Annotated in this window: 52 protein-coding genes and 1 other annotated feature (2 of these 53 cut by a window edge); of the genes, 44 read left to right on the top strand and 8 right to left on the bottom strand. The window is 44.9% G+C overall.

Annotation, left to right across the window (positions count from 1 at the left end):
* The 7 genes from M2444_RS21105 to arsC form a co-directional block, all read left to right on the top strand.
* On the top strand, positions 1–216 hold the final stretch of the coding sequence (locus tag M2444_RS21105) for an ABC transporter ATP-binding protein/permease (RefSeq protein WP_280787949.1). Its footprint begins 1746 nt before the window's first position; only the last 216 of its 1962 coding nucleotides appear in the window; the start codon falls outside the window, past its left edge; the stop codon is at positions 214–216.
* A 29-nt stretch (positions 217–245) separates the two neighbouring features.
* Entirely contained in the window at positions 246–914 is a 669-nt protein-coding gene (locus M2444_RS21100; protein ID WP_094871063.1) for a response regulator transcription factor, read from the top strand.
* On the top strand, positions 915–2240 hold the full coding sequence (locus M2444_RS21095; protein ID WP_094871061.1) for a sensor histidine kinase: 1326 nt from the start codon (positions 915–917) through the stop codon (positions 2238–2240).
* A 49-nt stretch (positions 2241–2289) separates the two neighbouring features.
* Entirely contained in the window at positions 2290–2844 is a 555-nt protein-coding gene (locus M2444_RS21090) for a GNAT family N-acetyltransferase (RefSeq protein WP_348536930.1), read from the top strand.
* A 77-nt stretch (positions 2845–2921) separates the two neighbouring features.
* Complete coding sequence (locus M2444_RS21085) at positions 2922–3248, top strand: ArsR/SmtB family transcription factor (RefSeq protein WP_094871057.1); 327 nt, start codon at positions 2922–2924, stop codon at positions 3246–3248.
* Between the two features lie 95 nt (positions 3249–3343).
* Positions 3344–4627: an arsenic transporter gene (locus M2444_RS21080; protein ID WP_481857514.1), complete on the top strand. Its 1284-nt coding sequence runs from the start codon at positions 3344–3346 to the stop codon at positions 4625–4627.
* A 21-nt stretch (positions 4628–4648) separates the two neighbouring features.
* The gene (gene arsC, locus M2444_RS21075) at positions 4649–5068 is read left to right on the top strand and encodes an arsenate reductase (thioredoxin) (RefSeq protein ID WP_280787947.1); all 420 of its coding nucleotides are present in this window, start codon (positions 4649–4651) and stop codon (positions 5066–5068) included.
* A 60-nt stretch (positions 5069–5128) separates the two neighbouring features.
* On the opposite strand, the gene M2444_RS21070 is transcribed toward arsC, so the two are convergent.
* Entirely contained in the window at positions 5129–6340 is a 1212-nt protein-coding gene (locus M2444_RS21070; RefSeq protein ID WP_280787946.1) for an oxalate decarboxylase family bicupin, read from the bottom strand.
* A 169-nt stretch (positions 6341–6509) separates the two neighbouring features.
* Here M2444_RS21070 and M2444_RS21065 point away from each other — a divergent pair, with 169 nt between their 5' ends.
* From M2444_RS21065 to M2444_RS21030, 8 genes are all read left to right on the top strand, one after another.
* On the top strand, positions 6510–7364 hold the full coding sequence (locus tag M2444_RS21065) for a copper amine oxidase N-terminal domain-containing protein (protein WP_094876913.1): 855 nt from the start codon (positions 6510–6512) through the stop codon (positions 7362–7364).
* A gap of 49 nt (positions 7365–7413) precedes the next feature.
* Positions 7414–8970, top strand: coding sequence for a tetratricopeptide repeat protein (locus M2444_RS21060; protein WP_280787945.1), 1557 nt, complete (start codon positions 7414–7416; stop codon positions 8968–8970).
* 70 nt (positions 8971–9040) lie between these two features.
* Positions 9041–9301 (top strand) — a binding site (T-box leader).
* Between the two features lie 81 nt (positions 9302–9382).
* Positions 9383–11062, top strand: a complete 1680-nt coding sequence (locus tag M2444_RS21055; RefSeq protein WP_280787944.1) for a glutamine--tRNA ligase/YqeY domain fusion protein — start codon at positions 9383–9385, stop codon at positions 11060–11062.
* 306 nt (positions 11063–11368) lie between these two features.
* Complete coding sequence (locus M2444_RS21050) at positions 11369–12628, top strand: Nramp family divalent metal transporter (RefSeq protein WP_280788001.1); 1260 nt, start codon at positions 11369–11371, stop codon at positions 12626–12628.
* A gap of 81 nt (positions 12629–12709) precedes the next feature.
* Positions 12710–13345, top strand: a complete 636-nt coding sequence (locus tag M2444_RS21045) for a GntR family transcriptional regulator (RefSeq protein WP_280787943.1) — start codon at positions 12710–12712, stop codon at positions 13343–13345.
* A gap of 192 nt (positions 13346–13537) precedes the next feature.
* Positions 13538–14677: an ABC transporter ATP-binding protein gene (locus M2444_RS21040; protein WP_094871044.1), complete on the top strand. Its 1140-nt coding sequence runs from the start codon at positions 13538–13540 to the stop codon at positions 14675–14677.
* A complete protein-coding gene (locus M2444_RS21035) occupies positions 14674–15330 on the top strand; it encodes an ABC transporter permease (protein ID WP_094871042.1) in 657 nt (218 codons plus the stop codon). Before M2444_RS21040 ends, M2444_RS21035 begins: the two co-directional genes overlap by 4 nt.
* Before the next feature lie 44 nt (positions 15331–15374).
* Complete coding sequence (locus tag M2444_RS21030) at positions 15375–16289, top strand: glycine betaine ABC transporter substrate-binding protein (protein ID WP_094871040.1); 915 nt, start codon at positions 15375–15377, stop codon at positions 16287–16289.
* Positions 16290–16362: 73 nt separating this feature from the next.
* On the opposite strand, the gene M2444_RS21025 is transcribed toward M2444_RS21030, so the two are convergent.
* A complete protein-coding gene (locus M2444_RS21025) occupies positions 16363–17514 on the bottom strand; it encodes an N-acetylmuramoyl-L-alanine amidase family protein (RefSeq protein ID WP_280787942.1) in 1152 nt (383 codons plus the stop codon).
* Between the two features lie 157 nt (positions 17515–17671).
* Here M2444_RS21025 and M2444_RS21020 point away from each other — a divergent pair, with 157 nt between their 5' ends.
* Positions 17672–18679: a TIR domain-containing protein gene (locus M2444_RS21020; RefSeq protein ID WP_280787941.1), complete on the top strand. Its 1008-nt coding sequence runs from the start codon at positions 17672–17674 to the stop codon at positions 18677–18679.
* Entirely contained in the window at positions 18676–18912 is a 237-nt protein-coding gene (locus M2444_RS21015; protein WP_076285512.1) for a hypothetical protein, read from the top strand. The genes M2444_RS21020 and M2444_RS21015 overlap by 4 nt, the downstream gene beginning before the upstream one ends.
* 605 nt (positions 18913–19517) lie before the next feature.
* Here M2444_RS21015 and M2444_RS21010 read toward each other — a convergent pair.
* Positions 19518–20603: an LLM class flavin-dependent oxidoreductase gene (locus tag M2444_RS21010; RefSeq protein WP_280787940.1), complete on the bottom strand. Its 1086-nt coding sequence runs from the start codon at positions 20601–20603 to the stop codon at positions 19518–19520.
* A gap of 283 nt (positions 20604–20886) precedes the next feature.
* On the opposite strand from M2444_RS21010, the gene M2444_RS21005 reads away from it, so the two are divergent.
* The 10 genes from M2444_RS21005 to M2444_RS20960 all read left to right on the top strand — a co-directional run bounded on the left by M2444_RS21005 (position 20887) and on the right by M2444_RS20960 (position 31589).
* Positions 20887–22224 carry an outer membrane protein assembly factor BamB family protein gene (locus M2444_RS21005; RefSeq protein WP_280787939.1) on the top strand — a complete coding sequence of 446 codons (1338 nt, stop codon included), beginning with the start codon at positions 20887–20889 and terminating at the stop codon, positions 22222–22224.
* 163 nt (positions 22225–22387) lie between these two features.
* Positions 22388–23671 (top strand): ArsB/NhaD family transporter, encoded by a 1284-nt coding sequence (locus M2444_RS21000; RefSeq protein ID WP_094871030.1) that lies wholly within the window; start codon positions 22388–22390, stop codon positions 23669–23671.
* A gap of 181 nt (positions 23672–23852) precedes the next feature.
* Positions 23853–24629 carry an ABC transporter ATP-binding protein gene (locus M2444_RS20995; RefSeq protein WP_094871028.1) on the top strand — a complete coding sequence of 259 codons (777 nt, stop codon included), beginning with the start codon at positions 23853–23855 and terminating at the stop codon, positions 24627–24629.
* Positions 24630–24818: 189 nt separating this feature from the next.
* Positions 24819–25571, top strand: coding sequence for an ABC transporter permease (locus M2444_RS20990; protein WP_481857513.1), 753 nt, complete (start codon positions 24819–24821; stop codon positions 25569–25571).
* 36 nt (positions 25572–25607) lie between these two features.
* Positions 25608–26495: an ABC transporter permease gene (locus M2444_RS20985; RefSeq protein ID WP_280787937.1), complete on the top strand. Its 888-nt coding sequence runs from the start codon at positions 25608–25610 to the stop codon at positions 26493–26495.
* A 23-nt stretch (positions 26496–26518) separates the two neighbouring features.
* Positions 26519–28126 carry an FAD-dependent oxidoreductase gene (locus M2444_RS20980; RefSeq protein ID WP_280787936.1) on the top strand — a complete coding sequence of 536 codons (1608 nt, stop codon included), beginning with the start codon at positions 26519–26521 and terminating at the stop codon, positions 28124–28126.
* Positions 28123–28455: a ferredoxin family protein gene (locus tag M2444_RS20975; protein WP_280787935.1), complete on the top strand. Its 333-nt coding sequence runs from the start codon at positions 28123–28125 to the stop codon at positions 28453–28455. Before M2444_RS20980 ends, M2444_RS20975 begins: the two co-directional genes overlap by 4 nt.
* Before the next feature lie 48 nt (positions 28456–28503).
* Positions 28504–29562, top strand: coding sequence for an ABC transporter substrate-binding protein (locus M2444_RS20970; RefSeq protein WP_280787934.1), 1059 nt, complete (start codon positions 28504–28506; stop codon positions 29560–29562).
* Between the two features lie 78 nt (positions 29563–29640).
* A complete protein-coding gene (locus M2444_RS20965) occupies positions 29641–31251 on the top strand; it encodes an FAD-binding protein (protein ID WP_280787933.1) in 1611 nt (536 codons plus the stop codon).
* The gene (locus M2444_RS20960; protein ID WP_280787932.1) at positions 31248–31589 is read left to right on the top strand and encodes a 4Fe-4S binding protein; all 342 of its coding nucleotides are present in this window, start codon (positions 31248–31250) and stop codon (positions 31587–31589) included. Before M2444_RS20965 ends, M2444_RS20960 begins: the two co-directional genes overlap by 4 nt.
* 65 nt (positions 31590–31654) lie before the next feature.
* Here M2444_RS20960 and M2444_RS20955 read toward each other — a convergent pair whose 3' ends face one another.
* Complete coding sequence (locus M2444_RS20955) at positions 31655–32200, bottom strand: glutathione peroxidase (RefSeq protein WP_042131085.1); 546 nt, start codon at positions 32198–32200, stop codon at positions 31655–31657.
* Between the two features lie 679 nt (positions 32201–32879).
* Between M2444_RS20955 and M2444_RS20950 the strand changes: the two genes are divergently transcribed.
* The 6 genes from M2444_RS20950 to M2444_RS20925 all read left to right on the top strand — a co-directional run bounded on the left by M2444_RS20950 (position 32880) and on the right by M2444_RS20925 (position 39218).
* Entirely contained in the window at positions 32880–33956 is a 1077-nt protein-coding gene (locus M2444_RS20950) for a bifunctional 3-deoxy-7-phosphoheptulonate synthase/chorismate mutase (RefSeq protein ID WP_280787931.1), read from the top strand.
* Between the two features lie 193 nt (positions 33957–34149).
* The gene (locus tag M2444_RS20945; RefSeq protein ID WP_094871012.1) at positions 34150–35595 is read left to right on the top strand and encodes a SulP family inorganic anion transporter; all 1446 of its coding nucleotides are present in this window, start codon (positions 34150–34152) and stop codon (positions 35593–35595) included.
* A gap of 219 nt (positions 35596–35814) precedes the next feature.
* Positions 35815–36297 carry an Rrf2 family transcriptional regulator gene (locus M2444_RS20940; RefSeq protein ID WP_280787930.1) on the top strand — a complete coding sequence of 161 codons (483 nt, stop codon included), beginning with the start codon at positions 35815–35817 and terminating at the stop codon, positions 36295–36297.
* Between the two features lie 21 nt (positions 36298–36318).
* On the top strand, positions 36319–37317 hold the full coding sequence (locus tag M2444_RS20935) for an LLM class flavin-dependent oxidoreductase (protein ID WP_076128737.1): 999 nt from the start codon (positions 36319–36321) through the stop codon (positions 37315–37317).
* A gap of 188 nt (positions 37318–37505) precedes the next feature.
* Entirely contained in the window at positions 37506–38279 is a 774-nt protein-coding gene (locus tag M2444_RS20930; RefSeq protein ID WP_094876898.1) for a hypothetical protein, read from the top strand.
* A 105-nt stretch (positions 38280–38384) separates the two neighbouring features.
* A complete protein-coding gene (locus M2444_RS20925) occupies positions 38385–39218 on the top strand; it encodes a prohibitin family protein (protein WP_256989860.1) in 834 nt (277 codons plus the stop codon).
* A 66-nt stretch (positions 39219–39284) separates the two neighbouring features.
* Here the strand turns inward: M2444_RS20925 and M2444_RS20920 are convergent, their stop codons facing one another.
* Both M2444_RS20920 and M2444_RS20915 read right to left on the bottom strand, forming a co-directional pair.
* The gene (locus tag M2444_RS20920; protein WP_256989859.1) at positions 39285–40277 is read right to left on the bottom strand and encodes a ketoacyl-ACP synthase III; all 993 of its coding nucleotides are present in this window, start codon (positions 40275–40277) and stop codon (positions 39285–39287) included.
* Between the two features lie 10 nt (positions 40278–40287).
* Complete coding sequence (locus M2444_RS20915) at positions 40288–40629, bottom strand: hypothetical protein (protein ID WP_094871005.1); 342 nt, start codon at positions 40627–40629, stop codon at positions 40288–40290.
* 321 nt (positions 40630–40950) lie between these two features.
* On the opposite strand from M2444_RS20915, the gene deoC reads away from it, so the two are divergent.
* The 7 genes from deoC to M2444_RS20880 all read left to right on the top strand — a co-directional run bounded on the left by deoC (position 40951) and on the right by M2444_RS20880 (position 48992).
* Positions 40951–41628 (top strand): deoxyribose-phosphate aldolase, encoded by a 678-nt coding sequence (gene deoC / locus M2444_RS20910; RefSeq protein WP_094871003.1) that lies wholly within the window; start codon positions 40951–40953, stop codon positions 41626–41628.
* 318 nt (positions 41629–41946) lie between these two features.
* Complete coding sequence (locus tag M2444_RS20905; protein WP_094871001.1) at positions 41947–43239, top strand: homocysteine synthase; 1293 nt, start codon at positions 41947–41949, stop codon at positions 43237–43239.
* Positions 43240–43448: 209 nt separating this feature from the next.
* Complete coding sequence (locus tag M2444_RS20900) at positions 43449–44525, top strand: hypothetical protein (RefSeq protein WP_280787929.1); 1077 nt, start codon at positions 43449–43451, stop codon at positions 44523–44525.
* A 323-nt stretch (positions 44526–44848) separates the two neighbouring features.
* Positions 44849–45154, top strand: a complete 306-nt coding sequence (locus M2444_RS20895) for a hypothetical protein (RefSeq protein WP_280787928.1) — start codon at positions 44849–44851, stop codon at positions 45152–45154.
* 473 nt (positions 45155–45627) lie between these two features.
* Positions 45628–47592, top strand: coding sequence for a heavy metal translocating P-type ATPase (locus M2444_RS20890; protein ID WP_348536929.1), 1965 nt, complete (start codon positions 45628–45630; stop codon positions 47590–47592).
* A gap of 156 nt (positions 47593–47748) precedes the next feature.
* Positions 47749–48690 carry a thioredoxin-disulfide reductase gene (gene trxB / locus M2444_RS20885; RefSeq protein ID WP_042191901.1) on the top strand — a complete coding sequence of 314 codons (942 nt, stop codon included), beginning with the start codon at positions 47749–47751 and terminating at the stop codon, positions 48688–48690.
* 68 nt (positions 48691–48758) lie between these two features.
* Positions 48759–48992, top strand: coding sequence for a glutaredoxin family protein (locus tag M2444_RS20880; protein WP_094870993.1), 234 nt, complete (start codon positions 48759–48761; stop codon positions 48990–48992).
* Positions 48993–49138: 146 nt separating this feature from the next.
* Here the strand turns inward: M2444_RS20880 and M2444_RS20875 are convergent, their stop codons facing one another.
* Positions 49139–49339, bottom strand: a complete 201-nt coding sequence (locus M2444_RS20875) for a hypothetical protein (RefSeq protein ID WP_094870992.1) — start codon at positions 49337–49339, stop codon at positions 49139–49141.
* Between the two features lie 211 nt (positions 49340–49550).
* Positions 49551–50711, bottom strand: coding sequence for an ROK family protein (locus tag M2444_RS20870; protein ID WP_280787927.1), 1161 nt, complete (start codon positions 50709–50711; stop codon positions 49551–49553).
* 375 nt (positions 50712–51086) lie between these two features.
* On the opposite strand from M2444_RS20870, the gene xylA reads away from it, so the two are divergent.
* From xylA to M2444_RS20850, 4 genes are all read left to right on the top strand, one after another.
* The gene (xylA, locus tag M2444_RS20865; protein ID WP_094870989.1) at positions 51087–52403 is read left to right on the top strand and encodes a xylose isomerase; all 1317 of its coding nucleotides are present in this window, start codon (positions 51087–51089) and stop codon (positions 52401–52403) included.
* Between the two features lie 401 nt (positions 52404–52804).
* A complete protein-coding gene (xylB, locus tag M2444_RS20860) occupies positions 52805–54301 on the top strand; it encodes a xylulokinase (protein WP_280787926.1) in 1497 nt (498 codons plus the stop codon).
* Between the two features lie 183 nt (positions 54302–54484).
* Positions 54485–56272, top strand: coding sequence for a sensor histidine kinase (locus M2444_RS20855; RefSeq protein WP_094870985.1), 1788 nt, complete (start codon positions 54485–54487; stop codon positions 56270–56272).
* On the top strand, positions 56269–57671 hold the 5' portion of the coding sequence (locus tag M2444_RS20850) for a response regulator transcription factor (protein ID WP_094870984.1). 139 nt of this gene lie beyond the right edge of the window; the window shows 1403 of its 1542 coding nt (coding positions 1–1403); its start codon is at positions 56269–56271; its stop codon lies beyond the right edge, outside the window. The genes M2444_RS20855 and M2444_RS20850 overlap by 4 nt, the downstream gene beginning before the upstream one ends.

Genomic DNA, 57671 nt, shown 5'->3' with positions numbered 1-57671 from the left:
TTTAGCGGTGTCTTCGCCATAATCTTTGCAGCTATCATTAGCTTTGGCTTAAATATACTTCTGGAAAATGCATTTGGCGTAAAGCTTATTAACTTATCTGGATCTTATATCGTATTCGGATTAGTAGTAAGTACAGGGATTAGTATTATCGCTGGTTTGATGCCTTCATCGAAGGCTGCCAAGCTCGATCCGATGGAATCTCTACGATACGAATAAATACAATATGTTGGAAAGGAAATTGATGTATGAGCACAATTCTAGTGGTTGATGATGATTCCCATATCCGCAAGCTAATCCGATTATATCTTGAAAAAAATCAGTTTTCCGTAGTGGAAGCGGAAGATGGTCAAATAGCATTAGACATTCTAGCTCATACAAAAATTGACTTAGTGATTGTGGATGTGATGATGCCGAATATCGATGGTATTGAACTGACAGAAGATATTCGATCTTATATCGATATGCCAATCCTGATGGTTACAGCCAAGGGAGAGTCTAAAGATAAAGTCAGGGGATTTAATGCCGGGTCAGACGATTATTTAGTAAAGCCGTTTGATCCCATAGAGTTGATTCTTCGTGTCAAATCATTATTGAAGAGATATCATGTAACACCTTCGAATGTTATTCAATTAGGGGAAGTAACGATTGATCTAGGGAATTTAATAGTCTCTAATGCCGATCAAATGGTTGAATTGAAAAAGAAAGAATGTGAATTGTTATTTGCTTTGGCGGGTTCGCCAAAGCAAATTTTCACACGGACTCAGCTTATAGAAAATGTATGGGGAATGGACTATGAAGGTGATGATCGTACGGTTGATGTGCATATTAAACGCTTAAGGGAACGTCTTGAGCCTATTCCTCAGGTCATTATTTCTACGGTAAGAGGACTTGGTTATCGACTGGAGCTAGCCTAGATGGTGAGAAAAAGTTTGCGTCTTCGAATCGTCGTTACGTTCATTGGTATTGTTTTAGTCAGTTTAATTATTTCCTTTTTTCTTTTTATGCAGTTTTCAGAAAAAAATAATACCCCAAACCATATGTTCATTAATATTGCTAAAGATATAGCTAAGGTGACAAATCTAATAGATGATCCGGAAAAAGTAAACGCATTTGCAGATCTGCTTAATCGATTTGGTATTGATATAGCGGTTGTTAATGAGCCAAGTGAATCTGTTTTTTCATTAGACAAGGAGAAGGTTGCTACCTTATTCAAATCCAACACAACCGATGCGGTCTTTTTATCGGGTAGGGGCGGACTTGCTATCGTAGGGATTCCTAAGATAGATGACGGGAAAGGTGCTTTCATTATCAAGATTGATTTTTCATCGATTGTAAGAGGCTTGAGAATTACGCTTCTGTTTACACTATTAGCTGTACTAGTCATCGGAAGCTTGCTTATTTTGTTCATGTCCAGGTATATTGTGAAGCCTATTAAGAAGCTGACTGTTGCAGCTAAGGAAATGGCGTCAGGTAATTTATCTGTCCGATTGACCTATCGTAATAAGGATGAATTTGGTGAACTGATGGAGAGCTTTAATCGTATGGCAAGTGAGCTGCAGAAAATGGACTCAGTTCGTGATGATTTTGTCAGCAATGTTTCTCATGAAATGCAGTCACCACTTACATCGATCAGAGGATTTACAAGAGCGCTACAAGACGGTGTCATTCCATTAGAAGAGCAAAAAGAGCATCTGGATATTATCTATGAGGAAACCTTACGATTATCTAGGCTTAGTGATAATCTGCTCCGATTAGCCTCACTCGATTCAGAACACCATCCGGTTAATCCCACCACATTCCAATTAGATGAACAATTAAGAAGAACGATCGTATTAGCGGAACCACAATGGGCACGGAAAGATATTATGATTGAATTGGATTTATTGCCTTGCGAGATCACGGTGGATAAAGATTTATTTGATCAGGTCTGGCAGAACTTAATAAATAATGCTATAAAATATACGGGGCAAGAAGGTACCATTCATGTTGAAATTGAGATGAACGCGCAATTTGTGAAGGTATATATTAAAGATTCTGGAAAAGGCATTCCTGAGGAAGCACTTCCGCTTATCTTTGATCGATTTTATATGGTGGAGAAGGCGCGTAGCAGCGCTCTTAAAGGGAATGGACTTGGACTTTCCATTGTAACGAAGATTCTGAAAATACATGATTGTAGAATTGAAGTGGAGAGTAAAGTTGGAGAAGGAACACAGTTTGTTGTAACGATTCCTAGAACCTAAACCACATGAATAGCTAATGGGATAAAGCTAAAGGGAAACTTTGAGGGGGATGATGATGCAAGATCTAAATCCAATCTATTTACGCGAATTGAAGCAAACGGACTGGAGAGATGTTCATGCGTATTGTTCACAGGATCGTGTGTGTCGTTTTCAAGCCTGGGGCCCAAATATTCCTGATCAAACCCTTTCCTTTGTGAGTCAGGCACTAGATGACTCTCGAAAAGTTCCCAGAACTAGGTTCGCACAAGCCATAGTTGCAGTAGGAACTGAAAATTTGATCGGCATGGTTGAACTAAATATAAGAAGCCATACGGACAGAAGCGGTGAAATCGGCTATATTGTCCATCCTGATGTCTGGGGACAGGGAGTCGCTACAGCAGCAGCCGGACTAATGTTGAAGTTTGGTTTTGAAGAGCTGCATCTACATCGAATATACGCGACCTGTGACCCTCGAAATAGTGGATCATCCAAGGTGCTCACCAAGATTGGCATGACCTATGAAGGCAGATTAAGAGATGCTTTACTCATAAAAGATGGCTGGCGTGATTCTTTGATGTTCAGTATGCTGGAGCACGAGTGGTGTAAGCAAGACAATTTAAAATAAATTCTTGCTTCTCAATGTCTAGTTCATTACAATATAAGTATTCGCTTATATATATATTGGAAGGAGGAGAAGTAGGGATGCAATCACTGACGGATATTGCAGATGATTTGAAGCTCTTAGGAGATAAGACGCGACTGGCCATGCTATCACTTTTGAAAGAACGGGAATGGTGCGTGTGTGAATTCCTTGATATTTTTGATATATCCCAGCCGGCGATTAGTCAGCATTTACGGAAATTGAAGAGTCGAGGGATCGTGAAAGAAAGCAAACGAGGACAGTGGGTGCATTATTCATTAAATGTCGAGGATAAACCGCATCTTAGGGCTGTTCTTCAACAAATGCCCAGTTCAGCCGCGATATTGGCTAGTTTAAATAAAGAAGTTAAAGCACCGTGCTGTGACTAAAATATAGTTGTAGTTTTTTAGAGTGTATATAACTATATAGTTATATGGTGATATGGGATTCATTCGCAGATTATAGGAGTGTTGAGAAAGTGGTCATGCTAGCCATACTTATTTTTATAGTCACTTTAATTATTGTAATCTGGCAGCCTCGAAATTTATCGATTGGATGGTCAGCCTGCGGCGGAGCGATCATTGCTTTACTAGCTGGGGTAGTTAGCTTTAATGATGTTCTGGATGTAACACAGATGGTATGGAATGCTACGTTGGCGTTTGTTGCAATCATCTTAATTTCCTTGATTTTAGACAGTATTGGATTTTTTGAATGGGCTGCTTTACATATGGCGCGAGCGGCACGGGGGAACGGAACACGAATGTTTGTGTATGTCATCGTTCTTGGTGCATTGGTTTCTGCCTTTTTTGCAAATGATGGAGCGGCTCTAATACTTACCCCTATTGTACTTGCTATGGTAAGAGCGCTGAATTTTGATGAGAAAAAAGTATTTCCATTCATTATTGCTAGCGGCTTTATTGCGGATACCACCTCATTACCGCTTGTGGTTAGCAATCTTGTGAATATCGTATCGGCTGACTTTTTTGGAATTACCTTTATGGAGTATGCGGGGAAAATGATTGTACCTACACTATTCTCGTTGATGGCGAGTATCGTAGTGCTTTATTTCTTTTTTCGTAAAAGTATTCCGAAGCGATTTAATGATTCCCAGCTAAAAGATCCGCAAGAGGCTATCAAAGATAAGAAGATGTTCCGTCTATCATGGATTGTACTGGCTATTCTTTTAATAGGGTATTTCGTTAGTGGATTCTTGAAGATTCCGGTATCAGTGGTTGTGGGAATCATTGCAATTGTGTTCATGCTCCTCGCGAGAAGAAGCCCTTCCGTCAAGGTGAAAGAAGTGCTTACAGGAGCACCTTGGGCGATTGTGTTCTTCTCCATTGGAATGTATGTCGTGGTATATGGACTTCGGAATGCGGGTCTAACTGATCTGCTCGCTAAGGCGATAGGAATGATTGCTGATGAGGGTCTATTCGCTGCAACTATGGGTATGGGGTTCATTGCTGCATTGATCTCATCATTGATGAATAATCTGCCTACTGTAATGATTGACGCACTCGCAATTGATGCAACGCATACAACCGGAGTTATTAAAGAGGCGTTAATCTATGCGAATGTTATAGGTTCAGACTTAGGGCCAAAAATCACCCCGATTGGCTCACTAGCAACGCTGCTGTGGCTCCATGTGCTTTCGGCCAAAGGGGTGAAGATATCCTGGGGAACGTATTTTAAGACGGGTATTATATTAACTATTCCAACGTTGTTTATTACACTTCTAGGTCTTTATCTGTGGTTGTTGATTACTTAATTTGAAAAGGGGAAGATCAAGATGAACAAGAAAACGATTTATTTTTTATGTACAGGAAACTCTTGCCGGAGTCAGATGGCTGAGGGCTGGGCGAAGCAATATTTAGAGGGAGAATGGAACGTGTACAGCGCTGGAATTGAAGCCCATGGTCTAAATCCAAAAGCTGTACAAGCCATGAGCGAAGTAGGCATAGATATCACCGGACAGACCTCGGATATGATTGATTCTAATCTGCTGAATAATGCGGATCTAGTCGTTACGTTATGTGGGGATGCTGCGGATAAATGTCCAATGACGCCTCCGAAGGTCAGACGGGAACACTGGGGCTTCGATGATCCGGCAAAAGCACAAGGGACCGATGAAGAGAAGTGGGCAGTGTTCCAGCGTGTGCGTGACCAGATTGAGGAAAGAATCAAACGTTTTGCGGAGACCGGTGAATAGTTACCAGGTGAAGCATCCTTTTCTTTTTATACCTTATCCTTATATTTCCCGCATAAACATTTACCGTCCTTTAGGAAAGCCGGAGGCGTTTTTACTTGGCTCAGGGTATTTCACAACGGGCCATTTCACTTTCCTTAAGGCGTTTATAACCTCTGGTCCAACGTTCAGATTACTTTGAACCAATTCTTGGGGAGTGAGAGCCATCCATTGATTCAGAGAAACGTCGGCAAAACGATCACTTTTGAACATTTCAAGGAACCATAAGGAATCATCGCCTGTATTCTGAATATAATGTCCAAACGCAAAAGGAACATATCCTACATCACCTGCTCTATAATTAAAGGTTCGTGCTACACCATTTCCAGCAAATACGGTCATGCGTCCTTTTCCGGTAAGATAATACTGCCATTCATCGTTATTTGGATGCCAGTGCAGCTCTCTCATCCCTCCGGGTTCAATTTCTACCAATGCGGCAGCGACGGTTTTGGAGATCGGAAAGTTACTGGAATCGACAATTCTGACGCTCCCGCCGGGAGTCTTCAGCGGTGGCTGAGCCAATAAGGAATATTTAAAGGTTTGTGGAATCTCACCGTATGGAGATTCTACTTTTTGGCTTTGCAATGAGCCCGGAACCCGATCCTGATAAATATAGACCTGTTCGGTGGGAATAGAGTCAAATGCAGCAGCAGGCACCCCAAAGTTAGCCGAAAGAACTTCTTTCGGAGTATGGGCAAACCAATCGGAAATGGACAAGGTGTTTAGATCAGAGAAACTTCCATCGTCGAATACTAGCAGAAACTCACAGCCTTCTTCAAGACCTTGTATAGAGTGGGGAATACCTGGCGGAAAATACCATAGATCACCTGGCCCCACATCTGCGATGAAGTTTCGACCACTTTGATCTACGGAAGTAATTCGAGCTCGACCTAGCAGCATATAAGACCATTCTGCTTGCTGATGCCAATGGAGTTCACGTACTCCACCGGGGGTTAGGCTCATGTTGACGCCAGCTAATGTAGTGGCGATGGGGAGGTCTCTGACCGTCACCTCTCTCGACCAGCCACCATGATTAAGCTGCATATGTGCATCGGAGAAAGAAAATTTTAAATTGGGGACGAGACCGGCATCGGTCACGGGAGGGACAAACATGTCCGGATTCTCCAAATCCCGCATGATATCACGCGGTCCTTTATCTAATCCCCCTGCGCCATCACTTCGAATGGGCTGGGGGATATTTGTCTTTCTTGGCGAATCCTGTCCATCTGCAGTCATCCATCGCACTCCTTTCATGATTCTAAATAACTCAATGAAAATATATGCGGAATCCTGTCTTTTATGATGAATAGCAGAAGTGGAACAAGTTGACATGCGGAAGGGGATCATTGATTATTACTAATAGAGGCTTTGTTCTAGACGGAGTAGAGAGGGAGAGGGGTTTGAGATGAATCACATTAAGGAGTCCTTGCAACGATTAGGGAGAATAAGAGCTTATGTCATAGGTCTATTGGTAATCATGTTCGCCGCGGGTTCCGCGGTTACACCTACATCGGTGTCGGCAGCTGTTCAGTTAGGGACTCAGGTAATGCCACTATCATACGGGGGGTATTACGTCCTTTTTCCAGGTAAACTCGCTCCTTATTTTAAATCAGGTAAATTAATGGTGCCGATTCGGGCTTTCTCGAGTGCGATTGGTGCAGATTTGCTCTATGACGCGTTAACGAATAGTGTTACGGTTTCACTACTGGATCGATCGGTTGGAAAGATTAAAGCAGGGCAACTTGAGGCAGAATTTAATGGGGAGACAGAAGATTCATTAGGGATCGCCCCAGAGATCAAGGATGGAATCCTATTTGTTCCAGCATCCCCTATTCTAGAGGGGTTAAAGACATTTCGCTGGGAAACTCAGTTCAATAACGTGAATAAATTAACCCTTGGTATTGGCGCCAGAAAAGGGGAGGAATGGGCAAAGCCTGAGGCGGATCTAGCGCTTGCCCCTTACCCAGTGGAAACGACAGCCCATCCATATCCGTTATATCCATTTAAGCTAACGCAGACGCCATCTGGGAAAGAATACAAACTAACCTTAGGCGTGCAAAATACCTCTGGCTTTGTTATCCCTAAAGGGAATGCGGAACTGGAGCTGGTGAGTGTGGACAGTAAAGGGAACTCTTACTACCAAACGTTAAAAGGGCCTGATTCGTTAACCTCCAAAGCGGCATTATTGTCATTTTCCGTTTCCATTCCGGCAGAGGCCGAATATGTCATTTTCAGATCACGTACCTTGAGAGCGGAGTAAGGATCATTGCATGTTCAACAAGATATATAGAGAGCAGGTTAAGAAATAGATGATAGGTAAAGAAGGGCAGCGCTATCGCTTCAGTGAAGCGCCAATTTGGGAATTGCAACGAGCTTATTATGAGGAACAGGGATTAAAGGCTTGGAATAATGATCAGGTCCCACAGTATATTACGAGTAATCCTATGATAGCGACTGCCTATGCGGAAATGATCTTCGGATTTCTGCAAGATCGGGCTGGACAAGGACATTTCTCTGAAACAGTTACCATACTGGAATTAGGGGCAGGGGCGGGACGATTAGCGTTTCATATCCTTGAGAAGCTTTGCGAAATCATAGATTACGCAGGGACTCCAATTCCTCCTTTTCGTTATGTGATGAGTGATTTGCCTGCTAAAAATATAACCAGCTGGCAGCAGCACCCAAGCTTACTTCCATTCGTAGAGCAGGGTATTCTTGATTTCGCACGTTTTGATGCAGTACAGGATACTGAACTGTATTTAGTACGTGCGAAGCTCAGTATCAGGCCCGGTGATTTACAGCAGCCGCTGCTGCTTGTTGCGAATTATTTTTTTGATAGTATCCCGCAGGAATTGATTTATGTGGATGAAGGTAAAATATTTGAATGTGAGGTATCTATTCAGTATTCAAAGGATGCAGATTCGGATAACCCCTCAGATGTTCTGGGCACAATCATTCCACAGTATCATTATCGTCGTGGGGCTAGTTACGAAGCGGAGACTTACCCTTATCACGATGTTATAAAACTTTATCAGCAGAAGCTGGAGGATTCCCATATTCTGTTTCCTGTGGTGGGGCTTACTTGTCTGGAGCGGCTGGCTAGGTTGTCTACAGAAGGGTTCGTACTCCTTACAGCGGATAAGGGGGATCACCGAATAGAGAATTGGGAATTTGAGGAACCGCCTATGCTAATTCACCACGGTAGCTTCTCCTTAACGGCGAATTATCATGCGATCCAGCATATGTTGGAACAAAAAGGGGCACACTCTTTATTTACTACACATCACTATAAGAACCTGAACATCGGATGTATTCTTATGGTGGAAGCCCCTCAAAGTTATACGAACACTCGGCTGGGGTACAAGCGGTTTATAGAGCGTTTTGGTCCGGATGATTTCTTCAGTATGAAGGAATGGATGGATCAGCAATTAGATACGATGGGACTGCAGCAAATTTTGGCCTTTTGGCGTTTGGGTGGGTACGAAGCGGAATGGTTTATCCATAGTGCTGAAAAGATTTCGGAGCTGTTACCCGATGCTAGTGATGAAGAAATGCTGGATCTCCAGCAAGGCATACAGCTCATGTGGACAGGTTATTATCCGATGGAACAGAGCTATGACCTCTCACTGGACGCTGGATTACTGCTGTATGAAATGGATATGTTCGAGGAGGCGTTAGCCTACTTAGAGCGGTCTATGTATGCCGATACGGAAGAACCATTAGCTTCGGTGCTTTATAGTATGGCGATTTGTAACTATGAGCTTGGAGCTGAAGGGGCTGCACTGGAATACGCGCGTAGAGCTTTGGCTGTAGAGCCGGATAATGAAGTAGTATTGGAACTGATAACGGCTCTGAGCGAGGAATAGAGCGTAAGCTAAATAGAAGTGAAAGCACCATTTACATAGGACCCTCTATTTGGTATCCTATACAAAATAATTAAACGCGATGACGAGAAGAGTAAATACATTCATTCCTTCACAGAGAGCCCTGGATGATGAGAATAGGGTAAGGACGATTGTATCGAAACAAGCCTCTGAGCGGCATATCGGAACCGATCGACGGGGATGGTATGACGGGAGCTCCTGTTATAGAGCTAGAGTATAAGCACTGCGTAAGATGCATTGCCGTACTTGATGAGATTAATATGGCGACATATTAATGAACCTGGGGTGGTACCGCGAGAATTTCGTCCCCAAGACCATAAGTCTTGGAGGTGAGGTTCTTTTTATTTTGCAGATAAACAAAGCGGATATCACTCATAAACAGGAGGTAATAACAATGAACAAGGAACCGGAAGTATTAGCAGAGAGTTACATCGACAGATTGATTCAAGAAGAGCTGGAAGCTGGGACTTACAGTAGAGATATTTGCACGAGATTCCCACCGGAGCCTAATGGGTATCTGCATATTGGCAGCGCGTATGCTATTCACACGAACTATACGACGGCGAAGAAGTATGGCGGAAAGTTCCATTTGCGGTTCGATGACACCAATCCTTTAAAAGAGGATCTGGAGTATGTAAATGCTATTTGCGAAGATATGCTATGGATGGGCTACCCGCCAGACCATACTTTCTACGGATCAGACTATTCGGATAAAATATATAATAGCGCGGTAAAGTTAATCCAAAAAGGGAAAGCCTACGTCTGCGATTTATCACCTGAAGAGGTGTCAGCTTATAGAGGAACGCTTACGGAGCCGGGAACGAACAGCCCTTATCGGGAGCGTTCTGTGGAAGAGAATTTGAAGTTATTCACGGAGATGAGGAATGGAGCCTATCCGACGGGAGCCAGAGTATTACGGGCCAAAATAGATATGAGCTCACCTAATATCAACTTGCGTGATCCAGTGATTTACAGAATCATTCATGCGGAGCATTATAGAACAGGCAACGATTGGTGCATCTATCCGATGTATGATTTTGCCCATCCTATACAAGATGCGATCGAAGGGATTACGCATTCCCTATGTTCGATTGAGTTTAAGGATCATCGACCACTGTATGAGTGGGTGCTGAATGAACTGGATACTCCTGAGGCTCCAAAGCAAAGGGAGTTCGGACGCGTAAATATCACCGGCGTCGTTACTAGCAAACGGTATATTAGACAACTGGTTACAGGACATTATGTGGATGGCTGGGATGATCCAAGACTTCCAACGCTTCGCGGACTGCGGAGAAGAGGTTTTACGCCGGAGAGTATTCGGAATTTTGTGAAGGAAATTGGATTTGTTAGGAATAGCACCATTGTAGATATTGCCATGTTGGAGCATTCGCTAAGACAAGATTTGAAGGCGAAGGCAACTAGCGTGATGGCTGTTCTAAAGCCTCTAAAGGTAGTTATTACTAACTACCCTGAGAATCAAAGCGAATGGCTGAAGATTGAGAATAACAGTGAGGATAAGACGCTTGGGGAAAGGGCAGTTCCTTTTTCACGGACGCTTTATATTGAACAAGAGGATTTCATGGAGGAGCCACCCAAAGGTTATCACAGGCTGACCATAGGGAATGAGGTTAGGTTAAAGGGCGCCTACTTCGTTAAGTGCAATGAGGTGCTCAAGGACGAAGCAACTGGAGAAGTTATAGAGCTTCGCTGCACCTATGATCCGAGAACGAAGAGTGGAAGCGGATTTAATGAACGGAAGGTTAAGGCGACCATCCACTGGGTATCGGCTGAGCACGCGATCAAGGCGGAAGTTCATCAATATGAGAGGTTGCTAAAAGATAACGAGGGTCCTAAAGAAGAGGATGAACGCTGGGACGCGTATCTTAATCCAGATTCTCTAACCATTCTGAAAGATTGTTTGTTGGAGCCTTCCATGGCGAGTGCACTTCCAGAAGATAAATTTCAATTCATCCGGCATGGATTCTTCTGTGTGGATAAGAAATATACCACAGCAGATAAGCTGGTACTGAACCGAATTGTACCGCTGAAGGATACATGGAAGAAAAATTCGTAATTCACAGCACATAGAGATATTCAAAGTCTCACACCATAAGCATTTCGGAGTAATTGGCTTAAGCTGGGCGAAGATCGGGTAATTTCTGATCATCGTCCAGCTTTTTTTGTTCTTGGTCGTAGGTGGACAAGCATATGAAAATTTCTTATGAAACATATTTACATTTTTCAGGAATGAGCATATACTTTAAATATAAGTTGCACATAGGAAACTTTCGTGTATATAGACAACTTTTTTTGGGCAAGAGGAGGAATTGACATGTTGGAACAAACTTTAATAGAAAAACCACATATAGAACAACCGCAAATGAGACAACATAAAAACTCCATTTCGGCGCAGGCCGTACTTAATGGGGAGACCAAAGGCATTAAAAGATTACTGCCTTTCTTAGGTCCAGCGTTTATCGCTGCGGTTGCTTATCTGGATCCGGGTAATTTTGCCACCAACATTACGGCAGGCTCAAAATACGGCTATCTTTTATTGTGGGTGATTGTAGCCTCGAATTTAATGGCCGTTCTTATTCAGGCGTTATCCGCCAAGCTAGGTATTGCTACAGGAAAGAACCTGCCGGAGATCGCTCATGATCGTTTTCCGAAGAGTGTTTCGATCTTCTTATGGATTCAAAGTGAACTGGTGATTATAGCTACGGATCTGGCGGAGTTTATCGGGGCAGCATTGGGGCTTTATCTATTATTTGATATTCCCATGCTGCCGGCAGCACTCATCACTGCAGTGGGTTCATTTGCTATCCTAGAGCTTCAGCGCCGGGGTTACCGTTCCCTTGAGGCAGGAATTGCTGCAATGATTCTTATAGTTGTATTAGCCTTTGCTTTTCAAGTTATTGTAGCTAAGCCGGATATGGGGGCAATTGCTGTAGGCATGTTCACACCTAAGTTTGAAGGGGTGGATAGCATCCTTTTAGCCGCAGGAATTCTAGGCGCGACCGTGATGCCACATGCCATTTATCTACATTCATCCCTTACACAGAACCGAATTGTCGGAGTAAATGAAGCGGAGAAGAAACAGATCTTTAAACTGGAATTCATAGATATTATTATTGCAATGATTATTGCAGGGGCAGTGAATCTGGCAATGGTTATTGTCTCAGCCGCATTATTTTTCAAAAATGGTATCGTGGTTGAGGATTTGGATGTTGCGTTTCAGCAATTTAGTCATTTAGCTGGACCTGTAACGGCCATCTCCTTTGGTTTAGGACTACTCATCGCAGGACTATCGAGCTCATCTGTAGGAACTATGGCTGGTGATGTAGTGATGCAAGGCTTCATCAACAAAAGAATTAACCTGTACTTACGCCGTGCGATTACAATTATTCCACCTTTGGCGATCATCGGCTTTGGTGTAAATCCAACGAAGGCGCTCGTGATCAGCCAGGTGATCTTGTCCTTTGGGATTGCCTTTGCACTGGTGCCACTGGTTGTGTTTACAAGCAATCGTCAGATTATGGGCGGGTTAGTGAACCGTAAGATGACAGCTGCGCTCGGCTGGGTTATCTCGGGTCTGGTTGTATCGTTAAATTTATTTTTGGTATATCAAATGTTTGTATAAGGCAGGACATCTTTATTTGGTGAGTGAAAAAAGGTATACTTGAGCATGTTTATAATTCACGCCAGAGTAAGGAGATCGACAATGTCCATGCAAGAAATATCCGGTTATAAGTCTATAGCCCTTGATATTGCACAAAGAATTGTAAGCGGGGAATTTCCCGTACAGAGTAAGCTTTCCGGGCGTTCTCTATTGGCAGGGCAATATCATGTTTCTCCCGAGACGATTCGTAAGGCTATGGGATTATTGAAGGATGAGAATATAGTGTTTGTTTCACAGGGGAAAGAGATTATTGTCATCTCTGATCAAAAGGCGTATGAGTATATTACCAGGAATAACTATCTGAAATCAGCTTATTCGTTGAAACAGGACCTAGAGCAATTGTTGCTTGAAAAAAAGAAGCTCGACGGTAAGTTCGAAAGGGTACTCACTGGAATTATCGAAGCATCAGACCGGATGAAGAATTTAAAGCCGTACCATCCGGAAGAAATCACAATCCATGAAGAATCACATGTGGTTGGCAAAACCATTGGAGCATTACAATTTTGGCAGAATACAGGTGCTACGATTATAGCGCTTCGCCGAGGTGCTAATATAACGATCTCCCCAGGTCCTCATGTCATCCTCAGAGAACATGATGTACTTGTAGCAGTTGGTGATGAGAAAATGTACCAAAGAACGGAACAATTTATCAATAAAAATTCAGAGAATCATTTATAAAAATAGATTGAAAAAGGCTATCCAGCAGGGTTTATCACTGGATAGTTTTTTTTATAATTATATTATTACAATTATTTACAAACAACTTATAGCTAGTATATAGGTTGTCAGTTTGGGAGTTGTTTGTTATAGTTTAACTTACAGAGTCGCCGGAGAGATGATCTGACGATAGTTATTAGAAGGAGGAAACCCATGCTGAAATTTGAAGGAGTAGGTAAGAAGTATGCAAATGGTTATGAAGCAGTTAAGAATATTAGTTTTGAAATCGCAGCTGGAGAAATACTAGTATTGATCGGTCCGAGCGGTTGCGGAAAGACAACAACGATGAAAATGATAAATCGTCTTGTTCCGCATACTTCAGGCCATATTTATATCCACGGCAAAGATATCACCAAGGAGAACCCCGTAACTCTCCGCAAGAACATCGGTTATGTTATACAACAAGCTGGTTTATTCCCGCATTACACCATAGAAGACAATGTAGGCCTGATTCCCGACCTAAAGGGGTGGGATGTGAATAAGAAAAAAGAACGGGTGCTCGAAATGCTCCGTCTAGTCGGACTTGATCCGGTCCTATATGCTAAACGTTATCCGAAACAATTATCAGGTGGACAGCAGCAGCGTGTAGGTGTAGCTCGTGCATTGGCAGCTGATCCCGAGATTATATTGATGGATGAACCATTTGGTGCTTTGGACCCTATTACCCGTGAGCAGCTGCAGGATGAACTGCTACGCATGCAACAAGAAGTGAAGAAGACAATAGTATTTGTAACACATGATATGGATGAAGCACTGAAGCTTGGAGATAAAATCGCTATCCTAAAAGATGGTGAAATCGTTCAACTAGATACACCGTATGAGCTACTCAGCCGGCCTGCTAATGATTTTGTAGAGTCATTTATCGGCAAAAACCGTATTTACCAAAACCCTGAGTATATCCCCGTAACAGAAGTCATGCGTGACAATCCATCTACATCCCTTCCAAGCCGCACACTGGGTAAGGCTCTTACCTTTATGCGTCAACGCAAAATGGATACCTTACTGGTTGGAAACGAAAAAGGTAAGCTGCTTGGCATCGTCTCCGCTTATGATGTTACCGCTAAAATGGAACAAAGTCTTACTATCGAAGAAATTATGACACCACCTGGGGTGGTGCTGCAGGATACAGCAACAGCAAGAGACGCATTATCATTAATTACGGAAGCTCCTTACGGCATTATTCCGATCGTAACCGCTGAGGGGAACATTGCCGGGATTGTTACAAGAGGCAGTCTTCTGACGGCGTTTGCTGCACAATGGGGAGGCGTGAAGGAGGAGGAAGTGTCTGTATGAGAGATCAATCGTTATGGCAACAACTCATCTATCAATTAGATATACGTAGAGATGATTTGATTCATTCTATGGGAGTGCATATGCAACTTGTGCTCTTGTCCATGTTATTTGCAATTATTGTTGGCATTGCGCTTGGAATTATGATTACCCGGGTTAAACCTCTGAAAGGCATTACGCTTGGCGCGGCAGGGATTCTTCAGACGATACCTAGTCTGGCGATGCTCGGATTTATGATTCCTCTATTTGGCATAGGAATGAAGACGGCGGTTGTTGCATTATTTCTGTATTCACTACTGCCAATTATCCGCAACACCTACACGGGAATTACGGATGTGGATCAGTCTATCGTGGAAGCGGCCCGGGGAATGGGGATGAAGAACTGGCAGATTCTATTCAGGGTTCAACTCCCTTTAGCTTTAAGTGTAATTATGGCGGGGATCCGCACTGCTGCAGTTATTAATGTTGGGACAGCAACCTTGGCAGCCTTTATCGGTGCTGGCGGATTGGGTGAATTTATTTTCCTCGGTATTCAACGGAACATCGAAGCTCTAACTTTGCTTGGCGCTATTCCAGCCGCGATTCTTGCACTCATACTGGATTATCTACTCGGCTTGCTTGAACGGGTAACGACTCCAAAGGGATTAAAAGTATAACTAAAACTCTGGTCTCGAAAGAATATAAAAAGGGGAGATATTATATGAAAATTCCAAAATTAATGACAGGCGTTTTAACTACAGTATTAATAGGGGCGTTACTTACTGGATGTGGTGGCGGGAATAATAAAGCTGCTGCCGGTAACGGTGGAGAAATTACGATTGGCTCCAAAAACTTCACGGAGAATGTTCTACTCGCTCATATGATGGCAGATCTAATAGAAGATAAAACCGATATTAAAGTGAAGCGCCAGATGAACTTAGGCGGCTCTAATGTAGCTTGGAGTGCACTTGAGAATAATAACATCCAGCTATATCCGGATTATACCGGTACCATTGTAGCCAATTACTATCAGCAGGAGACGGGAAACTCTGAGGAGTCGTTGACAAAAACCAGAGAGCTGCTCGAAAAAGATGGATTGGCGTTCCTGGACCCATTCGGCATAAATAATACCTATACTTTAGCGGTTAGTCGTGAAACGGCTGAGAAGTACAATCTGAAGACCTTTAGCGATTTGGCGAAAGTATCTGGAGATATGGTTCTTGGCGTAGAGTTCGAGTTCTTGGATCGTGAGGACGGATACCCTGGTATCCAAAAACTTTATGGTATGGATTTCAAGCAGAGCAAAGGAATGGACCATGGTATCATGTATCGTTCGATCGACGATGGGGAAACCGATGTAACCAATGCCTATGCGACGGATGCGCAAATTAAAGTACATGATCTGGTGATTTTGCAAGATGATAAAGAGTTCTTCCCACCGTATGATGCAGGACCGATTATTCGTCAGGATACGCTAGATAAATACCCTGAATTGGAAGGTATCCTGAATCAATTGAGCGGACAAATCAGTGACGAAGAAATGCAGCAGTTGAACGCAGAGGTTGATGTGGATGCGCTCAAGGAAGAGGATGTAGCTCGTAACTTCCTGATCAAGAAGGGATTAATCGAAGGCTAAATACGAAATCTAAACTTAAAGCAGGCTAGGGAATTTCCTAGCCTGCTTCTTTACTGATTATTTGTACGTCTGATTAGTTTTTGAAATAGTCTGCCAATCCTTCAGCGATCGCTTTGGCTGCTTTTTTCTGATAGGAGGATTTACGGACAATAGACTCGTCTGTAGGATTGGTAAGAAATCCGAGTTCAACTAAGGTAGCTGGTATGCGATTCTCCCTAAGGATATGATAATCACCAAAGGACAACCCGTTGCTCTTTAGACCAATGCCTTGCCCAAGTCTGGTTTCAATCGCCCGAGCGAGCTTCAGATCATCCGATTCGGAGTAAAAGAAGGTTAGTGTCCCGGACACCTTTTTCGGAGAAGAATTATAATGAATGCTTACAAATGCATCTGCACGCAAAGCCTCACTCATCTGAACACGCCGAGCGAGTGTAGGCTTCTGATCCTCCCGGGTACGCGTCATTTCTACCCGTGCACCTTTAGCTACAAGGGCATCACGAACATAAATTGCAGTTTGCAGATTCAAATCCTTTTCCATGGTGTTATATGTAGTGCCAAGCATTCCCGGATCACTGCCGCCATGACCAGGATCTACGACGATTAATTTACCTCGCAAATTCCCTGTGCGCGAAATACTGCTTGTAGTGCTTGTGCTTTTTGGCGTGGTTCCAGATCGGATATATTGCGCTGCGACCCAACCGATGTCACCGCTGGTTGTTCGAATTCGTGCCCAATCGTTCTGATGAAGGAGGAGGGTAGCTGTATCCTTAGCTTTTAAAGAACCGAGCACCTTATATTGTGTGCCTGGACCGCTTCGTACGCGTAGTGAATCTGCCGTAACTGTAACCTTTGTGGTACTACTCAAGGCGCTGGTTGAGGTGGAAGAAATAGTGCTGGGTTTGGAAGCTACCGATGATCCAGAAGCGCCAGATGGCTTGGAGCTATTGTTCACCTTTTTAAGGTAATAGCCGGCTACCCAGCCAGAGGTGTTCCCCGTCTTAACCTTTAACCACCCGTGCTGTTCATCGGTCACAGTTACTTTTGCTCCGTTCTTAATAGATCCTACAACAGTTGCATTCTTTGCCGGCTCATTGCGTACATTTAAAGAGTTCGCGTATACCTGAGCGGTATAACTAACGGCTGCCGTTTTAGCTTCAGCAGGCTGTGACGCTGTTATACCCATAAGGCTTGCTGCAAGCCATGTGACACCTATCATTTTTTTCATAGTATCCTCGCTTTTTCAAAGTAGTCGTAATTTTTTACCCATTTTACGAGGTTTAGAATAATATTTTTTGAGATATTTATGAGAACTTGGCCTCTTTTCCGGTGGTCTAAAGACTTGTATAATTATTACATATCGGGAAGGATGAAGGAGCACTGCCGTGACTAAACCAAAGCTATTCATTGGATCTTCCAGGGAATCCATACGTTATGCAAGAGCGATTCATGAGCAGCTGAAGAGGGATGCTGAAGTACATCCTTGGTATGCCAATGCCTTTCGAGCGAATGAATACACGATGGAGGCATTGGAGAGAAATTTGGATGAGAGTGATTTTGCCGTATTTGTGTTCTCGCCAGATGATGTTGCCAAAATACGCGGTAAATTTTATTATGTGACTCGTGATAATACGGGGTTTGAAATGGGATTGTTTTGGGCCAGATTACGGCGTAACCGCGTCTATTGCTTAGTGCCGGATCAGGTGACTGCCCGCGATGATTTAATCCCTGGACAGAATGTTGAAGAATATCATCTATTGTCCGATTTGTCGGGAATTACAGCTTTAGAGTATGAGATGCACCATGATAATCCTACGGCTGCTGTGGATGTGAGCTGTGGTAAGATTATTGATAGTGTCCAGGGGTTTGGGAAATTCCGTGACCCGGTGAAAGATTTAGAGCAGCTAAAGATGGAATTAAGGCGCAAAGAAAGTATCCTTCATTTTTTTTGGCAATATAATAGTAATGTGACCATCTCTGAGGATGGAGAGAAGTATCACGCACTCAGTGAGGCGATCCGCAATTCTTTCTTACCTCCGAAGCATTGTCGTGTGATCGGTGCTGCGATCTGGCAGGCTCAAGAGAAAGAACAGCTTGTTCAGGTGGGAGGGAATGTCGGACGTGGGCACTCCTATTCCTTGACTGTAACGAAAGGGAAGGAGAAGCAGCCTAGTGTGGTAGATGCATTTTTATCGAGCAAATGGACTTTTTTTCAACGCACGGAAGTTGCGGAGGTATATATCCTATGCTATCCTCTAGGTAAGAAGTATGTTCTTTCCGTACACTTTTCAGGGAGTGATGGATTATCTGCGGATGATCTTAAGGCGGTAGTTGCGAATAATCAGGATTTATTCCGTACCATCAATCATTTAGTAGGGGAGGATTCAGCATGAAGCGAATAAAGGGTATTAACAACTTATCGGGTGCTGTTCTCCGCTCTGCAAGTGGTGGAAGCAGGAGTGCAGAAGATAATAAGAATACCACAAGCAAAACAGGGTCGAGCCATTCCGCTCAGCAACCAGCTTCAGCTCAAATTTATACTGCGCCTTCTTTAGATGGTGGAGACGATGAATATAAGAAGCTTATTAGCGGGAAGGTAGACAACAATAAACCATCCTTTGCGTAAAGAGCATAAGTGCTGTCTCGAAAGTAGTGAATCTACTTAGGGGGCAGCTTTTTTTTGCGTAAATGTAAGGATCGATTAATGAAGAGAATATTTGCACAAAAAGCAGCGCATTTGCAGGCTTTCTCTAGTTCAGCGATAGGTATGGATAAATAGAGGAAATAATATTTCCATTGTGGGATGTGATGTGAGACGAGGACTGATGAAAGATTTTTTTAGAGTAATTAGGGAAAAACTCCCTGAAAATAGTTGGTAATTACCCTAAATGAACGGAATCAGGGAATTCCTCCCTAAAAATAAGAGCAATATCTATATTTAACACCGAATCAGGTCAATTATAGGGAGATATTCCCTAATTGTTAGTTTAATGAGCAGAAACCTTCGATTATTAGGGAGATATTCCCTAATTCCTAAGATGAGCTTCCGTTTCAATTCTTCAGCCTTGTTTTTTGAGTAGGATCAACTCAGCCGTTGTGAGGGCGCTCTACATAACGTGTTGCAGCAAGTCATAGTGCAACCAAGCCACAAACAATGTTGCAGCAGCACATAAAAGCGCTTCTCCATTAACAGGAGAAGCGCTACTGTGCTTACTGAGACAGCCTCCAGCTCTATCGGCTATTCTTCTTGGCAATCTCGCGTCGTACAACAGGGGCGACCTCAGTTGCCAATAGTTCAATAGCTTTGGCTACCTTGGCGTAAGGAAGGCCACCGATGTCGAGCTGAGTCATAAAGCGGCTATGGCCGAACAGCTCATGCTGATAGAGGATTTTTTCAATAATTTGCTGCGGGCTGCCCACAGCCATTGTGTTATCAGCAGATACATATCGTCCAAAGTCGTCACGAGAGACGTTGTATTCTTGTCCAGGTTTTGGGCTGATGGAATTACGATAGCTATAGTAGTACGGGGAATATTCATCGAGTGCCTGCTGTGAGGTTTCAGCAATGTAGCCGTGGCTAGTAATTGCAATCTTTAATGACTCAGGAGCATACCCCGCCTGAATTCCAGCGCGTCGATAAGTAGCGGCAAGCTCTTGGAAAGGTTCTGGACTGCCGCTAAGAATGGCGATGGCCATTCCAGTTCCGAGTGCTCCAGCTTTCTCCGCGCTTTCAGGAGAACCACCTACACCAATCCATACAGGAAGGCTTTGCTGAAGAGGGCGTGGTGCAATCTCAGAATCCTTCAAGGATGAGCGGAAGGAACCCTCCCAATTCATAATTTCATGCTTATTCAGCTCCAAGAGCAGATTAATGTTCTCGGCGAATAGCTTATGATAGTCTTCAAGTTCATATCCAAAGAGCGGAAAAGATTCCACAAAAGCACCACGTCCGGCAATAATCTCTGCGCGGCCATTTGACAGTAAATCAAGTGTGGCGAAATCCTCGAACACGCGCACAGGATCAATGGTGCTTAATACAGTAGTGGCGCTCGTCAGCTTGATTCTACGGGTAACCTGAGAGATGGCTGCCAGAACGACTGGAACCGAAGAAATTGCAAAATCAAGTCGGTGATGTTCACCTACACCAAATACATCAAGCCCTGCTTCATCTGCCAGCTTGGCCGCAGCTATCACTTCGTCGAGTCGTTGTTTCGGGCTGATCTTATTACCGGTATGACAATCCGCTACAATGTCTCCTAAAGTGTAGATACCAAATTCAAAATCGGATGCTGATGGTGTGGTTACCTCGTTACTCATGTTAACAAACCCCTTGTTATTCATATATTTGTTGGATCTTGTTCGTTTTATGAAAGAATGTGATTATTATAACACAATTACTTACAAAATGTAAGTTTATGAGTAAATGTTTTGATTTCTTCTTTTGTTAATGGCAAAATGAGGAATAATAATCCATGTTTTTACATTCGCATCTTCATTAGTATTATATTTGATTTTGAGAATCTATCCTAATGAGGGGAATCACGTACATACAGCTTTTTTGAAATGGGGAAATGAGGTACATATGAGGAGGAGTTGGGCCGTGAGAGGAACATTATTGAAATCATGTCTTCGTGCTACAGTTATTGGTTTAGGAGTATTGTTTATGGTAAATCCTGTACAAGCTGCTGCGGTTGATTCACATACCTCGTATATAGGCTCAAATTTTGATGACTATTATGCAAACCTGCCTGCTGCAAAGGTTGAGTGGTCAACCACTATGGATTTACCAACTTTAGGAGATATATCGACAGACTACCTCATGGGTAAGGGCGTTGTTGCAGCCGGCACAGGTAAAGCTTTTATCCTTCAAAAGGGCCAGCTTTTAGCCATTAACGCCCAGACGGGAAAAGTAATGTGGAAATACGGCTCCAAATTAAAGGCTCCGATACTTTATCAAGATGGCGTGGCCTATGTGACTTCAGAAGCGGGCACGATCTACGCAGTCAACGCGGCTACTGGAAAAAATAAATGGAGTTCATCAGCAAACAGTAAAGGCATCAGCCAATTAGTTATTGATAAAGATCAGCTTTTTGCCGCCAATGGGGATATTCATGCCTTCAATCTAAAGGATGGAAAATTGCAGTGGCGTGATAATTTCGGTGAAAAGCTGTATGAACCGTTCATGGTTGAGGGAAACCTGATATTAGCTCAAAACTCAGAATCCGGAGCGTATACGTATGACATTCTACATGCCTTTAATCGAAATACGGGTAAAGAACTTTGGAATAACAGAGATTATTATTTTCCGATTACTGAGATTAACGGAACGCTTATCACACAACGAAAGGCTACCTTATTCGATGCTCTTCCTCTTACTACACTCGATAGTTTGGATGTTAAGACAGGTAAAGTAGTGAAGACAGTCGTTTATAACCCTGCTAATATAGACCCAAATGATCCCGAGGCACCAAAGGGGGGCAGTGCCTGGAGCGATGGTGACAGAATTTTTATAACAGGACAAAAAGGAGTCTACAGCTACCCAGTCAATGCTGACCCTTCTACCGTAATACGCGATAATTATTCCTACGAATCCATTGGAGATAAGCTGTCCTACGCGGCGGGTCCCTATGATGGAAGAATCCTCTTCAGCAACGGACAAAGCATTTATGGTGTTAAAATGGCGAATAAGTCAGCGGTTCAGTATAGTGGAATCAGCAATCCGATTGCCCGCTTCGATCTACTGGGACATGGTATGTATGTCGCCCAGACCGACGGCAAATTAATCGCAATAGATTTGATTTCCGCAAAACCGATGGTGCAGCTCAAAACTTCGGATAGAGTATTTGGACCAACCTTGCTGGAAAGCGGTATGATCATTGTGCAGAGCAAAGGGAAGTTAACTGCTTTTAAGGAGCCGCAGGCTCTCAAGATGAAATAGTAGAACATCTAAGCGGCTCGCCGAAGAATTTCGGTGGGGTCGTTTTTTTTATGGAATATCCACAATTCCAGTGTGAAAAAAACAAATCTATTTTATGATAAATAGGTTATATAATGAGTAGGTTATACATTAACGAAATTAAAGAGAAGGACCGGGGGATAACATGGAACAGCAAGCGATTTGGGCAATAGGTATTTTTCTACTGATTTATGGACTGATTATTTCCGAAAAAATTCACCGTACAATCTTAGCGATGTTAGGCGCTATTGTTATGGTAGCGATGGGCATTGTGGATCAGGAGACGGCACTGCATCATATTGATTTTAATACCCTTGGACTACTTGTGGGGATGATGATGATTGTAGGGATTACTGCAGAGACAGGACTCTTTAAATATGCGGCTGTGAAATCAGCTAAGTTAGCAAAAGGAAAGCCGAGACGGATACTGATTGCCTTGTTTGTTATTACTGCACTCGCTTCAGCTTTCTTGGACAATGTGACAACAGTACTGCTAATGGTACCCGTTACCTTCAGTATTACAAGGCAATTGCGCATAAATCCGCTGCCTTTTTTGATGTCACAAATTATCGCATCAAATGTTGGTGGAACAGCAACATTGATTGGAGATCCGCCGAATATTATGATTGGCAGTGCTGTGAAAGAGCTAACGTTTATGTCTTTTATCAACAATCTGGCACCCGTGATTATCATCATTATGTTGGCGTATATCCCGCTCCTATTACTGATGTTTGGGAAGCAAATTAAATCCACACCAGAATTGCAGCAGAGTATCATGGACATGGATGAGAAAGCAATGATTACGGATCATAAGCTGCTGCGAAAATGCCTGGTTGTACTCGGAATTACGATTACCGGGTTCTTTTTACATCAGGCATTACATTTGGAGTCCGCTACAGTTGCTTTAGCGGGGGCTTTTTTATTGCTCTTATTAACTGGAGGAGAACACATGCTGGAAAAAGCTTTTCACAGCGTGGAATGGATTACGATCTTCTTTTTTATTGGACTGTTTGTGTTGGTATCAGGACTCGTCGAAACAGGTGTCATCGCGGAGCTGGCTGCCAAAGCAATTGATTTAACGGGTGGGGATGTGCTCATGAGCTCGATGATGATCTTATGGGTCAGTGCAATAGCTTCTGCGTTTCTTGATAACATTCCTTTTGTAGCAACGATGATTCCTTTAATACAGGAGATGGGGCAGATGGGGATTACCAATCTGGAGCCCCTCTGGTGGAGTCTAGCCTTGGGTGCCTGCTTGGGTGGCAATGGTACATTGATCGGTGCCAGTGCTAATCTGATCGTTGCGGGTCTAGCTGGAAAGGAGGGCTATCCGATTACATTTATGAAGTATTTGAAGGTGGGTTTCCCTTTAATGCTGCTGTCCATTGTGATCTCAAGTGTATATTTATATTTAAGATATCTGATGTGAATAAGTGTGTCTGAAAAAGTTTTATTGTTGACAGCTTTTCAAATGGATGATATTTTAAATATTATAATTCCAATTGATTTACTTTGAATAATAATTACCGACTGTTCCTACAGAGGTATTGCGAATGTAAAAGCGCAATACCTCTGTTTTTTTTGTATACAGAATTGAAGGAGGGGTCACGATGGGAGAAGCGTTGCTGTCGATTTCAAATCTAAATAAACGTTTTGAGTCTGCCGGAGGGCATGTTCAGGCACTGTATAATGTTGATCTCCATGTGCAAGAGGGCGAATTCATTACGGTCATCGGGCCCAGTGGCTGCGGAAAAAGCACACTGCTGCGCATCGTGGCCGGTTTGGACAGTGGATATACGGGGAGTGTTACCTTAGGAGGGACGGAAATTGGAGGTCCCGGCATCGATAAGGGGTTTATTTTTCAAGAGCATCGTCTATTTCCTTGGCTCACCGTAGAGAAGAATATTGCTTCCGATTTGACGCTAGGCAACAAGGAAATTAGACGCAAGGTCGATGAGTTGATTGATCTCGTCAAGCTAAATGGGTTTGAGAAATCCTATCCCCGTGAGTTATCGGGAGGGATGGCCCAACGGGTAGCGATAGCCCGTGCGCTGCTGCGAAATCCGAAAATTCTGTTGCTGGATGAACCGTTTGGTGCACTGGATGCATTCACTAGAGCGCATATGCAGACGGTATTGCTGGACATTTGGAGGGCCAACAAAACAACCATGATTTTTGTAACGCATGATATTGATGAGGCTGTATTTCTAGGTAATCGGGTAGTGATTCTAGAACCCCGCCCCGGAAAAATACGTAAGATTGTACCGGTAGATTTACCGTATCCACGTAAAAAAACAACGTCTTCCTTTCAAGAGCTACGCCTGAAGGTACTGAATTATTTTGAAAAAGTCGATGAGCTTGAGCTTATTGATGGGGCAGGAATATAGAATTCACAAATTTAAGTAGCTTAATGACTATAAAGATGTCGACCATACCGATGGAGACTTTCGAAATGAACTAACATTCGAGGGTCTCTTTTTGTTATTTAAAGTGAAGGTAAAGCTTAAAAAAGGTGGGTGCAGAGTATGACAAATCGGGCGTTGGCCGTAAGAACTTCCGGACGCCCCGGAAAGGTAATGACTTTGGGACTGGGTCTCCTGATGCCGGGCAGTGTACTGATTCTGTGGCAGACTCTTGGACACTACGGAATGATCTCAGATATGTTGTTCCCGACGCCGTATACCATTGCTGAATCTTTTGTAGCCTTGGCCGCTTCAGGAGATTTATGGCCGAACTTTAGGATCAGCTTGGTCAGAGCCCTTTCCGGATTCCTGCTCGGTGGTGGACTTGGTCTGCTATTAGGCATTCTCGTAGGTCTGTTCCGCAGATCAGAGAAATTGCTAGATCCATCCCTGCAAATGATTCGTATGATCCCGAGTCTGGCGGTAGTGCCGCTGTTCATCTTATGGTTCGGCATCGGTGAGGAGTCGAAGGTGTTATTGATTGCTAAGGGGGCATTTTTCCCACTGTATATTAATACGTTCATGGGCATCCGCGGCGTGGATAACAAGCTGTTCGAAGTATCTCGAGTGCTTGGATTTAGCCCTATAAAGCAAATTGCAAGATTAGTACTTCCAGCGGCGCTGCCGAATATTATTCTCGGAGTGCGCCTTTCCTTGGGGCTCTCTTGGTTAGGTCTGGTAGTCGCAGAGCTGATTGCTTCCACTTCAGGCATTGGGTATATGATGTCGGACGCGCGTCAATTCGCGGATACACCTGTGGTGTTCGTGGGAATTATTATTTTTGCCATTGCAGGACTGGTGAGTGATTCTCTTGTTCGCTACATTGAACGACGGCTGCTGAGATGGCAGGACAACTATCGCGGATAAACAGAAAACGCGCATGAAACGAAAGGGGGATACACCATGAGCGATGGAGTAGAAGCTATTTTGAAAAATACTACAAGAGCAAGAGAATCGCTAGATAGCAGTGATATTGCTCCTTTATCGACTAAGAAATTGGAGAAATCGGCGGTATCTATAGCATGGAAATCTCTACTGTCAGATTGGGGAATGGGCGCTATCATTCCGGTGGTGACGCTCATTCTTTGGCAGCTGGCAGGAAGCACCGGAATGATCTCTGCGCAGTTTCTGCCGACTCCATTGTCGATCGCCAGAGCTTTTACAGACCTATTGGTGACTGGAGAGTTAACTCATCACCTAGGTGTCAGTATGGGGAGGGCGGGAATTGGATTTCTTATCGGAGGCGTTCTAGGCCTTTTATTTGGAGTACTGACTGGCTTGTTTCGCAGTGTGGAGTATGTGCTCGATCCCAGTGTACAGGTACTTAGGCTTGTTCCTCATCTAGCTATAGCACCGCTGATCATTTTATGGTTCGGCTTTGGGGAAATGTCCAAAATAGTGATCATTCTGACAGGGTCATTCTTTCCGCTCTATATTAATACATTTATGGGCATACGCAATGTGGACAATAAGCTGTTCGAGGTATCTCGGGTGTTAGGTTTTAGCCCTTATCAAAAGCTGCGCAGGCTGATTTTGCCAGCAGCATTGCCCGGAATTTTGTTAGGATTACGGCTGTCTTTGGCTGTAGCATGGATCGGTCTTGTTGTAGCTGAACTCATTGGATCACAGTCAGGGATCGGATTCCTGATCAATGAGGCGAAGCAGAATTCCAATACAGAGGTTGTGTTTGTAGGCATTATTATATTCGCTATCGTCGGTAAGCTGATCGATTCATTGTTCCGAATCATTGAACGTAAGTTCCTGTTCTGGCGCGATAGTTACGAAGGGTAAATCATTTGAGGAGGTCTTGAGCTATGCGTGGATCGATACAAAAAGGATCGTTGAATTTGGTGGCGGATGTGCTTGTTATAGGTGGAGGACCGGCAGGAACATGGGCAGCCCTTACGGCCTCAGCGAAGGGTGCGAAAGTTGTCCTCGCAGATAAAGGCTACTGCGGTTCGAGCGGTGCAACGGCCCCCTCAGGAACAGGAGTCTGGTATGTGAAGCCGGATGAGAAGCTCCGGGAGGAGGCCAAAGCAAGTCGTTATACATTGGGCGGTCAGTTGGCTGAATCCCGCTGGATGGACCGAGTGCTAGACCGTACCTATGCCAATATGAACAAACTTGGCGTTTCAGGATATCCATTCCCTGTAGATGAGCAGGGTAACCAGTATCGTAAAAGTCTTCAGGGACCGGAATATATGAAATTAATGCGTAAGCTGGTGAAAAAGGCGGGCGTTAAAATTTTAGATCATAGCCCAGCCATGGAGCTCCTTGTGGATGAGCATGGCGTAGCTGGAGCGGCTGGGGTCCATACCCAGAGTGGTGATACCTGGACGGTTCAAGCAGGGGCAGTCGTTATTGCTACTGGGGGTTGTGCCTTCCTAAGTAAGGCGCTTGGTTGCAACGTGCTTACTGGTGATGGCTATCTATTTGCAGCTGAGGCTGGGGCGAACTTGTCCGGCATGGAATTCTCTAATGCCTACGCGATCTGCCCTACGTTCTCCTCTGTAACCAAGACAGCATATTACAACTATGCCAGCTTTTATTATGAGGATGGAAGCATTGTGGAAGGGGCGGGTTCCAAGAAAGGGCGTTCAGTTATCGCTCGGAATCTGCTAGCAGGCAATCAGGTATACGCCAAGTTGGATGGAGCACCAGAAGATTTAAGACCTCTTCTGCGGGTGGCGCAGACGAACTTTTTTCTACCCTTTGATCGACAAGGGATCGATCCTTTCAAGGATGCTTTTCCGGTTACGCTTCGTCTCGAAGGAACGGTTCGTGGGACGGGTGGTATTCATATCACAGACGAAAGCTGTGGCACAGGTGTTCCCGGACTTTATGCGGCAGGAGATGCAGCTACTCGTGAGCTAATTTGCGGGGGATTTACTGGTGGTGGCAGCCATAATGCGGCTTGGGCTATGTCATCCGGCAGTTTTGCAGGAGAAGGGGCTGCTATCTATGCGCAGAGCCTTGGCTCGAATGCAGCGTACCGTAATCCAGTCGGATTATCATCTTCCCCACTGGTTCATCAAGAAGTGAAGCCTGGAGTATCAGCTCATACGTCAGAGGTTGTGTCTGCTGTGCAGGCTGAAGTGAAGCCGTATGACATTAATTTATTCCGTACGGACAAAGGGCTGACCTCTTCATTAGGCCGTCTGAATGAATTGTGGAAAGAACAGCGTAGCCGTGAGATTCAGCGTACCCCTGAAGGGGTTAAAGCGCGTGAAGCAGAAGCCATGACTGCAACTGCCCGTTGGATGTACAATTCCGCGCTTGCCCGTACGGAGACGAGGGGCATGCATAAGCGTGAAGATTTTAAGGGAACGGATCAAGAACAGCATCATCGCTTAATTAGCGGTGGATTGGATCAGGTATGGGTGAAGACAGAAGCAGTGGCCAAGGAGGGGGTTCTATCGTGATTGAGGTGATCAGCGCTGCCAGATGTGTAACGTGCAACCAATGTGTATCGGTCTGCCCGACCAATGTCTTCGAACGGATAGAGGATGGCATTCCTGTTATTGCCCGGCAGAGCGATTGCCAGACTTGCTTTATGTGTGAGCTGTATTGTCCTGTGGATGCTCTCTACGTTGCGCCAGATTCAGAGAAAGTGATTGGGGTGACAGAGGCAGGGCTAGAGGAGCAGGGATTACTTGGTGGTTATCGTGAAAAGGTAGGCTGGGGCAAAGGCAGACAACCGGTAGCAAGTCATGACTTTATGTACCAATTGGCGTCGAGGGCAGGGTTCTGACCTTGATTAAGATTAAGATAAATAACATAAATCTAGGGGGAGAAAGAAATGAAACCAGCGTACAGAGAGATTCAAGGGAAACGTTCTAAAAGGATACGATTTGCACTTTTAACTACGATTATGATGGTTATGCTGGTACTTCAGGCTTGCGGAAATAACGCTGGAGGTAATGGAGCATCTTCATCCGGCGGCTCTAGTACAGAGAAATCTGGAGGCAAATCCGAAAGTAACGTTCCAGCGGTACTGAACTTTGGTTTTATAGGCTCTAATAAGTTGAATGTGCCAGGTGGCGCGGAGGGCTGGGGATTTTATAAAGGGATCATTCAAGAAGAGCTGAAGAAATATGGCATTACTGAAGTGAAGCTTACGGGCTTTCCAAACGGTCCTGATCAGACAGAATCCTTAATTAGTGGTCGATTAGATATCGGCAGCCTTGGGGATACACCTGCTATTATTGCTTATGCTTCTGGTGCCAAGACACGTCTGATTTCACAATCCTCAGCCAACACTATCGGTTATCTAATCGGTAAGAAAGATGGACCAAAGACGGTGAAAGATCTGCAAGGGAAGACTATTGCCATTCAAAAAGGCTCTTTTATGCACCGTTATGTCGTTGGATTACTTCAGGAGGAAGGCGTAACTGACTACAAACTCGTGCATATGCTCATTCCGGATGCTACCGCAGCTTTAGCCCGTGGAGATGTAGAGGCTACAACGAATCTTGGTGTTCCTGCGCTGAAGTTAATTGACCAAGGCTACACTCATTTAGATGATGCCTCGAAGCATCCGAATCTGCTTGGCACCAGTGCAACTGTTGTGTCTGAGGACTATCTGGCGAAATTCCCTGATTTTCCGAAGGTGTGGAACGAGGCTCGTGAGAAAGCTTTAGCAGATCTGAAGCAGCACGAGGATGAGTATTATCAATTTCTGGCTGAAATCGGAGATACAACGCCAGAGCTGGCGAAGCAAGTAAATCCAATCAGTGATATCAAAGATACCGCGTTCATTGACGAAGGAACCAAGCTACTAGAGGGTACCAAGAACTTCCTTGTCGAAGAAAAACTAGCGAAAAAAGACTTTAATATTAGCGATTGGCAGCTGAAATAACTATGGCTGGAAAGCAAAAACTGAATTTGAAGCTGTCTAGAATAACATGTACTAGCGAGTTTTTGGGGAGGAAGTCAAATGTCGCGGCTTAAGAAGGAACTGACAGTGGATGTCCTCGTGCTTGGCGGAGGTCCTGCAGGAGCTTGGGCGGCATGGAGTGCAGCGTCACAAGGTGCAAAGGTAGTCCTTGCAGATAAGGGCTACTTGGGCACAAGCGGCGCAACGGCGCCTGGAGGGACGACGCTGCTCGTTATCCCTCCAATTGCTGAGCTGCGGGAGCAGGCGGTACAATCCAGGCTAAAATCCGGTGGATATTTGTCGGAGAATGCTTGGATTCACCGTGTGCTGGATCAGGTAGAACAGAATCTGGCTTTAATTGAGCAGTGGGGTTATCCTTTTCCAAAAGATGAGGCAGGAAACTCATTGCGCACACATCTGCACGGACCAGAATACATGCGGATTATGCGAAGAGTTGTCCGCAAAGCGGGGGTCACGATCCTCGATCAGTCGCCAGCGCTGGAACTTCTTCATGATGAACATGGGGTTGGCGGGGCTCGCGGGATCAATCGTTTGACAGGAGAGACCTGGGAAGTGAAGGCTAACGCCGTTGTGATGGCAACCGGAGGCTGTGCTTTTCTCAGCAAAGGTCTTGGCTGCAACGTTCTGACAGGCGAAGGGCTGCTGATGTCCGCTGAAGTGGGAGCCGATTTGTCAGGTATGGAATTCAGCCGCCAATACGCGCCGAGCTTTGCAGACGGAACCGTAACACGTGGACGTATGCTGGCCTGGGCCACCCTTTATGACGCGGACGGTCATCCGCTGCATAAAGGGGATCGGACTTTTGGCAGCATTCCTGAAATGCTGCTCAAGGGGCCGGTTTATGCTTCACTTGATCTGGCAGATACAGCGGAGAAACAGGATTTTCTGCGAAAAGCGCATCCGATTTTCTTTATGCCGCTGGAGCGGGCGGGAATTGATGCGTTTAAGCAGAAATTCCCGCTCACCCTGCGCTATGAGGGCACGATGCGCGGCACTGGGGGTCTGCGCCTTACGGGCACGGACTGCCGGACGACCGTGCCCGGACTTTATGCGGCCGGAGATGCCGCATCACGCGAGAAAGTGACCGGCGCCATCTCCGGCGGCGGGGCTTATAACGCTTCCTGGGCCATATGCAGCGGAAGCTGGGCAGGCCAGGGAGCTGCGCAGCATGCGCGCTCCAGCCGAGGGCAGGCGAACAGCCGCAACCTCACCGCAGCGGGACGCTACGGTCTGGCTGCTGGCGCCAACACCTCGGACACGCTGGAGGTGAAGCCGCTAGTCGCGGCGATCCAGCGTGAAATCTTGCCGCTGCAGATCAATTATTTCCGCAGCGAGCCGGGCATTTCTTCAGCCTTGAAGCGGCTGAATGCCTTGATGCCCTTCTTGAACGGGCGGGTTCCCTCCACCGTACAGGGCATCGTGCAATCGCGTGAAGCCGCGGCAATGCTCGCGGTCGGCAGGTGGATGTACACCGCCGCGCTCGCCCGCAAGGAGACGCGCGGCCTGCAAAAGCTCGCGGAATATCCAGCGCTTGATCCGCGTCAAACCTACCGGCTAATTGTATCCGGTATAGAGCAAATAAGGATCAGTACCGAGGCTGTGCCCCATGCTCATGAACTGAATCCACTAAAGGAGGGGCAAGCGATATGATCGAACTAATTAGCTTGGAACGCTGTGTGGGATGCAAACTGTGTACGAAGGTTTGTCCGACAAACGTATTCGAGATGAAGGGGAAGATTCCGGTCATTGCGCGTCAGGAAGATTGCCAGACTTGTTTCATGTGTGAAGCTTATTGTCCCGTAGATGCACTTTATGTAGCGCCGCAGGCAGATCGGTTGATCGGTGTAAATGAGGAGGCGTTAATTCGGACGGGAGTGCTAGGAAGCTGGAGGGCTGAGATCGGCTGGGGGCCAGAGGCTAACGGCTCGATGGCGGAAAGGGATACCACCCCTTATTTTGAAGTGTTTACGGAGCAGTACCGTACGTGAAAGTGCTAGTGTACAAAAACTAAAAAAAGCCACCCGAAATGGGGGGCTTTTTGATACGTTAAAATCTATAGCAGTGCTTCAATAGCTGGCTCAATATCCAGCGGGTCTACTGTAGATTCGAATCTAGTGATAACATTGCCTTCGCGATCAATCAGGAATTTAGTGAAATTCCATTTGATTTCATCATTGTTCAATGCTTCCGGATCTTTGCTCTCAAGCATGCTTTGAAGCAGCTTTCCTGAAGAATGGTTCATGTCGAAACCTTCAAATCCAGCCTGCTCAGTAAGGTGAGTGAAGAGGGGATGTTTATTTTCGCCCTTTACTTCAACCTTCTCAAAGAGAGGGAACGTAACCCCGTAATTGATTTGGCAAAATACATTCACTTCTTCATTGCTGCCAGGTTCCTGCTCCCCAAATTGGTTGGATGGGAATCCGAGAATTTGGAAGCCGCGATCTTCGTATCTCTCATAGAGCTTTTGCAGGTCGGAATATTGGTGGGTAAATCCGCACTTACTTGCTGTATTCACAATCAGAAGGACTTTACCTTTGTATTGCTCTAGTTCGATATCTTTTCCCCGAATACTGCGTGCTGTATATGGATAAATGCTCATGCTGTTACATCCCTTCAGTTGTGTATTCAAAACGTTAAAGCTGTCAGTGAATAAGAAAAGGAAATATTTTCAATGATTTAATTGTAAACAATCAAAATATCGCTGTCAACATCATACATAGAAAGGGATAGGAACCTTTAAGGCATTGCTATCATAGTATGCATATGGGTTATTTCATTTTCAAAGCCTATTCAAACAAGTTGTTATAGGAAAAACTTTACTTCAAATGATTTTAATGCATTAAAGCTACTCAGCGTTACATTATTATCTTGCGTCGGCAACATTTTTTGATTAAGATAGCAGAAACCAGCGTAAAAGACGCGCTGACATAATCAAAGACAATGACGAAGAGAGTAAGCATTATAGCGGATCTTAACAGGGAAGGCGTGCCGGAGACTGAGAGCACCCTCATGAGACGATGAATGCCGAAGTTCACTTCCGAGTCGGCCCCTGAAGTAATTGTCACAGGTCGTGACAGGTATGAGTAGGGAGGCCCGCGCTCCGCGTTACCGGGTGAAAGACAGAGTTAATCTTTAGTCCAGGGAATCAGATTGTCTATTCCTTTGTGCTAGTATTCAGGTTAATTCTAAATAAGGGTGGTACCACGGCTCCTCGTCCCTTGCGACGGGGGGCCTTTTTGCGTTTCAAATTATAAATAACAAGAGGGAGTGGAAGGGTAATGAGTAACGTGGAATTGGATGTGCTTAGAGGTCGTCTGGATGAAATCAATGGTCAATTGCTGGAGCTGATCTCCGAGCGGGCTAAGATTGTGCAGGAGATTGGAGTAGTTAAAGAAAAGCAAGGTGTGCCTAAATTTGATCCAGAACGTGAAAAGAAAATGCTCGATCAGCTCGTAGCGAGCAATCAAGGACCTTTCACTAACGGGACTATCCGCAGCCTCTTCAAACAAATTTTTTCAGCATCTCTGGACTTACAATCCGATGAACATAAAAAAACTTTGCTAGTCGCACGTAAGAGTCACAAAGAAGACACAGTAATTGTTCTGCCGGGAAATGTGACCGTTGGCGGTTCTTCTTCCCTGATGGTAGCCGGTCCTTGCTCTGTGGAGAGCGAACTACAGACCCGCACCGTAGCTGCAGCCCTGCAAAAAGCTGGCGTACGTGTAATGCGTGGAGGTGCCTTCAAGCCGCGGACTTCCCCTTATGACTTCCAAGGTCTAGGCATGGATGGCCTAAGAATACTACGTGAAGCAGCAAATGATTATGGCCTGCTGACCATCAGTGAAATTGTAGATCCAAGACATATTGAAGAGTCCTTGGACTATGTAGATATCATCCAGATCGGTGCACGGAACATGCATAATTTCGAGCTGCTAAAAGCGGTCGGAGAAGTTAATAAGCCAGTGCTGTTGAAACGCGGATTGGCTGCCACGCTCGATGAATTCATCCATGCAGCGGAATACATTATGTCTCGTGGCAACACACAAATTATGTTGATTGAACGCGGAATTCGTACGTATGAAAAAGCGACCCGCAACACGCTCGATATCTCAGCGGTGCCTATTCTCAAGCAGGAGTGCCATTTACCAGTATTGGTCGATGTTACTCACTCCACAGGACGCAAAGATATTCTTATCCCATGTGCGAAAGCCGCACTCGCAGCCGGAGCCGATGGTATTATGGTCGAGGTGCATCCTGATCCTGCAACCGCGTTGTCCGATGCCGCGCAGCAGCTGAATATTGATGAGTTCAACACCTTCTTTAATGAAGTGAAAGCTTCCGGACTATACCGGTAATCTAGAAATATAGAATTTTAATGATATTTCAAGGATTGGCTAGAAAATGAGGTGAATAAGCGCTTACAAGTCTATCTAATCTTTTTGTGAAGGTGAAGGCGGGTCGAGTACAATAAGGAACATAAGCGTTGCACCGGCCCCGGGTCTTTTTGAAAAAGGCCTATATACCTTATTAGTCACAGGAGGAAATTAGATTTTGAAGCAGCTTACCTTAAATAATGGGTGGTTTTCTAACACTCGGACCGATATTTTATCGGGGATGACCGTAGCCGTTGCACTCATTCCTGAAGCGATTGCCTTTTCGATCCTGGCAGGAGTAAGTCCGATGGTTGGTTTATATGCCTCTTTCTGTATTGCAATTGTAACCGCACTTGCCGGGGGCAGACCGGGAATGATCTCGGCAGCTACGGGGGCTATGGCTCTATTAGTCGGAAGTCTTGTACTAGAACACGGAATTGAGTATCTGTTCGCGGCAACGGTATTGGCTGGTGTGTTTCAGATATTGATGGGGATGCTAAAGCTGGGGCGATTTATTACGTTTTTGCCACAGCCGGTCATGACGGGTTTTGTTAACGCGCTGGCGATACTGATTTTCATGGCGCAGCTTACCCATTTTAAGGGACAAGGTTGGGTAATGTACGGCCTGGTAGCTCTGACCTTACTTATTATCTACACGGTTCCACGGTTTACCAAAGCCGTACCTTCAGCACTTGTAGCGATTGTTATCGTTTCTGTTCTTAGTATCGCTCTTCATCTGGACGTAAGAACCGTAGGCGATATGGGGAATATTACAGCAACTTTGCCCCTATTCCATCTCCCTGAGATCCCGTTCACGCTGGATACGCTGCTTATTATTTTGCCATATTCACTCTCACTGGCCGTAGTTGGGCTATTGGAATCCCTGATGACAGCTACGCTAATAGACGATATTACTGGCACAGGTAGTGATAAGAATAGAGAAGCGAAAGGACAGGGACTGGCGAATGTTGTCACTGGTTTTTTCGGAGGGATGGCAGGCTGTGCGATGATTGGCCAGTCGATGGTTAACATGAAGTCAGGAGGACGCACGCGTCTGTCCACGTTTGTGTCAGGGATCTTTTTATTGTTTCTAATTATTGTACTTGGCGATGTGGTGAAGCAGATCCCGATGGGCGCTCTCGTCGGCGTAATGATAATGGTCTGTATCAGCACCTTTGAATGGGGCTCACTCAAAACTTTAACCCGTGTCCCGCTAAGCGATGCACTCGTTATGATTGTAACGGTGGTTACTGTGGTGGCTACGGACAACCTTTCTATTGGAGTTTTGTTTGGGGTTCTGTTAAGTGCTTTAACGTTTGCTTGGAAAATAGCTTCGATCCGCCTAACGGTTCAGGAAGCAACCTCTTCCAAAACATATGCGGTGTCCGGCCAGCTGTTCTTCGGCACGACAAGCCACTTCATTCATGAATTCGCCTACGATAGCGATCCGGATCATATTATTATCGATTTTTCACACTCCCATGTGTGGGACCAATCTGCAGTTCATGCCATAGCGAAGACAATGAGCAAATATGCTGAGCATGGCAAAAAAGTCACCATTACCGGACTTAATGATCAGAGCTCACAGCTCGTTCAGCGGGTGGGGTTATCTATACAGTAGGACATACAAGAAAATAACGGATACCCTGATAAAAGATTGCGCTATATGCGTGATCTTTTTTTTTATAGCAGATATTAACGGTAAGAGAAGACGGGCAAGGTTTTACTTTTGGTACAATCTAATATAAAATATAAAGTGGATAATGTTTATCCGCTTTATACGCGGACGGTACTATCTACAGTTTTAATCAAGCTATTTACGTAAATCGAGGTGCTATACATGCATATGAAAACAGGGGTAGAACAGTCGGTGTACGCACTGGTTCTGCTTAACATGCTGCCGGACAAGGCGGTGCTGCCTGGAGAAGCGATTAGCCAGCAGCTCGGAGCATCGGCGACCTATTTTCAGAAACTGTTAAGAAAGCTGGTAACCGCAGACCTCATCACGTCTGTTCCCGGCATTAAAGGTGGCTTTAAATTAAAGAAAAGACCTGAAGATATTCGTGTATATGACGTTTACCTTGCAGTGGAAGGCCAGCAGTCGCTGTACTCATCCAATGGTATTTTGGTAGACATGTTGGATTTAGAAAAAGAAGATAGCTGTTGCCTGTTAACGAATCTGATGGAAGAAGCTGAATCCTCTTGGAAAGCTGTATTAAAGCGGGAGACCATTGCTTCGTTGTCGGAGGAAATGCGTGGTGAACGCTTTAAAGATAAGATTGCAGCCTTAGAGGAATGGGTCAGCAATAAAATGGTCATCTAACCAAAGAAGGGATGTATTCGCATGAGATTAAGCATATTGGATCAGGCACCCGTGACAAGCGGTAACACTGCGGAAGGTGCCTTGAATAAAGCAGAAGAACTGGCTATTTTAGCAGATGAGCTGGGATATAGCAGAATGTGGATGGCAGAGCACCATGGCGGAAATACATTTGCTAGCTCAGCTCCGGAAGTAACGGCTGCCCGTTTAGCCGCCAAAACCAACCGTATTCGAATCGGCACCGGCGGTGTAATGATGATGCATTATTCTCCGCTTAAGCTGGCGGAAGTATTTAAAACGTTAAGTGCTTTTTCCCCGGGAAGAATTGATTTTGGTGTAGGGCGAGCTCCGGGTGGCGATACAAGCGCCATGTACGCTTTGTCTGAAGGCCGCGAGTTAATGCTGCATAATATGTATGACAAGCTTGGCATTACTATGCAGCTGCTTAGTGATCAGATTCCGGAAGATGAGCTATATGCCAAAAATCTCGCTGCTCCAACGAAGGTGGCGCTTCCTGAAGTATGGTTGTTAGGCTCAAGTGGCAATAGTGCGCGAAAAGCTGCACAAATGGGAGTCGGATACTCCTTCGCACAATTTTTTAATGGTGCGATGAGTAATGAGATCTTGGACCATTATCGGAATAACTACCAGCCTTCTATTTTTATGGACAAACCAGAGATCAGTGTATCCTATATGGTGACCACAGCAGAAACGAAGGAAGAAGCTGAGTATGAAGCATTACCGCAGGATATTTTTCGGTTGATGATGAGTAAGGGCCGGATTACTCAGGTGCTGACACCAGAAGAAGCTCAGAACATTTCGTTATCGGAAATTGACCGGATGTCAATCAAGGAAGGGCGCAAGATTCATTTGGTTGGTGCGGTTAAAGACATCGCTGTACGTTTGCAAGAAGAACAAGCACAATATGGATTCCAAGAAGCAATGATATGCAGCATTCCGCATTCGCAGGAGAAACGTCTAGAGGTGTATCGACTGTTGGCGCGTGAACTGCTAGGCTCTTGATTCTTTCCTCTCAAACCCGCATTTGATGCGGGTTTTTTGTATGCCAATTTAGCCATTTGATCGATACATACCCTCAAAAGACAATAAATTAACCCTACCGCCTCCTAAAAGTAACATTTGAAATTCTAACTTCATCTATGATTAATGAAAGATTAAATTTTAAAAAGAGGATAGGAAGTGACCAAGAGATGTTTCCTTTACATAAATCCGTTACGCTGACAGCCTTGCTTCTAATTAATTTGCTGGCAGGCTGCCAACATCAGGTTGACCCATCCCCCCCTCAATCGGCTAACGGCTACCACACCTTAAGACCGAAGCCAACAGACACCGCTGCTAACCTCATAAAGCTGGAGTGGAAGCTGGTGGATACAATCCCCGTAGTCTCTCAACTTAGTGCTCCACCCACAGGCGCTACTTTGATTACAGAGAAGAAGCTGGATGATTTCGGAGGAATCCAAGTGAGTGTGTATACGATGGCTAGTGACGAAGACTATGTGTATGCCGGAATTTCTACATCCCAAGGACAATACAGTCTAGGGGCGATAGGAACTTATAATTATCGTCAACCGGAGGATATCAAGGTAGAAGTAGTGCGGCTGTTTAACGAAAAGGTGTTGAAAATCACCGGAGGACTAGGAGCAAATAACTCGCTCAGTAACTATTATTTAATCGACGAGAGCGGTAACCCCTTGGGTTTGCTGCAAATAGATACCGGACATTCCAATGAGCTGGATGTTGATGGGGATGGCTCTATAGAGAGTGTAGCTGCACATGGAAATCCGATGAGTGCCTACATTTACCGCTGGAATGTTGATCACGCTGAGGTAACTTACGTTAATGATGCTTTGAAGGCGGACTCCGTGGTGCTAACAGATGAAGGAATATATGAAGCTTCTGATATCGGGGACAAGCAGAGCAAAAGATTCCGATTGACCCTAGAAGGACTGATCCCAGAGCGGTAACGCCATGACTACTGCTGCTGAAATATTTCCTGCGACCAATTCCCTCAAAACTCCGTATAGACGATTAAGCTTAAATGATTATCCATAATCTAGGAGGGGTATTGGATGAATATGCAAATGAATCCGAAATTGAAACAGCTGCGTCCGGGAAAAATAGTTAGCGGTGTTGCAGCAGTGCTCATTGTATTGTTGATTGGCGCGAACTCTTTTGTATCTGTGGAATATGGGCATGTAGGTTTGTACAAAACCTTTGGTAAATTAAATGACAATACGTTGTCACCTGGCATTCATTTTAAAGTTCCGTTTATTCAGACGGTGATTCAAGTCAATACGCAGGTAACGAAAGCGGAGACCGATACATCCGCCTCTTCAAAAGATCTTCAGCCCGTATCCACACATGTGGCGGTGAACTATTCCGTAAATAAGGCTTCCGCCTTTAATCTGATGAACAATATCGGAGGTAATTTTGATAATGTAATTATTAATCCGGCTATTCAGGAAATCGTCAAGGAAGTGACGGCAAAATATCCAGCAGAGGACTTGATTACACGTCGTGATGTAGTGTCGAGTGAGATCAGTGAGCATTTAACTGCTAGGCTGGCAAAATATGACCTGATCGTCAACGATATTAACATTGTTAACTTTAAATTCTCGGAGGCGTTCAATCAGTCGATTGAAGCGAAGCAGGTCGCTCAGCAGCAGGCGCTGAAGGCTGAAAATGATCTCCGGCGGATCGAGATTGAAGCGAAGCAAAAAATCGCCCAGGCGCAAGCAGAGGCTGAATCCTTAAGACTTAAGAAGCAAGAGGTTACTCCTGAGCTGGTGCAGCTGAAGCAAATAGAGGTCCAAGAGAAAGCGTTAGAAAAATGGAATGGCGTGCTGCCGTCTGTAACAGGGGGAGCCACTCCATTTGTAGATATTCAATCCCTGACTAAATAAATTTTGATTGAAATTATGAAAATATAGAAGAGCCCTCCTTCAATAGAAGAAGAGCTCTTTTTACTATTAATATTGATAAAGCATTGTAGGAATTTGCCAACCCGCGCCAACCGACCAGAAGAAGACATAATCGCCACGTTTGATTCGTCCGTCTTCGATGCCGCGTTGAAAGGCGATAAAAGGACTACTTGTAGCTGTATACCCGAACTCGTCACCTACATAGATGAATTTCTCATTAGTTAGTCCAAGACCCTCTTGGATAAGTTCGATATTTTTGAGAGAGAATTGTGAAAGGCAGAAGGCAGAGATATCATCTGTAGTCAGGCCGTTTCTTGAGAGAAGCTCCTTCATGTCTGCAACCGCCGCATTTACACAAACTGTACCGTCAAAGGGTGTCCAGCGTATCCGGATTTGCTCCGGTGTAATGTCCTCATGATAAATATTCGATAAACCGCAAGCAGGGAACATAATATTCTCAGATCCCTCAGAATCAGTGTAATAAAGGGAGTCAATGAAGCCTGATTGCTCGCTACTTCGCTCCAGAATGACAGCTGCTGCGGCATCCCCGAAGTTAGGGTAAGTAATTTCATCATCCGTATTGCAGTTCACCGAGCTATAGTCGCTTCCCACGACGAGCGCATACCGGATGCTAGGATTAGCCTGCATATAACGACTTGTCTGCTCCACGGCAGACACCATTCCTGCACAGTTGGCATTGGAATCTTGCGTAATGGTCCGATGTTTACCTTGAAGCATACGGTGCAGCAGGAGTGCATTGGTAGGGTAGGTATATTCCGGTGTCTGTGAAGCGAACATGATCATATCCATATCTTCACCTTGTAAATTGGCTTCTTGTAGCGCTTTTTGGGCGGCCTTTAGTCCCATCGTTAGGGCATTTTCATCCTTTTCCTTTACGATGTACCTCCGGTCACGACCCATGACTTCTAGGAATCGCTTGATGTCCTTGCCCATACTCTGGAAATGCTCCAGATAATAATCATTAGATACGACATGCTCCGGATGGTAATAAGCGGCTTGGCGGATGGTTATATGTCCCAAATGAAACCTCCTATGCTTCAATAATTTCGTAATTTTCTAATTTCGTTGCCCGTGCTACTCGGCTTAGCTGCATTTTTAAGACAGGGCTTTTGGCAATAATGAAGGTTACTTTTTTAAATCCTGATTCTTTATACAGTATGTAGCATTGCTCAAGCATAGGAAGAGTGTCCGGCGAGGATACGTTTAATGTCTTGCAATCTAAAATGATCTCGTATTGTGCCGGGTCAAATGTACTTACAATTTGATTGTACTCCTGAATGAAGCGCCCGGCGTCCTCAGTGGACATAGAACCTTCCACTTGTACATTCAGTTTTTGGGCTGTAGCGTTTGAGGTGAAATTAAAGTTTCCCATTTTAAATCAATCTCCTCCTAAGTAGATAAAAGAAAAAATTCAATAAATAGGCTAAAAAACCTATTTATATAGGTATTATCGTATTTTTTAATGGGAAAGTTTAGGGGGATTATCCTTTATATTTTAAAAAATACAAGAAGCTATAAAATTAACTTGAAAAGATAATTGAGTTAATAATGACCTGCTTTAAATATATTTATATGAGTTAACCCAGGTTAGGGTGGTTCTGATCACCCAGTCGACTTTGCAAAGCAGAGTTCTATTGGTATGATTACAGAGATGAAAAAAATTCACTATCCAAATCATGGAGGAATGACAAAAATGAGCGAAATTACACTATCGCGGATCATTGATCATACACTGCTTAAAGCAGATGCACGGAAAGAAGATATCGTTAAATTGGCAGAGGAAGCAAAAGCCTATAAGTTTGCTTCGGTCTGTGTGAACCCTGCTTGGGTAGCTACTGCCCATGAAGTGCTGAAGGATACGCCTGAGGTTAAAGTATGTACAGTTATCGGCTTCCCACTTGGATCCTCGACAACAGAGACCAAAGCATTCGAGACCACCAATGCAATCGCTAATGGTGCGGGTGAGGTGGATATGGTCATCAACATCGGAGCACTGAAAGATGGTAACGATGAGCTCGTTAAACGTGATATTGCAGCAGTTGTAGACGCAGCTCGCGGTAAAGCACTGACTAAGGTCATCATCGAGACCTGTTTATTAACGGAGGAAGAAAAAGTCCGTGCCTGCAAGCTTTCTGTTGAAGCTGGAGCAGACTTCGTAAAAACATCCACAGGATTCTCTACAGGTGGAGCTACGAAGGAAGATATCGCGCTGATGCGTGCAACGGTTGGACCTAATGTGGGTGTGAAGGCTTCTGGTGGTGTTCGTAGTGCAGAAGATGCCCAAGTAATGGTACAAGCAGGCGCAAGCCGTATTGGTACTAGCGGTGGTGTAGCGATTGCTAAGGGAGAAACAAGCCAAAGCAATTACTAATAGAAGATAAAAAGATAAGTGAATCGGTAGCGGTGAGATGAGGTGGACAAGCTTTATTCGCCGCTATTCTTTTTAATTACATAGACATTCTGTACTAGCTACATAGGTTTTCATAAGTTTTTTTAGTTTAAAGACTTTTATTGAAAGCGTTATCTGATTTTTGTCGGACAGGGTTTCCTTCGAATGAATCAAAATATAATAATTCACACCGGAATAATAAGATTTTTTTCTTTTCAAATGATGCTGTTTATGAGAGAATGGGTACAATTATTATTTGTTAAAGATTTCTATTCTTATTTATAAAGGGAGGAAATACCAATGTCAGAAGACCGTAAGCTGTCATTTGAAACTTTGACTGTTCATGCAGGCCAGGAAATTGATCCAACTACTTTCGCACGTGCTGTACCGCTTTATCAAACCACGTCTTATGGGTTCCGTGATGCTGATCATGCAGCAGATCTGTTTGCACTCAAGGAATTTGGGAATATTTATACTCGGCTGATGAATCCGACCACAGATGTATTTGAACAGCGCTTGGCAGCACTAGAAGGTGGAGCAGGTGCACTTGCTACAGCTTCCGGGGCAGCGGCTATTTCTTTTTCCATTCTAAATATTGCGGGCGCTGGAGATGAAATTGTATCTGCGGCAAGCCTATACGGTGGAACTTATAATCTTTTTTCTACAACACTGCCTAAGCTTGGCATTAAGGTGCATTTTGTGGATTCAGATAATCCAGAAAATTTCCGTGCTGCGATCAATGACAAAACCAAAGCTTTGTATGCAGAAACCATTGGTAACCCACAGGGGAATGTCTTAGATATTGAAGCCATTGCAGCGATTGCACATGAACATGGAATTCCTCTCATTGTGGATAATACGTTCCCAAGTCCATATTTACTGCGTCCGATTGAGCATGGAGCTGACATCGTTGTTCATTCGGCAACCAAATTCATCGGAGGACATGGTACATCCATCGGTGGAATTATTGTGGACGGTGGTAAGTTCGACTGGAAGGCAAGCGGTAAGTTCCCAGGACTTACAGAGCCTGACCCAAGTTATCATGGCGTTGTTTATACGGAAGCTGTTGGACCGATTGCTTATATTATCAAAGCCCGCGTTCAATTACTTCGCGATTTAGGTGCTGCTATTTCACCATTTAACTCTTGGATGCTGTTGCAAGGGCTAGAAACACTCCATTTGCGAATGGAGCGTCACAGCCAGAATGCGCTGAAGGTTGCGCAATATTTGGAGGCACATGCAGATGTAGAATGGGTAAGTTATTCTGGACTTCCTACTCATCCATCTCATGAATTAGCGCAAAAGTATTTACCTAAAGGTCAAGGAGCGATCCTTACCTTCGGTATTAAAGGTGGAAGTGCTGCGGGACGCAAGCTGATTGAAAATGTGAAGCTGTTCTCGCATTTGGCGAATGTCGGTGACTCCAAGTCATTGATTATTCACCCTGCAAGTACAACACATGCACAGCTGTCCGAAGAAGAGCAAACCACAGCGGGAGTAACCCCGGAATTGCTCCGCTTATCGATTGGTACGGAATCTATTGATGATATTATTTATGATCTGGAACAGGCCATTGCCGCTAGTCAACAATAGAACAATGAAGTTCAAGGAAGGCATCTGCTGCTATGCGGCGATGCCTTTTTTTGTGATTTAATAAGGCTAAATCTTCATATGATTTGGCAACGCTTGCATATTTCATGTGAGGTTCCCGTATTTATAAGTGTGGTAATAAGATGTCGGTGGCATGATGTTTATGTACTAGCGTACCGGCAGCAATCCAAAGATAAAGGGTGGGTGCGAAGATGAAGGGTGAACGTCAGCAGGATGGTTTTCGGAGTAGTGAAGAGCGCCCGTTCAAGTTCATGTATAAGGCCAGTGATCGGGCTGTTGGGATGGAGATGAGCCAAGCCGGATCTGTAGCCTCCGCTGCCGCAGAATTTATCAACGGAGTAGAGCAGAAGGATGTCGTAGAACCTTTGAACCGTTCTTATTTTAAGCGGCCTGGGGAACCGTCGGCCTTCTTAGTGCTGCGTGAAGGACGAGAAGAACGTGAAGAGCGCCCTGCAACAAGGGAAGGAATAAGATCCGTTCAAGCTGGCCCTTGTCTGATACGAAGTGAGGAATGGCTGCTCGAACCTGAATTGTTCTGTCTTTATGAGAACTGGTTATCCAGTGAAGATGAGCTGCAGGCTAATCGAATGCTGCAGCGGATTTATTATCGATTGCAGGCAGCGACGACTGCGCTGCTGGAATCACCGGATGGTGAATGGGCAGCAGTTACGCTGCTGCATCCAGAGGAGCTTGCGACGCAGCCCGCAAAGCTCACCGCGCTTCAGGACGCGCAGCTCGAAGCGCTTTTTACTGCGGTGGCGGAGAGCCAGCGGCAAGGCGGCGATTGCCGCCTGGACCTGCTGGCCGCCTACACCGCAAGCGGAGCCGAATTCGCGGCAAAGCGCGAATTCATCGAGGTCGTGGCCGATCAGACCCTCGGCCACGCTTATGCGGCGGCGTGCCGCATCGGGGCGCTGATCGCGCCCGATGTGGCGCCCTCCGCCGCCGCGGAAATCGCGCGCATCGCCGATTTCCTAGTGCTCGACGGCGCAGCGAGCGAGCTCGCGCCGGAGGGGGCCGCCGCAGAGGGCTTTGCCCTGGCGGCGGGGGAGATCCTTGCCGCCGTGCGGAGCGTGAAGCCGGCGGCGGTAGTTCTCGCCGCGGGGACTCCGGCGGCGTCGGCTTTGGCCGATCTGTATCAGATCGGCTTCAGCGGGATCTTTTGCAGCGCCGGCCAGCGGACCGAAGCGCTGCTTAGAGCAGCCTGTCTGATCTGGATCGCCAGGCAGCAGAAAACACTGGACACTACCGCCGGTGGAAGGCAGTAGGACAACAACGAAGCGGCTGTCACATAAGCCGCTTCTTCTTCTAAATAAGATAAAAAGACAAGAGAGCAGGGATTCTGCCGTTATTGGAGAATCACTGCTCTTTATGATTAGAGGATCACTGCTCTTCGTTATTGAATGCTCACTGTAATTTATTGTTGGGGGATCTTCTTCATGTTGAGCGTTTCATTTATAAATCCTGTCTTCAGGGTCAAATCGTCTTGCTCCAGACGATTTGCTTTCAGACCTTTATTAATTTACATAAAAAGGATAATGGAAGAGGCGGATCGAATCTATTAGCACCCTGCTGAAAAGAGGCGCTGCGCATGTCCGCAAATTTTAGAGTTGCCCTGAAGAAGATTGTTGACCATTCTTACGACATTGAGATCGGTGAAACTTTATTTAACTCATTAATAGAGGACTTAAAACAAGGAATCGTAGAGAATGTGAGCAAATTTGCGATAATTACGGATTCCAAAGTTGAAGTGCTGTATGGACAAGCCTTACTGGAACAGCTGATTCAGAACGGTTTTCATGCGGAGCTTTTTTCTTTCCCCGCCGGAGAAAAGTCCAAAACCCGTGAAACGAAGGCACAGCTTGAGGATCAGCTATTAAGAAAAATACGCCACTAAGCGGGTAGCTGAAATTGATTTCCGGCGTGTGGTGCTTGGCCCATAACGGCGGTCAGACCTCTTGGGTTAGTTGAATAGATAGGCTTTACTTTTTCATTTCTGATGGTATGATATAAAATATAAGTTGCACTAAGGAAATATAGTTGTACTATTGCAACAATGATTATCATTCTCACTACCCATAGTTATCAATCATGCTGTCCCGGCTAAGCCGGGGCAGCATGTGTCATTTTAGGGGTCTTAATAATGGCTCTCATTCTCATTTGGCAGAAGCAAAACTCCATAAAACAAAGCGTATGCTCACGAAGCAAGTTTTGTTGCGAAGAAAAGTCACATGAAGCTAAGTTACACAAAACAAAGCTACACAAAACAAAGCTACACAAAACAAAGCGTAAGCTTACGAAGAGAGTTTTGTTTCGAAGAGAAATCAAATGAAGTTAAGCTTCACAAAACTTTAAAGGACGGCGATTATTATGCAAGCAACATCAAAACATTTACCCAAGCAGTCATCTATCTCTGGCAGTATGAAGAAGCCAGGCGCTCCAAAGCGTCGGTTCGATCCGCGTGCCATGCTCAGAAATTCTGAAATGCAGGCTGCTCTGGGCAGCGGACTGCTAATGCTTTTTGCTTGGTCAGTTGGTGGATGGTCAGAGTTTCTTTCCATAACACTCTATATCATTTCTTATACGATTGGTGGCTGGAACAAAGCGAAGGAAGGCGTAGAGACGCTCGTCAAAGAACGAGATCTCGATGTAAACCTATTAATGATTGCAGCCGCACTGGGCGCAGCCTCTATTGGGTACTGGAATGAAGGAGCTATGCTTATTTTCATTTTTGCACTCAGTGGAGCATTAGAGAGCTATACGATGGAACGTAGTAAAAAGGATATTTCCTCGCTGATGGCACTCAAGCCGGCCACGGCTATGCGCATTGAAAAAGGAAGTATGAATGAGGTCAATATCGACCAGCTGGTGATCGGAGATCTGTTGCTTGTGCGCCCGGGAGATTTGATTCCTGCAGACGGTAAAGTATATCGGGGGGAATCGGCAGTAGATCAGGCTTCCATTACGGGAGAATCGGTTCCTGTAGAGAAACGTGCTGGTAGCGAAGTTTTTGCAGGCACTGTGAATGGAGAAGGTCCCCTTTATATTGAGGTAACGAAAGCAGCTGAGAATACCCTTTTTGCTAAAATCATCAAAATGGTAGAAGAGGCAGAAACGGAAGTTCCAAACTCGCAGCGTTTTATTAAAAGACTAGAAGCCATCTATGCACGGGTTGTCGTTGCCTCGACAGTGGCACTGATTATACTTCCACCGTTTTTGCTGGACTGGAGCTGGAGCGCAACTTTCTATAAAGCGATGGTCTTTCTAGTAGTAGCATCACCTTGCGCTTTGGTCTCTTCCATAATGCCGGCGATGCTGTCAGCCATCTCCAAAAGTGCGCGAAAAGGGGTTCTGTTTAAAGGCGGGGTCCATTTGGAAAATATGGCACGTACAACGGTTGTGGCATTCGATAAGACAGGGACGCTTACAGAGGGAACTCCTCAGGTAACTGATTTTATTGCAGGTGAAGGCTACAGTCGGCACGAGTTGCTAACGGTTAGCGCATCCATTGAGCATATGTCCCGCCATCCACTGGCGGAAGCGATTGTGCGTAAAGCGGAAGAGGAAGGTTTAGAGCTACAGGGAGTAGAGGACAGTAAGACCATCACAGGCTGGGGAATTGAAGGTCAAATCGACGGACGTCTTTGGAGAATCGGAAAGTCTAATTTGCTCGATGAGCTGGCTCCATCTGCTATGAATCCTGAACTAGAGCATTGGAAACTTAAGAGGCAGCAGTTGGCTGAAGAAGGAAAGACGGTCTCCATCATTCTGGACGGTGAGCAAATTGCCGGAATGATTGCTTTGCAGGATACGGTTCGTCCACAAGCAGAAGCCGCAGTGCGGAAGCTGCACGAACTTGGGATTAAAGTAGCCATGCTTACAGGTGACCGTGAGGCTACGGCTCAGGTTATTGCAGGTACAACTGGCGTAGATATGGTATTTGCCGATCTATTACCAGAGGATAAAGTGAAGCATATCAAGGCATTGCGTGAAAAGTATGGTCACGTCGTTATGGTAGGTGATGGTGTGAATGATGCACCAGCTTTGGCGACAGCTACCGTAGGCATGGGTATGGGCATGAAAGGGAGCGGAGCAGCACTCGAAATAGCCGATGTAGTGCTAATGAATGATAATATAGAAGAGATTGCTTCCACGATATCATTGGCACGCCGTTCACAGCGTATTGTGAAACAAAATATGATCTTTGCTGTGACTGTGATCGCAGTGCTTATGATCAGCAACTTTGTGCAAGGAATTGCCCTTCCTTTTGGCGTGATAGGTCATGAAGGCAGTACAATATTAGTGATTCTAAATGGACTAAGATTATTGAGATAATATTTCTTGAAATTAAATTGTTCACAAAATAGTTTCGGGACTTGGGAGTCTGGCATATTGACATATTTGCTTTCAGTTATCATAATTAACACTACATTATAATTATTTTAAATAAGAAGCGACGTCATTGCCGTTTAGCTCAAGGAGGACATAGATATGTATAAATCAATAATTGTTGGTACTGGACCGGCAGGATTAACCGCCGCTATCTATTTGGCTCGTGCCAATTTGAACCCACTAGTAATCGAAGGACCCCAACCCGGTGGACAATTAACCACAACTACAGAAGTGGAGAATTTCCCTGGATTTCCTGAAGGAATCATGGGCCCTGACTTGATGGATAATATGCGTAAACAAGCTGAACGTTTTGGTGCGGAATTCCGTACGGGCTGGGTGAACAGTGTAGAACTTGGAGAGCGTCCTTTTAAGCTGAATGTTGAAGGAATGGGTGTTCTTACTACAGATACATTGATCATTTCCACAGGCGCTACAGCAAAATACCTCGGTATCCCAGGGGAGCAAGATAACGTGGGACGTGGTGTTAGCACTTGCGCTACCTGTGACGGATTTTTCTTCCGTAATAAAGAAATCGTGGTTGTTGGCGGTGGAGATTCGGCACTTGAGGAAGCGGGTTTCTTGACTCGTTTTGCTTCCAAAGTGACTTTGGTACACCGTCGTGGAGAATTGCGTGCTTCGAAGATCATGCAGGATCGCGTACGCGCAAATGTTAAAGTAGACTGGAACTTGAACCGTACTCCTTTGGAAGTGACTTCGAGCGAAAGAGGCGTCAATGGACTAAAAGTGCTTAACAATGAGACTGGAGAAGAAGAAATCATCGAAGCAAGCGGTGTGTTTGTTGCGATTGGTCACCATCCTAATACCTCTTTCTTAGGTGGACAAATCACAACCAATGCGGATGGCTATATCATGACGAACCCAGGCACTTCCGAAACTAATATCCCAGGCGTCTTCGCATGTGGTGATGTGCAGGATACTCGTTACAGACAAGCGATTACTGCAGCAGGTAGTGGATGTATGGCAGCTATGGATGCTGAGAAATATATCGAAAGCTTGGAGCACAGTGCAGTCATTCTATAATTGGGTTTGAAAAGCCTTCAATGCTACATTGATATCATCACTGTATATCTTTTATAGGAGGTCATATCATGGAGAAAGTAATTGTATATACCTCAACAAATTGCCCGCATTGCCGTCAGGTGAAGAGCTTTTTAAGCGAAAAAGGCGTATCCTACGAAGAACGCAATGTCGAGCAGAGCGATGATTTTGCGCAGCAAGTATGGGACATGGGCGTGAGAGCTATTCCTGTAACTGTAATCGGTGAGCATAAAATTGTTGGCATGAACAAAACGCAGTTCGACAAAGCACTTTCAACTGTTTAATTAAATAAGATTTCCGCAAGGGAATTGTAATAGACCGCTTCCGGTCTGGAGGCGGTCTTTTTTGTTGTGAGCTTTTAGCATATAAAAAATAGTCTGACGCATCTGTGCGCAGACTATTTTTATGAAAGTAGATCTAGAAGTAGAATTTAGGTTTGAGTGAAAGATGTAATGATCTGAAATAGCGCGTATACAGCAACCCCGCTGCCAATAAGAATAAATCCTGATTTCTTTTTAGCTTGAAAAAAACGGAGCACACCGAGGCTGATCAAAGGGGCAATAATGAGCAGAAAAAGCAACACAGTGATGAACATCTGTGCCGAGATATCAGACGTATCAACATAGGTCATGGACTCGCTCTCCATTTCAAAAAAGGGGTTGTAGTGATAAATGTCACACTAGCTTGACCTTTATTATATAGGATTTCTGTTCCTTTTACTGCACTTTTGATTCACTCAAATGCGTCAATTTTACGTCAATTATTTCAAAATATAAGAATGTATATGTTCCACGCTATAAATTATTCTTATATTTCTCACATAAAACGCCTACCGTTATGGACTATAGAGTCACTCGAATGTCGCCCAGGAAATGCATAACAGCAGAGAAACCTGCGCCGATCATCGTTCCACGGCTGCCGAGCTTAGAGAATGTAATTTCGAGTTGCTGCTTATGGTAAGGAAGAGTACGCTCAGCTACAACCCGGCGCAGCGGTTCGCCTAGCCATTCTTCAGCCTCAGACAATGCCCCACCAATCACAATAAGCTCGGGATTGAAGCTATTGATTAGATTGGTCACCCCGATACCGAGATATTCGCCCATCGTTGAGAAGTGATGCAGAGCGTCTTCTTGCCCGCTGGCTGCATATCGAACCAGCTCTGGCGTAGTATGGGCAGGGAGGGAGAGATCGGGATTATCATAAGTTCTCTCAGAAGCATATAACTCCCAACAGCCACGACTCCCGCAACTGCAAGGCTTGCCTTGTGCTTCAATCGTCATATGTCCGGTTTCGCCGGCATATCCTCTTGCACCCTTGTATAGCTCTCCACCAATAATAATTCCAGATCCAATCCCTGATCCCGCACTGATGTAAAGGAGATGCCTTACCTCTCGTGCCGCACCAAAGTTGAGTTCACCCTGTGCACCTGCGTTCGCTTCGTTATCAATGGTGACAGGAACTGAAAATTCAGCTTCCAGTATCGCTCGCAGCTCGACCATTTCCCAGCCAAGGTTGGGAGCGAAGAGTACAACACCATTTTCATCCACCATGCCGGGGACACCTACTCCGATACCGACGATACCGTAAGGGGATTCTGGAGCATTGATAATCAAGCTTGAGATAAGTTTTTTCATTTGTTCCAGAACGTAAGGGAAATCATGGTTTTCTAAGGAGAAATCGCTTTCGTAAAGAATGCCCCCGCTCAGATCACATAAGACCGCTGTTAGTTGCTTTACCCGCAATTCTATGCCGATTACACTACCAGCCATCGTGTTGAAATGCAGCATTAATGGTTTGCGGCCACCGCTTGATTCCCCAGGTCCGACTTCAGTTACCAATTCTTGCGTGCACAGCTCGGCTACCAGATTGGACACAGTAGCTTTATTCAGTCCGGTCATCTCTGAGACCTTCGCGCGCGAGAGTGGAGAGTGTTTTCGAATGGTATGTAGTACAATCGATTTATTTATTTTTTTGACCAGTGCTTGGTCTCCAGTAACCTTCACAAATCACACATCCTTCTTAAATTATAAGAAAGTATAAGCTTCACGGTATACTTTCTCCTTATAATTCTCGCATAAACGCTTACCGTCCTTAAAAGGACGCTAAAGGCGTTTTAGCTTGGCATTGTTCCCATTTGTTATATGCCACTTAGTCTAGAGTGATGTGCTGGAAATTGCAATACATAGCGTCTAGAGGGAAATTTCCAACAGGGCTCTCCTATATTTGGGAAGCGGAGAGAGGAGGCTAGATAGAGTCAAAAAAATGGATATAAAAAACTTTTCAAAACTTTGTTTAACCAATATACAAAGTCCGAAAGATGTGTTAAGATGATCCTGTAAACGCTTGCGGGCGAAGCACAAATTGAGGAGGATTACACAATGGCTTATTTTGAGACAGTGAACAAAATCTCTTACGAGGGAAGCCGTTCCACCAACCCTTTCGCATTTAAATTCTACAATCCTAAAGAAGTCGTAGCCGGCAAAACTATGGAAGAGCATCTGAAATTTGCAATGGCTTATTGGCATACATTAACTGCTGGCGGTTCTGATCCGTTTGGCGCTGAAACAGCAATTCGCAGCTGGAACAAATTGAACGGTCTGGACAAAGCTAAGGCTCGCGCTGAAGCATCATTTGAATTTATGGACAAGATGGATCTGCCTTACTTCTGCTTCCATGATGTAGATATCGCACCTGAAGGCGCATCTTTGCGTGAATTCTATAGCAACATCGACACTATCGTTGATATCCTAGAACAAGGCATGAAGACTTCCGGCAAGAAATTGTTGTGGAATACAGCTAATATGTTCACTAACCCACGTTACATGCACGGTGCAGGTTCTACACCTAATGCTGATGTTTTTGCACACGCAGCAGCACAAGTGAAGAAAGGTTTGGAAGTAGGTAAACGTTTGGGCGCTAGCAACTATGTATTCTGGGGCGGTCGTGAAGGTTACGAAGAATTGCTGAATACAGATATGGGTCTTGAACAAGACAACATTGCTCGTCTGTTCAGCATGGCTGTAGATTACGCTAAGGAAATCGGCTTTGACGGTCAATTCCTGATCGAGCCTAAACCAAAAGAGCCTACGAAACATCAATATGATTTTGATGCAGCAACAACGATCTCATTCTTACAAAAATACAACCTCGACAAGCACTTCAAGCTGAACCTAGAAGCTAACCATGCTACACTTGCAGGTCATACCTTTGAACATGAGCTTCGTGTAGCTCGTATCAACGGCATGCTTGGATCGCTTGATGCCAACCAAGGGGATACATTGCTCGGATGGGATACTGATGAATTCCCAGTGAACATCTACGATGCAACACTCACACTGTATGAAGTACTCAAGAATGATGGTCTTGGCAAAGGCGGAATCAACTTTGACTCTAAAGTACGTCGTCCTTCCTTCGAGCCTGAGGATCTGTTCTTAGCACATATCGCTGGTATGGATACTTATGCAAAAGGCTTGAAAGTAGCTGCTAAATTGATCGAAGACCGCGTATTCGAAGATTTCGTCGACAAACGCTACAGCAGCTTCAATGAAGGTGTTGGTGCGGATATCGTGTCCGGCAAAGCAACTCTGGCTTCTTTGGCTGAATATGCTTTGAACAATGAGAACCCACGTCCTAACCAATCCGGACGTCAAGAATACCTGAGAGCTACACTTAACCAATACATCTTGGCTGAGTAGTGCTTATAGGGAGCTTAAGGCATACGCCTTGAGCGCATTATGAACAAATGCAACGGGGGTTGCTGAAGAGAGCATTCTTCGGCAGTCCCCTTTTTGTTCAAAGAAATTCTAGAAACGCTCACAAAACTAAGTGGATGCTTACGAAGCGAGTTTTATTCGATGTAGTTCAACGTAGTAAGCGCTCATAAATCTAAGCGGATGCTTACGAAGCGAGTTTTGTTCGAAGTAATTCAATGAAGCCTATGCTCACAAAACTAAAGCCGATGCTTACGAAGCGAGTTTTGTTCGAAGTAATTCAATGAAGCCTATGCTCACAAAACTAAAGCCGATGCTTACGAAGTGAGTTTTGTTCGAAGTAATTCAATGAAGCCTATGCTCACAAAACTTTTAGGAGGTCAAAAATGAAATACGTTATAGGTGTAGATTTGGGCACTAGCGCAGTGAAGACTGTTTTAGTGGACCCACAAGGCAAGGTGGCTTTTGAGCATTCCGAGTCCTACCCGCTAAGCAGACCACAGCCAAACTGGAGCGAACAAAATCCTGAGGACTGGGTAAAAGGCACGCTAGTCAGTCTTCGTCGCTTGATTGAAGTATCAGGCATAGACCCATCACAAGTTGACGGTCTTAGCTTCTCCGGGCAAATGCACGGATTAGTTCTGGTCGATAAGGACGGACAAGTGCTTCGTCCGGCCATTCTTTGGAATGATACACGTACTACTGCACAGTGCAGAAGAATAGAGAAGACGCTCGGAGCAAAGCTTATTGAGGTTGCTAGAAACCGTGCGCTGGAAGGCTTCACACTCCCTAAAATTCTATGGGTACAAGAGAATGAACCTGAGGTATTATCACAAGCGCATCAGTTCCTGTTGCCCAAAGACTATGTGCGTCTCCGGTTGACCGGTGATTATGCGATGGATTATTCCGATGCTGCAGGAACGCTTCTATTAGATGTAGGTTCTAAAACTTGGAGTGCTGAAATTGCTGAAGCTTTTGAACTGCCGATTTCCCTTTGTCCTAGACTGGTAGAGTCCTTTGAACAGACAGGAACGTTATTGCCGGATATTGCGGAAGCATCAGGTCTTTTATCATCCACAAAGGTATTTGCTGGTGGCGCGGATAATGCATGCGGCGCACTCGGAGCGGGTGTCCTTGGTGAAGGACGGACGATGTGCAGTATTGGTACATCGGGTGTGGTCCTTTCCTATGAGAGCAATAAAGATTTAAACCTCGAAGGCAAAGTCCATTTCTTCAACCATGGTGAAAAGGATGCCTACTATATTATGGGCGTTACTCTTGCGGCTGGGCATAGCCTTACATGGTTCAAAGAAACCTTTGCGGCGGACAAGAGCTTTGATGAATTGCTAAGTGGAGTGTCCTCCATTCCAGCGGGTAGCGGCGGACTGCTCTTTACACCTTATATCGTAGGGGAACGTACACCTCATCCAGATGCGAATATTCGTGGAAGCTTTATTGGTATGGATTCAGGGCATACGTTGACTCATTTTACACGTTCCGTATTAGAAGGCATTACCTTTTCGCTACGTGAATCTATCGAGATTGTACGTGATTCAGGCAAAGAGATTACAGAAATCATTGCGATCGGTGGCGGGGCTAAAAATGAGGCCTGGCTCCAGATGCAAGCAGATATTTTCAATGCATCCATCGTGAAGCTTGAAAGTGAGCAAGGTCCGGCTATGGGAGCAGCGATGTTGGCAGCTTACGGTAGCGGCTGGTTCACTTCTCTTAGTGCATGTGCAGAAGCTTTCATCCGTCCTGCGGATGTATATAAACCAGATCCGAAGCAAGCGGCAATCTATGACGGCTTATTTAACCTCTATCAGGAAGTCTACGGTCAGACCCGTGAACTGAATAACAAGCTGGCAGCATACCGCCAATAAATAAGGACGCCGAAGGGATTATGCTTGATATGTCTGATAAAAAAGGTCTTTCGCATATGGCGGAGGACCTTTTTATGAACATGAAGTTGTTGCCGTACTTATTTTTCTTCTGTAAAGTATGGGTATCTCTAGGCAGAGATAAGCTCTGCATGAGGTAGTGAAGGTTTCGGGGGGCGGAAGGCCATGTTCCAATGGATGGTTAGGCTGTTGAATGACATCAAAATCCGCAATAAGCTGTTGCTTGCTTTTTTACTCACCACGTTACTTCCGGTATTACTGGTAGGCGGGTATCTTACGTTTGAGATGAGAACCATGGCGTTTCAGAGCGCACTGGAACAAGCTTCAATCAACGTGGATCGGGTAAAAAAAAGAACGGAGGAAGTCATCGGTGTATCTCAAGATATTGCATATCGATTGAGTAATGATGCACGGTTAAAAAGACTTGCCATTCGTCAGTATGTTAGCACTTATGATGTGGTGGAAGCTTACCGCGATTACTCGGATATGCGTGAGTACCTTAGGTTGTATAAAGATATATCTAACATTCGTTTATACACTGACAATGCTACGCTCCTTAACAACTGGGAGCTGATCAATCCTTCTCCTGCAATTAAGGAGAGTGAGTGGTATCAGAGAGCACAGCGGTACGATAGCTTTGTCGGTTGGGAATATATCGAAGATGAGCGTGATAAGCGGAATTATTTAAGTCTTGTTCGCAAAATCGAGCTGGAGGGCTCCAGCAAAATCGGTGTTCTCGTTATTAATGTGAACAGTCAGCAGCTTGCATCCATACTAAGCCAGGAGTCTTTCGATACGATGATCGTCGATGATCAGGACAATATCATTGCAGCGAACCGGAAAGATCGAACAGGTAAAAAGCTAGCGGATGTTTCTTTTGACACCAAGCTCTTGGGCCAGGGGAGTGGAAGCTATGAAGCAGTAGTAGATGGTGAAGCCTCCAAAATTGTGATCGAGGAGCTTAAACCACAATCTAGCCGAAATGCACTACGAATTATATCTGTCTTTTCCATTGAAAGTATTGTGAAAGAACCCAATCAAGTGATTAAGCTTTCGATTACTGTAGTTGCGATAAGTGTTCTTCTAGCCTTTTTAATTATATATAGCTTCTCTTCGTTGTTCTCACGACGATTGCTGCATTTAAGCAGACATATTAACCGAGTCAGTACCGGGGATTTTGATACGACATTAAAAATTGATGGCAAGGATGAAATCGCCCTGTTAGCTCGTCAATTCAATTCCATGGTGCGTAGCGTTAATGATTTGATGTATGAGGTACAGGAATCCAATGCTCAGAACCGTCTTTTAGAACAGAAACAGAATGATATACGATTCAAAATGCTGGCAAGCCAGATTAACCCTCATTTCTTGTTTAATGCATTAGAAGCGATTCGAATGGAAGCTCACATGAAAGGGCAAGTGGAAATTGCTCGCGTAGTACGTCTTTTGGGTAAAATGATGCGCAGTAGCCTGGAGGTAGGACGAAGTAAAGTTTTGCTTAGTCAGGAATTAGAAGTGGTACGCTGTTACTTGGATATTCAGCAATTCCGTTATGAGGAGAGGTTGAAATATCAATTTACCGTAGACCCTGCCGTTGAAACCCTTTACATGCCTCCACTCCTTATTCAGCCGCTTGTCGAGAACGCAGTAATCCATGGACTGGATAATACGATGGAGGGAGCATTTGTGACGGTGGAAGTTATACAAGTTGGAGATCATGCTAAATTTACGATTACAGATAATGGAGTGGGGATATCTCCAATTAAGCTGGAGGAATTACAGAACACCCTTGAGCGCCAGGAAGAGCGTGAAGGTGAGCGAATTGGCCTTCGTAATGTCCATGACCGGCTAAAACTATCTTATGGCGCAGAGTATGGGCTAACGATTGAGAGTAAACCTAATGTAGGAACGGTTATTTTCTTCTGCATACCAATGGAGGACAACAATCTATGATAAAAGTGATGATTGTCGATGATGAGCCGAAGCTGCGGGAAGGACTGCGGAGTCTAATCCCATGGGAGAGACTCGGTTATACGGTGGTAGCTACAGCAGCTAATGGCTTGCAAGCACTTGAAAAGTATCATACCTTCTACCCGGAGCTGATCGTTGCTGATATTCGTATGCCTGGAATGGATGGTCTAGAAATGATTAGTGAGCTTCGAAAAGAAGGCTCAGAAAGTCATGTGCTTATTCTAAGTGGTCATGCGGATTTTGAATATGCTAAGCGGGCGATTGGTTATCGGATTGACGGTTATTTGCTGAAGCCAGTGGATGAGGATGAGATGATCGTATGTCTGGAACAGCTACATGAAACGATCGAGCAGGAGCAGCGGTTCAGTGACTGGAATGAGGAGGAGCCCGCTCGCAATAGAGAAACTTTACTTCGTGCGCTTCTGCAGCCAACTTCAGAGGAAGAACTGGAGGAGGACCTTAGCAGACATGCGGATGCGCTAGGACTCGATCAGGGGAATTATGAAGTCATTCTCATTGCGTTAAGAAAAACAGCTGGTGCAAATGATGAGGATCTCCGGGGAATCAAAATAGTAATGGAACAGTATTTTAGTAATCATCCTAATGCTTCTTTCTTTACGTTATCCCAGTATTTGGGCATTCTCATGAAGGATCCGGACCAGAGCACAAGCAAACGGGAAGAATTATATGAGGGGTTATCTGCAGTGATAGAACCAAAGGGTTACGACTTCATTGCAGTAACGGGGGGAGTAGTACCTCGGCCTGAAATGGCGGGAGAATCGTTTAATTCAGCACGTGAACTAATAAGACGCGCCTTCTTCTTCAAGAAGGGGATCATCATCAGTGCAGATCCTTCAGGGTTTCTGGTGGAGATGAAAGAGGAGAGTGAAGACGCGCAAGAGACAGAGAGTCGTCTGCTGCTTGCGGTAGAGACAGGAAGTCTTGGCGCGATCCGACCGATCGTGCAGACCATCTGTGCTGAGCTTGTATCTGCAGGCAGCGACGAATTGCGAATTAAAGAGACCTTTGTGAGACTCCTTAGTACTGTGCTGGCCCGTCTGGAGCCTACGTATCCGGAAATACGTAGCTATGCAGCAGAGCATTCCCCTCCAATAGGGGAGCTATATCAAAGTTATTATTTATCTGATCTTCAGGATCAAGCTGTCTCATTTCTCGAAGAAATTGCGGGTCAGATGACCAGTGGGCGTGGAAATGAAATAAAGAAGATCATAGAAATAATCAACCGCCGCTACAATGAGAACCTAAAGCTAGAGACCTTGTCCGAGTTGTTTTGTTACAACAGCGCTTATCTCGGCAAAATGTTCAAGAACACGACAGGGGAATATTTTAATACGTACGTGGACAAAGTGCGGATTGAGAA

This window comes from Paenibacillus sp. PastF-3 (assembly GCF_029893135.1).
Lineage (GTDB): Bacteria > Bacillota > Bacilli > Paenibacillales > Paenibacillaceae > Paenibacillus_AQ > Paenibacillus_AQ nitricinens.
This window is presented reverse-complemented; position numbering and strand designations above follow the sequence as displayed.

Bases quoted from the DNA above. Each gene is read 5' to 3' on its own strand.
- M2444_RS21040 (WP_094871044.1), top strand. From the start codon at position 13,538: ATGCTGAAATTTGAAGGAGTAGGTAAGAAGTATGCAAATGGTTATGAA.
- M2444_RS20980 (WP_280787936.1), top strand. From the start codon at position 26,519: ATGCGTGGATCGATACAAAAAGGATCGTTGAATTTGGTGGCGGATGTG.
- arsC (WP_280787947.1), top strand. From the start codon at position 4,649: ATGAACAAGAAAACGATTTATTTTTTATGTACAGGAAACTCTTGCCGG.
- M2444_RS20900 (WP_280787929.1), top strand. From the start codon at position 43,449: ATGAAGGGTGAACGTCAGCAGGATGGTTTTCGGAGTAGTGAAGAGCGC.
- M2444_RS20970 (WP_280787934.1), top strand. From the start codon at position 28,504: ATGAAACCAGCGTACAGAGAGATTCAAGGGAAACGTTCTAAAAGGATA.
- M2444_RS21090 (WP_348536930.1), top strand. From the start codon at position 2,290: ATGATGATGCAAGATCTAAATCCAATCTATTTACGCGAATTGAAGCAA.
- M2444_RS20965 (WP_280787933.1), top strand. From the start codon at position 29,641: ATGTCGCGGCTTAAGAAGGAACTGACAGTGGATGTCCTCGTGCTTGGC.
- M2444_RS20955 (WP_042131085.1), bottom strand. From the start codon at position 32,200: ATGAGCATTTATCCATATACAGCACGCAGTATTCGGGGAAAAGATATC.
- M2444_RS20875 (WP_094870992.1), bottom strand. From the start codon at position 49,339: ATGACCTATGTTGATACGTCTGATATCTCGGCACAGATGTTCATCACT.
- M2444_RS21035 (WP_094871042.1), top strand. From the start codon at position 14,674: ATGAGAGATCAATCGTTATGGCAACAACTCATCTATCAATTAGATATA.
- M2444_RS21085 (WP_094871057.1), top strand. From the start codon at position 2,922: ATGCAATCACTGACGGATATTGCAGATGATTTGAAGCTCTTAGGAGAT.
- M2444_RS20940 (WP_280787930.1), top strand. From the start codon at position 35,815: ATGCATATGAAAACAGGGGTAGAACAGTCGGTGTACGCACTGGTTCTG.
- M2444_RS20880 (WP_094870993.1), top strand. From the start codon at position 48,759: ATGGAGAAAGTAATTGTATATACCTCAACAAATTGCCCGCATTGCCGT.
- xylA (WP_094870989.1), top strand. From the start codon at position 51,087: ATGGCTTATTTTGAGACAGTGAACAAAATCTCTTACGAGGGAAGCCGT.
- M2444_RS20890 (WP_348536929.1), top strand. From the start codon at position 45,628: ATGCAAGCAACATCAAAACATTTACCCAAGCAGTCATCTATCTCTGGC.
- M2444_RS20985 (WP_280787937.1), top strand. From the start codon at position 25,608: ATGAGCGATGGAGTAGAAGCTATTTTGAAAAATACTACAAGAGCAAGA.
- M2444_RS21095 (WP_094871061.1), top strand. From the start codon at position 915: ATGGTGAGAAAAAGTTTGCGTCTTCGAATCGTCGTTACGTTCATTGGT.
- M2444_RS20935 (WP_076128737.1), top strand. From the start codon at position 36,319: ATGAGATTAAGCATATTGGATCAGGCACCCGTGACAAGCGGTAACACT.
- M2444_RS21065 (WP_094876913.1), top strand. From the start codon at position 6,510: ATGAATCACATTAAGGAGTCCTTGCAACGATTAGGGAGAATAAGAGCT.
- M2444_RS21000 (WP_094871030.1), top strand. From the start codon at position 22,388: ATGGAACAGCAAGCGATTTGGGCAATAGGTATTTTTCTACTGATTTAT.
- xylB (WP_280787926.1), top strand. From the start codon at position 52,805: ATGAAATACGTTATAGGTGTAGATTTGGGCACTAGCGCAGTGAAGACT.
- M2444_RS21045 (WP_280787943.1), top strand. From the start codon at position 12,710: ATGTCCATGCAAGAAATATCCGGTTATAAGTCTATAGCCCTTGATATT.
- M2444_RS20960 (WP_280787932.1), top strand. From the start codon at position 31,248: ATGATCGAACTAATTAGCTTGGAACGCTGTGTGGGATGCAAACTGTGT.
- M2444_RS21025 (WP_280787942.1), bottom strand. From the start codon at position 17,514: ATGAAAAAAATGATAGGTGTCACATGGCTTGCAGCAAGCCTTATGGGT.
- M2444_RS21015 (WP_076285512.1), top strand. From the start codon at position 18,676: ATGAAGCGAATAAAGGGTATTAACAACTTATCGGGTGCTGTTCTCCGC.
- M2444_RS20855 (WP_094870985.1), top strand. From the start codon at position 54,485: ATGTTCCAATGGATGGTTAGGCTGTTGAATGACATCAAAATCCGCAAT.
- M2444_RS21055 (WP_280787944.1), top strand. From the start codon at position 9,383: ATGAACAAGGAACCGGAAGTATTAGCAGAGAGTTACATCGACAGATTG.
- trxB (WP_042191901.1), top strand. From the start codon at position 47,749: ATGTATAAATCAATAATTGTTGGTACTGGACCGGCAGGATTAACCGCC.
- M2444_RS20950 (WP_280787931.1), top strand. From the start codon at position 32,880: ATGAGTAACGTGGAATTGGATGTGCTTAGAGGTCGTCTGGATGAAATC.
- M2444_RS20915 (WP_094871005.1), bottom strand. From the start codon at position 40,629: ATGGGAAACTTTAATTTCACCTCAAACGCTACAGCCCAAAAACTGAAT.
- M2444_RS20990 (WP_481857513.1), top strand. From the start codon at position 24,819: ATGACTTTGGGACTGGGTCTCCTGATGCCGGGCAGTGTACTGATTCTG.
- M2444_RS21080 (WP_481857514.1), top strand. From the start codon at position 3,344: ATGCTAGCCATACTTATTTTTATAGTCACTTTAATTATTGTAATCTGG.
- M2444_RS21070 (WP_280787946.1), bottom strand. From the start codon at position 6,340: ATGACTGCAGATGGACAGGATTCGCCAAGAAAGACAAATATCCCCCAG.
- M2444_RS21060 (WP_280787945.1), top strand. From the start codon at position 7,414: ATGATAGGTAAAGAAGGGCAGCGCTATCGCTTCAGTGAAGCGCCAATT.
- M2444_RS20895 (WP_280787928.1), top strand. From the start codon at position 44,849: ATGTCCGCAAATTTTAGAGTTGCCCTGAAGAAGATTGTTGACCATTCT.
- M2444_RS21030 (WP_094871040.1), top strand. From the start codon at position 15,375: ATGAAAATTCCAAAATTAATGACAGGCGTTTTAACTACAGTATTAATA.
- M2444_RS20925 (WP_256989860.1), top strand. From the start codon at position 38,385: ATGAATATGCAAATGAATCCGAAATTGAAACAGCTGCGTCCGGGAAAA.
- M2444_RS21050 (WP_280788001.1), top strand. From the start codon at position 11,369: ATGAGACAACATAAAAACTCCATTTCGGCGCAGGCCGTACTTAATGGG.
- M2444_RS21010 (WP_280787940.1), bottom strand. From the start codon at position 20,603: ATGAGTAACGAGGTAACCACACCATCAGCATCCGATTTTGAATTTGGT.
- M2444_RS20930 (WP_094876898.1), top strand. From the start codon at position 37,506: ATGTTTCCTTTACATAAATCCGTTACGCTGACAGCCTTGCTTCTAATT.
- M2444_RS21100 (WP_094871063.1), top strand. From the start codon at position 246: ATGAGCACAATTCTAGTGGTTGATGATGATTCCCATATCCGCAAGCTA.
- M2444_RS20995 (WP_094871028.1), top strand. From the start codon at position 23,853: ATGGGAGAAGCGTTGCTGTCGATTTCAAATCTAAATAAACGTTTTGAG.
- deoC (WP_094871003.1), top strand. From the start codon at position 40,951: ATGAGCGAAATTACACTATCGCGGATCATTGATCATACACTGCTTAAA.
- M2444_RS20905 (WP_094871001.1), top strand. From the start codon at position 41,947: ATGTCAGAAGACCGTAAGCTGTCATTTGAAACTTTGACTGTTCATGCA.